General features: G+C 63.3%; 65 protein-coding genes (1 of these 65 cut by a window edge). 33 read left to right on the forward strand and 32 right to left on the reverse strand.

The window, feature by feature from the left end:
• The 9 genes from CH281_RS25485 to CH281_RS25525 form a co-directional block, all read right to left on the reverse strand.
• Positions 1-555: TerD family protein (locus CH281_RS25485; protein WP_256984032.1), on the reverse strand; the 555-nt coding region annotated here is incomplete at its 3' end.
• A 90-nt stretch (positions 556-645) separates the two neighbouring features.
• Entirely contained in the window at positions 646-873 is a 228-nt protein-coding gene (locus tag CH281_RS25490) for a helix-turn-helix domain-containing protein (protein WP_032370035.1), read from the reverse strand.
• Positions 873-1,451: a hypothetical protein gene (locus tag CH281_RS25495; protein ID WP_230592950.1), complete on the reverse strand. Its 579-nt coding sequence runs from the start codon at positions 1,449-1,451 to the stop codon at positions 873-875. The genes CH281_RS25490 and CH281_RS25495 overlap by 1 nt, the downstream gene beginning before the upstream one ends.
• Before the next feature lie 105 nt (positions 1,452-1,556).
• On the reverse strand, positions 1,557-2,291 hold the full coding sequence (locus tag CH281_RS25500) for an ESX secretion-associated protein EspG (protein WP_032370034.1): 735 nt from the start codon (positions 2,289-2,291) through the stop codon (positions 1,557-1,559).
• A gap of 2 nt (positions 2,292-2,293) precedes the next feature.
• The gene (locus CH281_RS25505; RefSeq protein WP_094695847.1) at positions 2,294-3,664 is read right to left on the reverse strand and encodes a PPE domain-containing protein; all 1,371 of its coding nucleotides are present in this window, start codon (positions 3,662-3,664) and stop codon (positions 2,294-2,296) included.
• A 39-nt stretch (positions 3,665-3,703) separates the two neighbouring features.
• Entirely contained in the window at positions 3,704-4,507 is an 804-nt protein-coding gene (locus tag CH281_RS25510) for a hypothetical protein (RefSeq protein ID WP_057474576.1), read from the reverse strand.
• Positions 4,504-6,837 (reverse strand): phosphoribosyltransferase, encoded by a 2,334-nt coding sequence (locus CH281_RS25515; protein ID WP_094695848.1) that lies wholly within the window; start codon positions 6,835-6,837, stop codon positions 4,504-4,506. Before CH281_RS25515 ends, CH281_RS25510 begins: the two co-directional genes overlap by 4 nt.
• Positions 6,834-7,982, reverse strand: a complete 1,149-nt coding sequence (locus CH281_RS25520; protein WP_094695921.1) for an HpcH/HpaI aldolase/citrate lyase family protein — start codon at positions 7,980-7,982, stop codon at positions 6,834-6,836. The genes CH281_RS25515 and CH281_RS25520 overlap by 4 nt, the downstream gene beginning before the upstream one ends.
• A gap of 29 nt (positions 7,983-8,011) precedes the next feature.
• Complete coding sequence (locus CH281_RS25525) at positions 8,012-9,091, reverse strand: hypothetical protein (RefSeq protein ID WP_094695922.1); 1,080 nt, start codon at positions 9,089-9,091, stop codon at positions 8,012-8,014.
• Between the two features lie 220 nt (positions 9,092-9,311).
• Here CH281_RS25525 and CH281_RS25530 point away from each other — a divergent pair, with 220 nt between their 5' ends.
• Both CH281_RS25530 and CH281_RS25535 read left to right on the forward strand, forming a co-directional pair.
• Positions 9,312-9,887 carry a TerD family protein gene (locus CH281_RS25530; protein ID WP_027495074.1) on the forward strand — a complete coding sequence of 192 codons (576 nt, stop codon included), beginning with the start codon at positions 9,312-9,314 and terminating at the stop codon, positions 9,885-9,887.
• A gap of 125 nt (positions 9,888-10,012) precedes the next feature.
• Complete coding sequence (locus CH281_RS25535) at positions 10,013-11,110, forward strand: DUF475 domain-containing protein (protein WP_094695849.1); 1,098 nt, start codon at positions 10,013-10,015, stop codon at positions 11,108-11,110.
• A gap of 31 nt (positions 11,111-11,141) precedes the next feature.
• Here the strand turns inward: CH281_RS25535 and CH281_RS25540 are convergent, their stop codons facing one another.
• The 3 genes from CH281_RS25540 to CH281_RS25550 form a co-directional block, all read right to left on the reverse strand.
• The gene (locus tag CH281_RS25540; RefSeq protein WP_027495076.1) at positions 11,142-11,486 is read right to left on the reverse strand and encodes a response regulator transcription factor; all 345 of its coding nucleotides are present in this window, start codon (positions 11,484-11,486) and stop codon (positions 11,142-11,144) included.
• A 151-nt stretch (positions 11,487-11,637) separates the two neighbouring features.
• Entirely contained in the window at positions 11,638-12,336 is a 699-nt protein-coding gene (locus CH281_RS25545) for a response regulator transcription factor (RefSeq protein WP_094644116.1), read from the reverse strand.
• A 53-nt stretch (positions 12,337-12,389) separates the two neighbouring features.
• Positions 12,390-13,793, reverse strand: a complete 1,404-nt coding sequence (locus CH281_RS25550) for a glycosyltransferase family 87 protein (RefSeq protein WP_094695850.1) — start codon at positions 13,791-13,793, stop codon at positions 12,390-12,392.
• Between the two features lie 161 nt (positions 13,794-13,954).
• Between CH281_RS25550 and rpsF the strand changes: the two genes are divergently transcribed.
• The 7 genes from rpsF to CH281_RS25585 all read left to right on the forward strand — a co-directional run bounded on the left by rpsF (position 13,955) and on the right by CH281_RS25585 (position 20,374).
• A complete protein-coding gene (rpsF, locus tag CH281_RS25555) occupies positions 13,955-14,242 on the forward strand; it encodes a 30S ribosomal protein S6 (protein WP_008711385.1) in 288 nt (95 codons plus the stop codon).
• Between the two features lie 57 nt (positions 14,243-14,299).
• On the forward strand, positions 14,300-14,845 hold the full coding sequence (locus tag CH281_RS25560) for a single-stranded DNA-binding protein (RefSeq protein WP_027495079.1): 546 nt from the start codon (positions 14,300-14,302) through the stop codon (positions 14,843-14,845).
• A gap of 42 nt (positions 14,846-14,887) precedes the next feature.
• Positions 14,888-15,130 carry a 30S ribosomal protein S18 gene (gene rpsR / locus CH281_RS25565; RefSeq protein ID WP_027495080.1) on the forward strand — a complete coding sequence of 81 codons (243 nt, stop codon included), beginning with the start codon at positions 14,888-14,890 and terminating at the stop codon, positions 15,128-15,130.
• A 15-nt stretch (positions 15,131-15,145) separates the two neighbouring features.
• On the forward strand, positions 15,146-15,601 hold the full coding sequence (rplI, locus tag CH281_RS25570) for a 50S ribosomal protein L9 (RefSeq protein WP_027495081.1): 456 nt from the start codon (positions 15,146-15,148) through the stop codon (positions 15,599-15,601).
• A 228-nt stretch (positions 15,602-15,829) separates the two neighbouring features.
• Positions 15,830-18,109: a SulP family inorganic anion transporter gene (locus CH281_RS25575; RefSeq protein ID WP_094695851.1), complete on the forward strand. Its 2,280-nt coding sequence runs from the start codon at positions 15,830-15,832 to the stop codon at positions 18,107-18,109.
• A 523-nt stretch (positions 18,110-18,632) separates the two neighbouring features.
• The gene (gene dnaB, locus CH281_RS25580) at positions 18,633-20,027 is read left to right on the forward strand and encodes a replicative DNA helicase (RefSeq protein ID WP_027495083.1); all 1,395 of its coding nucleotides are present in this window, start codon (positions 18,633-18,635) and stop codon (positions 20,025-20,027) included.
• An 89-nt stretch (positions 20,028-20,116) separates the two neighbouring features.
• Entirely contained in the window at positions 20,117-20,374 is a 258-nt protein-coding gene (locus CH281_RS25585; RefSeq protein WP_032367678.1) for a DUF3297 family protein, read from the forward strand.
• Between the two features lie 46 nt (positions 20,375-20,420).
• Here the strand turns inward: CH281_RS25585 and CH281_RS25590 are convergent, their stop codons facing one another.
• The 9 genes from CH281_RS25590 to CH281_RS25625 form a co-directional block, all read right to left on the reverse strand.
• The gene (locus tag CH281_RS25590; RefSeq protein WP_094651364.1) at positions 20,421-22,601 is read right to left on the reverse strand and encodes a heavy metal translocating P-type ATPase; all 2,181 of its coding nucleotides are present in this window, start codon (positions 22,599-22,601) and stop codon (positions 20,421-20,423) included.
• Positions 22,602-22,619: 18 nt separating this feature from the next.
• On the reverse strand, positions 22,620-22,904 hold the full coding sequence (locus tag CH281_RS25595) for a DUF1490 family protein (protein WP_032373443.1): 285 nt from the start codon (positions 22,902-22,904) through the stop codon (positions 22,620-22,622).
• 43 nt (positions 22,905-22,947) lie between these two features.
• Positions 22,948-23,487 carry a hypothetical protein gene (locus CH281_RS25600; RefSeq protein WP_094695852.1) on the reverse strand — a complete coding sequence of 180 codons (540 nt, stop codon included), beginning with the start codon at positions 23,485-23,487 and terminating at the stop codon, positions 22,948-22,950.
• Positions 23,477-24,238, reverse strand: a complete 762-nt coding sequence (locus CH281_RS25605; RefSeq protein WP_094695853.1) for a class I SAM-dependent methyltransferase — start codon at positions 24,236-24,238, stop codon at positions 23,477-23,479. Before CH281_RS25605 ends, CH281_RS25600 begins: the two co-directional genes overlap by 11 nt.
• A gap of 9 nt (positions 24,239-24,247) precedes the next feature.
• Positions 24,248-24,730, reverse strand: coding sequence for a GNAT family N-acetyltransferase (locus CH281_RS25610; RefSeq protein WP_032367681.1), 483 nt, complete (start codon positions 24,728-24,730; stop codon positions 24,248-24,250).
• 14 nt (positions 24,731-24,744) lie between these two features.
• Positions 24,745-25,080, reverse strand: coding sequence for a hypothetical protein (locus tag CH281_RS25615; protein WP_032367682.1), 336 nt, complete (start codon positions 25,078-25,080; stop codon positions 24,745-24,747).
• A gap of 453 nt (positions 25,081-25,533) precedes the next feature.
• Entirely contained in the window at positions 25,534-25,905 is a 372-nt protein-coding gene (locus tag CH281_RS25620; RefSeq protein ID WP_032367683.1) for a VOC family protein, read from the reverse strand.
• A 1-nt stretch (position 25,906) separates the two neighbouring features.
• Positions 25,907-26,047 (reverse strand): hypothetical protein, encoded by a 141-nt coding sequence (locus CH281_RS27080; RefSeq protein ID WP_167669097.1) that lies wholly within the window; start codon positions 26,045-26,047, stop codon positions 25,907-25,909.
• Positions 26,048-26,238: 191 nt separating this feature from the next.
• A complete protein-coding gene (locus CH281_RS25625) occupies positions 26,239-27,171 on the reverse strand; it encodes a helix-turn-helix transcriptional regulator (RefSeq protein ID WP_027495092.1) in 933 nt (310 codons plus the stop codon).
• 103 nt (positions 27,172-27,274) lie between these two features.
• Here CH281_RS25625 and CH281_RS25630 point away from each other — a divergent pair, with 103 nt between their 5' ends.
• The 3 genes from CH281_RS25630 (at position 27,275) to CH281_RS25640 (ending at position 29,509) form a co-directional block, all read left to right on the forward strand.
• The gene (locus tag CH281_RS25630) at positions 27,275-27,868 is read left to right on the forward strand and encodes a TIGR03086 family metal-binding protein (protein WP_179274292.1); all 594 of its coding nucleotides are present in this window, start codon (positions 27,275-27,277) and stop codon (positions 27,866-27,868) included.
• 237 nt (positions 27,869-28,105) lie between these two features.
• Positions 28,106-28,597: a thiamine pyrophosphate-dependent enzyme gene (locus tag CH281_RS25635; protein ID WP_256984033.1), complete on the forward strand. Its 492-nt coding sequence runs from the start codon at positions 28,106-28,108 to the stop codon at positions 28,595-28,597.
• Positions 28,598-29,509: a transketolase family protein gene (locus CH281_RS25640; protein WP_218829795.1), complete on the forward strand. Its 912-nt coding sequence runs from the start codon at positions 28,598-28,600 to the stop codon at positions 29,507-29,509.
• On the opposite strand, the gene CH281_RS25645 is transcribed toward CH281_RS25640, so the two are convergent.
• Together CH281_RS25645 and CH281_RS25650 are read right to left on the reverse strand one after the other, a co-directional pair.
• Entirely contained in the window at positions 29,510-29,971 is a 462-nt protein-coding gene (locus tag CH281_RS25645; protein ID WP_032392592.1) for a DUF6194 family protein, read from the reverse strand.
• Positions 29,972-30,010: 39 nt separating this feature from the next.
• Positions 30,011-30,445 carry a PaaI family thioesterase gene (locus CH281_RS25650; RefSeq protein ID WP_094695854.1) on the reverse strand — a complete coding sequence of 145 codons (435 nt, stop codon included), beginning with the start codon at positions 30,443-30,445 and terminating at the stop codon, positions 30,011-30,013.
• 56 nt (positions 30,446-30,501) lie between these two features.
• Here CH281_RS25650 and CH281_RS25655 point away from each other — a divergent pair, with 56 nt between their 5' ends.
• Together CH281_RS25655 and CH281_RS25660 are read left to right on the forward strand one after the other, a co-directional pair.
• Positions 30,502-31,122, forward strand: a complete 621-nt coding sequence (locus CH281_RS25655) for a TetR/AcrR family transcriptional regulator (protein ID WP_048318918.1) — start codon at positions 30,502-30,504, stop codon at positions 31,120-31,122.
• Positions 31,123-31,309: 187 nt separating this feature from the next.
• Positions 31,310-31,834, forward strand: coding sequence for an HD domain-containing protein (locus tag CH281_RS25660; RefSeq protein ID WP_179274293.1), 525 nt, complete (start codon positions 31,310-31,312; stop codon positions 31,832-31,834).
• Here the strand turns inward: CH281_RS25660 and CH281_RS25665 are convergent.
• Complete coding sequence (locus tag CH281_RS25665; RefSeq protein WP_143544886.1) at positions 31,818-32,441, reverse strand: luciferase domain-containing protein; 624 nt, start codon at positions 32,439-32,441, stop codon at positions 31,818-31,820. The two genes, CH281_RS25660 and CH281_RS25665, sit on opposite strands and share 17 nt — an antisense overlap.
• Before the next feature lie 181 nt (positions 32,442-32,622).
• On the opposite strand from CH281_RS25665, the gene CH281_RS25670 reads away from it, so the two are divergent.
• Positions 32,623-32,898, forward strand: a complete 276-nt coding sequence (locus CH281_RS25670) for a PLD nuclease N-terminal domain-containing protein (RefSeq protein WP_027495096.1) — start codon at positions 32,623-32,625, stop codon at positions 32,896-32,898.
• Here the strand turns inward: CH281_RS25670 and CH281_RS25675 are convergent.
• Positions 32,891-34,285 (reverse strand): aminotransferase-like domain-containing protein, encoded by a 1,395-nt coding sequence (locus CH281_RS25675; RefSeq protein ID WP_094695857.1) that lies wholly within the window; start codon positions 34,283-34,285, stop codon positions 32,891-32,893. The two genes, CH281_RS25670 and CH281_RS25675, sit on opposite strands and share 8 nt — an antisense overlap.
• Between CH281_RS25675 and CH281_RS25680 the strand changes: the two genes are divergently transcribed.
• The 6 genes from CH281_RS25680 to CH281_RS25705 all read left to right on the forward strand — a co-directional run bounded on the left by CH281_RS25680 (position 34,284) and on the right by CH281_RS25705 (position 40,174).
• Complete coding sequence (locus CH281_RS25680; RefSeq protein ID WP_094695858.1) at positions 34,284-35,225, forward strand: DMT family transporter; 942 nt, start codon at positions 34,284-34,286, stop codon at positions 35,223-35,225. The two genes, CH281_RS25675 and CH281_RS25680, sit on opposite strands and share 2 nt — an antisense overlap.
• Entirely contained in the window at positions 35,222-36,442 is a 1,221-nt protein-coding gene (locus CH281_RS25685) for a pyridoxal phosphate-dependent aminotransferase (RefSeq protein WP_032392587.1), read from the forward strand. The genes CH281_RS25680 and CH281_RS25685 overlap by 4 nt, the downstream gene beginning before the upstream one ends.
• A gap of 177 nt (positions 36,443-36,619) precedes the next feature.
• Positions 36,620-37,264 (forward strand): ABC transporter permease, encoded by a 645-nt coding sequence (locus tag CH281_RS25690; RefSeq protein ID WP_032367688.1) that lies wholly within the window; start codon positions 36,620-36,622, stop codon positions 37,262-37,264.
• The gene (locus CH281_RS25695; protein ID WP_032367689.1) at positions 37,261-38,469 is read left to right on the forward strand and encodes an ATP-binding cassette domain-containing protein; all 1,209 of its coding nucleotides are present in this window, start codon (positions 37,261-37,263) and stop codon (positions 38,467-38,469) included. The genes CH281_RS25690 and CH281_RS25695 overlap by 4 nt, the downstream gene beginning before the upstream one ends.
• Positions 38,466-39,203 carry an ABC transporter permease gene (locus CH281_RS25700; protein WP_179274294.1) on the forward strand — a complete coding sequence of 246 codons (738 nt, stop codon included), beginning with the start codon at positions 38,466-38,468 and terminating at the stop codon, positions 39,201-39,203. The genes CH281_RS25695 and CH281_RS25700 overlap by 4 nt, the downstream gene beginning before the upstream one ends.
• Positions 39,200-40,174, forward strand: coding sequence for a glycine betaine ABC transporter substrate-binding protein (locus CH281_RS25705; RefSeq protein WP_032373453.1), 975 nt, complete (start codon positions 39,200-39,202; stop codon positions 40,172-40,174). The genes CH281_RS25700 and CH281_RS25705 overlap by 4 nt, the downstream gene beginning before the upstream one ends.
• Positions 40,175-40,181: 7 nt before the next feature.
• On the opposite strand, the gene CH281_RS25710 is transcribed toward CH281_RS25705, so the two are convergent.
• On the reverse strand, positions 40,182-40,379 hold the full coding sequence (locus tag CH281_RS25710) for a helix-turn-helix transcriptional regulator (protein WP_032373454.1): 198 nt from the start codon (positions 40,377-40,379) through the stop codon (positions 40,182-40,184).
• Complete coding sequence (locus CH281_RS25715) at positions 40,376-40,783, reverse strand: hypothetical protein (protein ID WP_094695859.1); 408 nt, start codon at positions 40,781-40,783, stop codon at positions 40,376-40,378. Before CH281_RS25715 ends, CH281_RS25710 begins: the two co-directional genes overlap by 4 nt.
• Before the next feature lie 181 nt (positions 40,784-40,964).
• Between CH281_RS25715 and CH281_RS25720 the strand changes: the two genes are divergently transcribed.
• The gene (locus CH281_RS25720; protein WP_094695860.1) at positions 40,965-41,906 is read left to right on the forward strand and encodes a DUF808 domain-containing protein; all 942 of its coding nucleotides are present in this window, start codon (positions 40,965-40,967) and stop codon (positions 41,904-41,906) included.
• A complete protein-coding gene (locus CH281_RS25725; RefSeq protein WP_094695861.1) occupies positions 41,906-42,391 on the forward strand; it encodes a GNAT family N-acetyltransferase in 486 nt (161 codons plus the stop codon). Before CH281_RS25720 ends, CH281_RS25725 begins: the two co-directional genes overlap by 1 nt.
• Positions 42,392-42,445: 54 nt before the next feature.
• Here the strand turns inward: CH281_RS25725 and CH281_RS25730 are convergent, their stop codons facing one another.
• Together CH281_RS25730 and CH281_RS25735 are read right to left on the reverse strand one after the other, a co-directional pair.
• Entirely contained in the window at positions 42,446-43,120 is a 675-nt protein-coding gene (locus CH281_RS25730; protein ID WP_256984034.1) for a DUF1109 domain-containing protein, read from the reverse strand.
• 18 nt (positions 43,121-43,138) lie between these two features.
• The gene (locus tag CH281_RS25735) at positions 43,139-43,510 is read right to left on the reverse strand and encodes a VOC family protein (protein ID WP_032367695.1); all 372 of its coding nucleotides are present in this window, start codon (positions 43,508-43,510) and stop codon (positions 43,139-43,141) included.
• A gap of 62 nt (positions 43,511-43,572) precedes the next feature.
• Between CH281_RS25735 and CH281_RS25740 the strand changes: the two genes are divergently transcribed.
• Positions 43,573-44,007 carry a MarR family winged helix-turn-helix transcriptional regulator gene (locus tag CH281_RS25740; RefSeq protein WP_094695862.1) on the forward strand — a complete coding sequence of 145 codons (435 nt, stop codon included), beginning with the start codon at positions 43,573-43,575 and terminating at the stop codon, positions 44,005-44,007.
• A 2-nt stretch (positions 44,008-44,009) separates the two neighbouring features.
• On the opposite strand, the gene CH281_RS25745 is transcribed toward CH281_RS25740, so the two are convergent.
• Positions 44,010-44,819 carry an alpha/beta fold hydrolase gene (locus CH281_RS25745; RefSeq protein WP_094695863.1) on the reverse strand — a complete coding sequence of 270 codons (810 nt, stop codon included), beginning with the start codon at positions 44,817-44,819 and terminating at the stop codon, positions 44,010-44,012.
• A gap of 30 nt (positions 44,820-44,849) precedes the next feature.
• The gene (locus tag CH281_RS25750; RefSeq protein WP_057474555.1) at positions 44,850-45,584 is read right to left on the reverse strand and encodes a pirin family protein; all 735 of its coding nucleotides are present in this window, start codon (positions 45,582-45,584) and stop codon (positions 44,850-44,852) included.
• Positions 45,585-45,745: 161 nt separating this feature from the next.
• On the opposite strand from CH281_RS25750, the gene CH281_RS25755 reads away from it, so the two are divergent.
• From CH281_RS25755 to deoC, 7 genes are all read left to right on the forward strand, one after another.
• Positions 45,746-46,741, forward strand: a complete 996-nt coding sequence (locus CH281_RS25755; protein ID WP_230591037.1) for a substrate-binding domain-containing protein — start codon at positions 45,746-45,748, stop codon at positions 46,739-46,741.
• A gap of 79 nt (positions 46,742-46,820) precedes the next feature.
• On the forward strand, positions 46,821-47,852 hold the full coding sequence (locus tag CH281_RS25760) for a galactitol-1-phosphate 5-dehydrogenase (protein ID WP_094695926.1): 1,032 nt from the start codon (positions 46,821-46,823) through the stop codon (positions 47,850-47,852).
• An 8-nt stretch (positions 47,853-47,860) separates the two neighbouring features.
• Positions 47,861-49,384 (forward strand): FGGY-family carbohydrate kinase, encoded by a 1,524-nt coding sequence (locus CH281_RS25765; protein WP_094695864.1) that lies wholly within the window; start codon positions 47,861-47,863, stop codon positions 49,382-49,384.
• The gene (locus CH281_RS25770) at positions 49,381-50,334 is read left to right on the forward strand and encodes a sugar-binding transcriptional regulator (protein WP_032385192.1); all 954 of its coding nucleotides are present in this window, start codon (positions 49,381-49,383) and stop codon (positions 50,332-50,334) included. The genes CH281_RS25765 and CH281_RS25770 overlap by 4 nt, the downstream gene beginning before the upstream one ends.
• Complete coding sequence (locus CH281_RS25775) at positions 50,331-51,821, forward strand: sugar ABC transporter ATP-binding protein (protein WP_094695865.1); 1,491 nt, start codon at positions 50,331-50,333, stop codon at positions 51,819-51,821. Before CH281_RS25770 ends, CH281_RS25775 begins: the two co-directional genes overlap by 4 nt.
• On the forward strand, positions 51,814-52,803 hold the full coding sequence (locus CH281_RS25780) for an ABC transporter permease (RefSeq protein ID WP_032385190.1): 990 nt from the start codon (positions 51,814-51,816) through the stop codon (positions 52,801-52,803). Before CH281_RS25775 ends, CH281_RS25780 begins: the two co-directional genes overlap by 8 nt.
• 41 nt (positions 52,804-52,844) lie before the next feature.
• A complete protein-coding gene (gene deoC, locus CH281_RS25785; protein WP_094695866.1) occupies positions 52,845-53,537 on the forward strand; it encodes a deoxyribose-phosphate aldolase in 693 nt (230 codons plus the stop codon).
• Here the strand turns inward: deoC and CH281_RS25790 are convergent, their stop codons facing one another.
• On the reverse strand, positions 53,538-53,990 hold the full coding sequence (locus CH281_RS25790; protein ID WP_094695867.1) for a MarR family winged helix-turn-helix transcriptional regulator: 453 nt from the start codon (positions 53,988-53,990) through the stop codon (positions 53,538-53,540).
• Positions 53,991-54,075: 85 nt separating this feature from the next.
• On the opposite strand from CH281_RS25790, the gene CH281_RS25795 reads away from it, so the two are divergent.
• Both CH281_RS25795 and CH281_RS25800 read left to right on the forward strand, forming a co-directional pair.
• Positions 54,076-54,600 (forward strand): VOC family protein, encoded by a 525-nt coding sequence (locus CH281_RS25795; protein WP_027495111.1) that lies wholly within the window; start codon positions 54,076-54,078, stop codon positions 54,598-54,600.
• A 34-nt stretch (positions 54,601-54,634) separates the two neighbouring features.
• A protein-coding gene (locus CH281_RS25800; RefSeq protein ID WP_094695868.1) for a pirin family protein crosses the window boundary here: on the forward strand, positions 54,635-54,961 show its beginning. The gene runs 456 nt beyond the window's last position; 327 of the gene's 783 nt are visible here — the first part of the coding sequence; its start codon is at positions 54,635-54,637; the stop codon falls past the right edge of the window.

The following is a 54,961-nucleotide window of genomic DNA, read 5'->3' on the forward strand; positions in this document are numbered from 1 at the left end:
CGTCGGCGGTGCAGGGGGCGGGGTGGGTGCCGGAGCCGGCGCGTCGTCCACGGAGACACCGTGATCGGTCACCAACGCAGCGAAACCACCCGCGTATCCCTGCCCCACGGCGCGCACTTTCCAGCTCCCCTGGCGGCGGTAGATCTCCAGCGCGATGACGATGGATTCGGAGCTGAGGCCGTCGATCGTGTACTCGTACAACACATTTCCCGCTGTGTCACTGACTCGCGCGACCGGGGGTGCCGATCGGCCGAAGTTGCTCGATGCGTCGTCGAGGGTGATGACCGCACGGATCTGCTCGATGTCGGACGGAACTGCGCCGAGCGAGACGGCGAGCCGCGCCGGCCCGCCCTGCCCTGGTTCGAGGCGAACACCGGGACCGGTCGGCTGATTGAAGAACACGAAATCGGCGTCCGTGCGCACCTTTCCGGCGTCGGTGACCAGAAGTGCAGACAGATCGGCCGGCACTGCCAGGGCGATGGACACGACGACGTCGCCGACGGTGAGGGGGCCGTTCTGACCCTTGGACAACGGTTGACCGGCCGGAGCAGACAATGTGGTGGACTCTCTCTCGAAGTGCTGGTTACCGTCATCCAATGTACTTGGTCGATTTGTCCGACTGATGTGACCGCGAAGGCCTGTCGGTCAGATCTGGCGGAGGGCGAACAGGTCACCCGGGGTGCAGCCGAGCACCCGGCATACGGCGGTCAAGGTGGAGAATCGGATGGCCTTGGCGCGGTCGTTCTTGAGTACCGACAGATTCACGACGCTGACCCCCGCCAGACGCGACAGCTCGGCGAGCGTCATGCCGCGGGCTTCGAGGATCTCGCCGAGATGACACACGACGAGATGGTCGACGAACTCCTCGGCCATCAGACCAGACCATCGGCATCACGAGCGAGCTTGGAGCCCTGGGCGATGGTGGCGTAGACGAATTGCAGGAATGTGGACACGAAGATTGCGATCCAGAGACCGGTGGCCGGTCGAGCGGTGTCCACGGTCCCGCTCAGCTCGAGCGCACCGACGACGCTGTTGGTGCCCAGCATGTTCGTGAACCCAGTGATGATGGGGTAGGCGAGAATGCACGCGCCGATCACTACGACGTCGGTGCGTGCGGCGTTGGTGAAGGGATTCCCGGCGATGACGCGATCGCAGAAGCGGTAGAAGAACAGCAGGCCCACCAGGATGATCACCAGTCCGACGGCGAGGGATCCGTAGCGCATCACGTCGATGAAGCCCAGCAGTCGTACGATTTCGGCTTTCGGGACGCTCAGCTCGACCGAGTTCCCCGGTTGCAACTGGCCTCCGAACAACTCCACCGGCGGGGTGTTCCACTCGGGTTCGACCGTGGCGCTGACGTAGTCCGAGGAGTGGTATTTCCACATTTTCCAGCCGGTCCAGCCCACGGCCAGTGCTCCGTAGAACACCATCGCCCACTTGTTGGTCCTCATGGAACCCAGTCCGTATGCCATCCCGCCGCCTCCATATCGATAGTCGATAACAACGAATATCGTTAACCTATCGAAAATCGATACGGTGTCAAGGGGTGGGCTGTGTCATCGGCGTAAGGCCGACTCCAACTGCCGCCCGATTTCCGCGACCAATCGGGTGGAATCGGCGGGTACTACGTCGATCGACGCGTGGGACCGAACGAGGTAGCGGCCGTCCCCGTCGAAGTCCATCCAGAAGAACGAGACGGCATCGGTATCGCGGCGGTGGTCGTAGGTGGCGCCGCGCGCGACGATCACCTCGCCGACTGCCGATCGCGGTCGGGCGAAAAACGCCTCGAATTTCTCGTCCGCAGTCGCGTTTCGAGTGGCCGTGGACAGGATTGCTCCGCTCGATGTGGTTGCAGTGCAGGGATGTTCGAGGGTCGCGGCCGCACGGCGTCCGGCCTGCACGGTCGGCACGGACTCGGCGATCCGTACGGGGGCAGATGCCGGGGTCACCGTGTCGATCGTGACCGAACAGTCCGGCCCAGGTCGTTGGGTGAGGACGACCGCGAGATCGTGGGTCACCGCTGCATGAACGCGCACCGGGCTGTGCCCGAAGTCGTGTGTGTCGCTTCGGCATTCGATGCGCACAGCGGGGTCGATCACCACTCCGATGGCTGCCTCGAGCCGCTCGTCCACCAGCGCGTCGATCCTCGCCGACGCTTCGCACCGCAGCTGTCGGAGCTGATCCTCGGTATCGACGTCGACGGTGACGGCCAGAGGGTAGGGCAACCGATCCCGTCCGAATCGACTGCAGAGCATCGCGAAATCCATGCCGTGCATGGTCCACTGCGTCACCGTCAGCCGCCGAGCACCGGGGGTGCGACGAGTGGCAGGTCACCGATCAGTTCGCTGCCGTTGCCCACGTCGATCAAGTAGCCGGGAGTGGTGTGTTCGCCGTCGTTGTCGCCGGTGCCACGACCTCCCGCCGCGCCCATACCGCCCACTCCGGGCATACCGTGAGCCCCTGCTCGACCGGCCGCCGCCGCACTCGTGCCGCCCGGGCCGCCGCTGGAACCGCCGGAACCGATCGGAGACCCGAGAACAGAGCCGCCGTAACCTGTACCGGAACCCACACCGCCACCGGATCCGTTGTAGCCCGAGCCGCCGTAGTTGGAGCCGCCGTAGCCCGAGCCGCCGTAGCCGGCACCCGGGGAGCCTGTCCCCGAGGAACCGCCGCCTCCCACGTTGCTTCCGAGTCCCCCGGGAGCATTTCCGGGGCCACCGGCTGCGGCGGCCCGGGTTTCCCCGGACCGATCTGCAGGCGGCAGCGGTCCGGATGGACTCGAACCCGGTTGCCCGGGGCCCGATTGTCCAGGCGTCGCGGTGCCGGCATCGGTCTGCTGCGCAGCCGACTGCGCTGCGGGATCGACGGCTCCTGCCGAGCCTGCGCCCCCACCGGACGTCGCACCGCCGCTCCCACTGGCGGCCGGGAAACTGCCCGGCGGGAAACCGCCTGCCCAGCCGCCGGTGGAACCACCGCCTCCGCCGTCGACGGGATTGTGCGCCGTCGGCAGCACCGGAACGTTGGTGTCAGACAGCACCACGCCCGGTACGTACACCGATCGCATGATGCGACGCGCTTCGTTCTGCTGCTCCTCCTGCACTGCCGTCGCCGTTTTGGTAGCGAACGGAACGGGGAGCAGGGAACCGATCAGGGTGCTGGCCTCGGACGCGACCACCGGCGGCATTCTCGACTTGGTCTGCTCGAATCCCGCGTGTGCTTCGAGCAGCTTGTTCCCAATCAGGCTCATCGACGTGGCCAGCGCGGACGCCGACGAGACGTAATCGCCTACGCCGCCGCGCACGGCGTCGGACATCGGCCCGGACCAGCCCGACGCCATGGCCGCCTCGATTCCCGTTCGGAAGCCGTCGGATCCGGAGCCGGCGGCGGCCGAGAGGTCGTTCCAGTTCTTCGACGAAGTCGCAATGGGACCGATGGCCAACGACCCGACCATGCCCGCGATGTCCTCGTGTGACATCACCTCGAACGGTTCGGTGATCGTCACTTCGTTGGGTTCGTAGTCACCGCGGTAGTCGAATGCCCCGTTCGCTTTCTCGAACGCCTCCCCGAGCATGGTGCCGACGAGCTCGGGCCCCACCGGGGTCACGAATATGTTGGTGACTATCCCGTCGATCGTCGCTTCGAGTTCCTCGTACGGATTCGCCATGCCCACCCCTTGCCACGCGCCTGTCCCCCCGACGAACTGTTAGACGCGGTGCGCAGTGGTTCGGTTCCGCAGCCACTCGAGAATTTCCTCGCTGGCCCGTACGCCGGAGGAATCGGTGACGGTCAACCCGGGGCGGGTGAACCCCAGCAGTTCGAGCTCGCCGTGCCGCGGCCTAACTGCCTCGTCGGCGGCCATGAGCATCTCGGCGTCGAGTGCGCCGTCACCGGCAGCGAACACGCCGGCCTCGGCATCCAGGGAACCGTCCTGAACCAGCCTGGCACGGACCTCGGCCACGGCGGAGCTCTTGCACACCGCGTTGGGCATCGTGTAGATCTTGCGACCCTGCTGGGAGACGTTCCAGTCGCGTGCCGCGCACCACTGCGACCAGTCCGAGACGAAGTCCGGCGGGACGGCGGTGACGTCGACGACGAGGTAGCAGAACAGGCCGTCGGCCTCGCGGTATTTGAGCACCCAGTCTTCGGAGACCCTCGATCTCAACTCTGCGCCGATGCCGGCCAGGTCCAGATCGAAGCCCTTGCGCCAGGCCGTATCCGGCTCACCGTCGACGAGAATGTTGCCACCGTTGCTGGTGATGGCGTACCGCCACGGGGCACCCGGCAAGTCGATGCGCTGGAACTGTTCGATGGTCCGCGTCGTCGTCGGAACCACGGGGACGCTCTCGCTCAACCCGCGGAGCAGCGACATCGACCGAGTGCTCATGTACGACAACGGTTTGCCCTCGTACACCTCCACGCACTCGAACGTCTCGTCCAGGGGCACACCGAGCGCGCCTTCGGAGAAGATCATCGTGCGATCGAGGTCGACGGCGACGAGGGCGCTCACGAGGCATCCTCGGTGGAGACGTTCTTGATCAGACCCATGCACGAGTAGGCGAGGTCGGGTACCACGTCGACCGGTACTCCCCTGGCTTCGGCGAGCATCCGAATATGTTGGTGCTCCGGAGCATTCGCGTCGCGCACCAACACGCGCCACGGTACTCGGCGTAGCAGCACCCGCGTGGTCTCGCCGACACCGGGCTTGACGAAGTTGACGTGCGAGATGCCGTACTCCTGGCGGACCTTCTCCACCGATGCCCATCCCGACCAGGTGGGAGTCCTGTCGGACGCGAGCACCGACGACACCGTCTCCGCGACCTCGTCACGCACGTCGTCGAATCGAGCCGTCACCGCGTCGAGTAGGTGCCCCGAGACATCGTCGGGAGCGAGGTCTGCGTAGTACTTCGCGCCGTGGAAATCACCCGGCCGGATGAGGCTGTCGTTGAGTACAGTTCGCGAAACGAGGCCCGAGACGGTCGAATTCAGGCAGGCCGAGGCGATGAGGAAGTCGTCTCGGGTCCCGTAGGTGCGAGCGCAGTGTCCGGGATCGGCGAGCACGGCCAGATCGTCGTCGAAGTCCGCCCCAGGGAAGTCGCTTAGTGCCGCTGTGAGTTCGCGTGCAATGGCACCTTTGCCGGTCCAGCCGTCCACGAACACCACCGAGCGTGAATCGTGGTGCTCGGCGAGGTAGCGCAGAGCGACGCTGTCGATACCCCGATCACGCACGATCGAGACGGCGTAATGCGGTATCTCGATGCCGTGGGCGGCGAAAGCCCAGCGCCGCATCAGAATTCCCACCGGAGTACCGGCCCGCGCCAGTGATGCGAGCACGATGTCGTGTCCGCGCTCGGCGAGCACCACCTCGGTGACGGTTCCGACGGCGACCGCGAGCCGCGCCGCACTCTCGTGCAGTACCTTCTCGAACAGTTCGCGATACGCGAGATCGGGTTGGTATTCGACCGGCAGCGATTCGGCATAGTGCGCCGTGCCGGCCTGAATCGCCCTCTCGCGCTCCGCCGTTGCCGCTTCCAGCGAGATCCCCGACAGGTCTTTGAGTAGCCAGGTCACCTCGTCCGGCGCGTACGAGCCGAACTCGGGCCCACGCAGCGGACGGGCACGTCTGGCGATCTCGAGCGCCTGCGGATCGGCACCGGTGACGACCACGACCAGCACGTCGGTGCCCGCCGCCGCGAGTGTCCCCGCCGCGGCGGTGAGTGCGTCGGTATCTGCGGGGGCATCGGCGACGAACACCAGGGTCGAGTCGGCCGGCGCGTCGGCGTTGTAGAGGTAGCGCAGAGAGGATTCGTCCTCGGGTGCTGCGAATTCGAAGCCCCGGCGCAGTGGGTAGCCCGCCACGTCGAGTACGTAGGCGGGCGAGCGGGTGGTCGTCTGGAACAGTGCGCTGTGTCCGCGTCGTTGCAGCGCTGCCGCCAGGCGTAACGGCAGGTACATCAGCTCCTCGTGGCCGACGACCACGACGGCACCCGAGTCGGGGAGCGACGCGTCGACGGTGGCCGCGACTGCTTCGATCGCGTCGTCGAACCCGGCTGCATCAGACCCGAGGAAGCCGTGGCGGCCGCCGTCGGGTAGAGCTGCGGGCCAGTGCGCGTCGATGCGGCGTACCGAACCAGGTTGTGCAGCAATCGGATTGAACGTCGGATCGGGCAGGTTCAGTACCGTCTCCACGAGCCCGGGTGCCAGCTCGACCGATCCCTGAGCGAGGCTGACGTTGTCGATCACGACGCCCAGTTCGGCGGCCGTTGCTGCGGTCGCGTCGAGATGCTCGGCGGTACGCATGTCCACCAGGGATGCGATGACGTAGTGGGAACGCGCAGCCGTGGAATGGATCTGGCGGAGCGCATCGAGTGCGGTGGCTCCGGTCGAGATCTCGTCGTCGACGAGAACGAGGGGTAGTTCGCCGCCGAGCAGGTCCGCCGAGGTCGGCATCAGCAGATGGTCGGTGGCGTGCGAGTGCCCTTCCTCGAACTCTCCGTGCACCGTCATGCCCGGTACCGTGCGGCGGGTCGAGTGCACATAGCAGCGCGCATCGAGGGCGGTTGCCACCGTGTGACCCAATCCCGTTGCCGTCTCGGCGAATCCGAGAACATCGACGTCGGAGCCGCCGACCGCCGCAGCGACCAGGTCGGCCAATTCTTCGCCGGCACCGATGACGACGTCCGGATCCACGGGTATGTGTTTGCCGAGCACAGTGGACACCAACAGATGTGCCCGTCGGGGATTGCGGCGTAGGCCGGGACGCACCAGTTGTCGTGCCGTCCACGACGACGAGGAGCCGGTGTCGGTCAGGGCGATGCCGTCGGCCGGGTTGTCGGTCATCGCTGAGCCAGCGCCGTCAGGAGGTCCACGAACGTGATCCCTTCGTTGGTGACCCCGAATGCCCGGGCGCGAACCATCGTCTGTTTCGCCCAATTGCGATGTGGTCCCAGCTCGTTCATCTTGTTCCGGTAGCCGGAGGCTTGCGCGCCGCCCTGGTCGGAGGCCAGAATGTCGAGGGCGTCGTGGTATTCCTCGTGCGTCACTGCGGACAATGCGTGCACGGCAGGAACGTGGGATGGATGGATGACCGTCTTGCCCTGGATGCCGTTGGCGCGGTCGAGGGCGACCTCGCGCAGCAGTGCGTCCAAGTCGCTGCTGACCAGTTGCTGCCGGAAGCGCACGGCCTCCTGGTCGACGAACGGCGTCTGGCGCAGCAGTGGCCGGAACATGCGTTCGTGGTCTGCGAAGTACTCCCACACCGGCCCGGTGATGACGAATCCCGATCCGTCGTTGCGGCCCAGGTGATTGACGATCGCGCTGATGACGTCGGCCACGACGCGGACGTCGTAGATCGTCAGGTCACGGTCGCGGCGAATGCCGAAGGTGCCGCACATGTCGGTGGCTCCGATGCGGACGGCCAGCACGATGTCTCGGTATTTTCCCAGTAGTTCCCGGATGGCAACGAGTTCGGTGTCGCGTGTTTCGCGGTGGACCACCTCGGCCGACTCGAGAACCGGCATCGCCAACAAGCGGGTGTCGTGCGCGGTGGATGCGGCGAGAATCTCGTCGAGGTACTCGGCTCCGGTTGCCGAGGTGAACTTCGGTACGACGAAACCGGCAAGTCCAGCGGCCCCAGGAGCCAGACCGGCGCAGACCGTCCGAATCTGTTGGGCCGTGCGGGCTCGGACGAACACCAGTGCATTCGAACCCGAGAGTTCGTTCAGAGTTCGGATGGTGTTCTCCACCGCGTACTGCAGATTATGATCTGCGACTGCATCTTCGAGATCGATCACGATCGATCGAACGCCCTCGTCGGTGCGCTTGTGCACCGTCGCGGTCAGGTCCGCACGGGTCGCGGGAATGTACAGCGTCGCACCGAGTGCTGTTGCTACGACGTTGTTTCCGTCGCTGACCGCGATGTCCTCCGGTTGCAGGAAGAACATGCGTTCGCGGGTGTCGGCGTCGAGATGGCGAAAGTGTTGCACCATGATCCTTCGTGTGAATGCGGTCGGTGCTAGCTGCGCATGCGTTCGATCACGCCTGCGATGAAGTCCGAAATGGTAGCCAGATCCTGCAGATATGACCAGTAGTCGGGATGGGTACCCGTCAGTGCGTTGCTCGCCCTGTCGATCCGGGCGAGCTGAGCATCCAGCACCGAGCCCCATTCGGCAACCAGACCGCGATTGATCGCGAGTTGTTGAGCGTCACGAAGTTTGAACCGGACCTTGCTCTCGGTCTCGCTCGGATCGGCTTTGACTGCGCGCAGCAGGCGAACACGATCGGTGACGGCATCGACCAGGTGCTCGGCATCGGTCAGGTGCGACCGGGCCTGGGCGACGAGATCCAAGGCCTGCTCGGGGTTGCCCGTGTCGAGCGCCGAACGGGCCGCTCGCAGATCCTCGTCGGCCTGTTCGATGTGGCGTGTGCTCGATCGTTCGTTGTGCGATAGATCTGCCGAGCTCTTGGCATTGAATTCGCGGAGCAAACTCGAGAAGGCCGGCGCGATCCCCTCGGATCTCGTTCGTACGGCTTCGATTCGGGTCCGCACCGAGACCAGTGCGGTCCGGGCCTCCTGCTGGCGTCCGGGAGCCGAGCGAACCGCCTCGCGCAACGCAGTGGATCTGTCCCGGACGACGGCAGCCTGCTCTCGCGCACGCAGCGGATCCCGTCGAACATCGTTCAATTGTGTTGTGGCGGCGTCCAGTTCGTTCCAGGCCTGCCGCAATGATGGATAGGTGGCGTACTGCTCGTCGACGGTGGACCGCGCAGCGTCCGCCTCGGCCAGTGCGTCCTGCACCAGGCGTGGGGTGGCCGCGAACTGTGCCGAGGCGTGCTCGAGAGTGCCGCGATGAGCCTCGTAGAAACGGTCGACGGCGACACTGGCGTCGTGGAGCAGTCGCGTCGCGTTGTCGAATGCCGACCTCGCGGCGGCAGTGGTGATTCCGTCGAACTGTTCGACGGCAGCGAGATACGCCGCTCCCGCGTCGAAACACAGCTTCTCGGTATCGAACCATCGGCGGGCGAGTCCGTCCTCCGGACGAAGCGCGGTGGATGCCTCGACGCCGGCGGATGCGATGGACTGTCGCTTGTCCATGTCGAGAAAGGCGGCGACAGCGGCGTCCTGGGAACGACGCGCGGCGGCGTCCGATTCGGAACCTCGGCGAAACACCCCAGGCCAGCGACTTGTCACCTGTTCGATACTACCGACGGGAACCTCCGCATCACCGCGCTCGTTGGTCGAGTACGTCCAGAAACCGGACATTCCCACTACGGTTGTACCCGTAACGGGAAACCAATTGCGAAAGGACCTCTCAATGGGCGTCAGCCTCAGCAAGGGTGGCAATGTCTCGCTCACCAAGGCAGCACCGAACCTGACCGCGGTCGTGGTCGGCCTCGGTTGGGACATCCGCACGACGACGGGCACCGACTTCGACCTCGATGCCAGCGCCATCGCATTGAACTCGACGAAGAAGGCCCTGAGCGACGGGCACTTCGTGTTCTTCAACAACTTGAAGTCTCCCGACGGCTCCATCGAGCACACCGGGGACAACACGACCGGTGAAGGCGACGGAGACGACGAGCAGATCAAGGTCGATCTCGCCGCTGTGCCGCCGGAGATCGAGACCATCACGTTCCCCGTGTCGATCTACGATGCGGACGCTCGCTCGCAGTCGTTCGGGCAGGTGCGCAACGCGTTCATTCGCGTCATCAACCAGGCCGACAACTCCGAGCTCGCTCGCTACGACCTCAGCGAGGATGCCTCGACCGAGACCGCGATGGTCTTCGGCGAGCTGTACCGCAACGGCGCGGAGTGGAAGTTCCGCGCAGTCGGCCAGGGCTACGCGTCCGGACTCGCAGGCATCGCCCGGGACTTCGGAGTAAACGTCTAGTAAAGGCACTCCCAAGATTGGGGATACCCCCGCCTCGTCATTCATGATGGGCGGGGGTTTTTCCGTTTCGTCCCCCAACTTGGTCGCGCCTGCGGGCTCTGCTCCTAGCCAGAAAGGCCACTGACGTGGTTATGAGAATCTTCGGCTGGTCGATTGCGGTCACCATCGTGTCCGTCATCGTGGCCTTCTTGTACGGCGGACTCGAGGCGATGATTCTCGTCCTCATCCTCGGTGTGCTCGAAGTGTCCCTGTCCTTCGACAACGCCGTCATCAACGCCACCGTGTTGCGACGGATGAGTGAGTTCTGGCAGAAGATCTTTCTCACCATCGGCATCGTCATCGCCGTGTTCGGCATGCGGTTGCTGTTCCCGCTGGTCATCGTCTGGGCTGCGTCGGGCCTCGGTCCGGTCGCCGCCATCGACCTGGCTCTCAACCCGCCCGCCGACGGTGCCGCAACCTTCCCGGACGGTTCGCCGAGCTACGAGACGCTCCTCACCGACGCGCATCCGCAGATCGCAGCGTTCGGCGGCATGTTCCTGTTGATGCTCTTCCTCGGCTTCATCTTCGAAGATCGCGAGATCACGTGGCTGAGCTGGCTGGAGAAGCCTCTCGCCCGGATCGGTCGCCTCGATCAGCTCTCCGTTGTCGTCGCGGGCCTGCTGCTCGTGCTCAGCGCCGAATTCCTCGCCGAGGACGACAAGATTTCCACCGTCATGGTCTCCGGCGTGCTCGGCATGATCACCTACATTGCCGTCAACGGTCTCGGCGAACTGTTCCACATCGAGGAAGAGGGCGAAGAGTCCTCCGGCGGCCCGAGCGAACTGGCGAAGGCGACCGGCAAGGCCGGCTTCTTCCTGTTCCTCTACCTCGAGGTCCTCGACGCGTCGTTCTCGTTCGACGGTGTCATCGGAGCCTTCGCCATCACCGCGGACCCGATCATCATCGCGCTCGGCCTCGGCTTCATCGGTGCCATGTTCGTTCGCTCGATCACGGTGTTCCTCGTTCGCAAGGGAACGTTGTCGGACTACGTCTACCTCGAGCACGGCGCGCACTGGGCAATCGGTGCCTTGGCCCTCATCCTGCTCGTGTCGATCGGCGTTCACATCAACGAACTGATCACCGGCTTCGTCGGAATCCTCTTCATCGGTGCCGCACTGATCAGCAGCATCCGACGCAACAAGCGTCTCGAGAGCGAAGGCGTGGACACCGAAGTCCACGTCTGACCTACGCTTCGAACCGCAACAGCTCGAAGACTTACAGCTCCGAGATGTCGACGAGTCCGTCCTGCAGGGCCCGGGCCACCAGGGCGGCCTTGGTCGGGGCGGACCGTCCGACAGAGGTGTATTTCGCGCGGATGCGCGTCAAGTGGGTGTTGACGGTTCCCAGCGACAGGAACAGTGCCTTCGCGACCTCGGTCTTGGAGTCGAGGCGAATCCAGCAGAGCAGTACCTCGATCTCACGGTCGGTCAGGCCGGGCCGCGTGGGGAACTTGTCTCTCTGCTCAGCGGGCGGCACCAGGCTGATCAGTCCGCGAGCGAGCGGTGCGGCAGAGATGGAGTCGCTGTGTTCCGAGGGCATGGGATCGAGCAGTGCGGACATCAGTTCTCCCGAGGGCCGAGGCAGGTTGAGACGGTCTAAACCTGAGTCAACTCATTCTCACAGGTCGATCACAGACTCGCTGCCCTGATTTCTATGGGCACTCGAACCGTCAACTCCGAGGATGCGTCATAAATCGCGTTTCAACCGGTCATCAGTCCTGCGAGGGGAGCTCGGGCATGGGGAGCCACCCGTCTTCGACCGCGCGTTTGTACAGATCGGTTTTGGTCGGTGCCGGACGCCCCGCCTCGGCGTATTTGTTGCGGATGCGCACGAGGTAGTCGTTCACGGTCTGTTCCGACAGTCCGGCCAGGCGGGCGACGCGTCCTGCCTTCTCGCCCGACGCGTAGAGGGCGAGCACCTCGCGTTGACGTGGGCTCAGGCCGACGTCGGGCAGCTGCGGATCGCCGTCGATCGCCGCGGCCCAATCCGTGGTGACCACCTGCCCGCCGCTCGCGGCTCGCCGGATCGCGGACACGATGGCCGATGCGGGCGCGGACTTGCGCACCACGCCGAGCACTCCCGCGCGTGCCGCGGACCGAACCAGGAATGCGTTCTCGGCACCGGTGTACACCAGCACTCGTGATCCCGCGGCGTGCAACTGTTCCACGTTCGAGCGCGGAGACGATCCGTCGCCGAGGCGCAGATCGAGTACCACCAGGTCGAGCTGCTCTCGGTGGGCGAGCAAATCGTCCACGGTGGAGGCCATGATCACGAGATCGAGATCGGGTTCGTCCGCCAGCATGGCCTTGAGGCCGAGCGCGACGGATTCGTGGTCTTCGATCAAACCGATCCGACGTACCGCGGCAGTGCCGTCCTCGGTACTTCCCTGAGATTGCGACACCTGTGCCATGTTCCCGCCCCGCTCTGCGCCCTTTTTCCCCAGCGCCCTGTTCTACCGACGCTCTAGTGCCTCGGTGATGCCGTCACAGATGTCGTCGACGAACGAGGCGACGTTACCGACTCCGAGTCGGTTTCGCCCGGTTGGGCAAACCGCAGGCGAGCGCGGGCGAACATCACGAACAGCACCACCAGCAGCAGCGCTCGCCCCCAGACTCCGACGAGGACGAAGAATTCCTCGTCGTTGGCGTCGACGCCGGAGGCCAGCGCAGCGAAGTACTTGAACACGCCGATCCCCATCGACAGATCGACCATCAAGTACGCGGCGACGATTCCCCAGGGGATCCGAAGCAACACGAGGAAGGGAAGCAGCCACAGCGTGTACTGGGGTGAGTGCACCTTGTGCAGCAGCATGAAGCCGCACAGCATCGACCCGCTCACTGCAACCCAGGGATACGTGCCGATCACGTTCGCGCGCCGGAAGCCGAGCCACAGCGCGAGCGCGAACGCGACGAACACCAGGAGCGGCGACGCCACGTCGACGACTTTCTGGAACGACGCTTCGGCGTCGTTGTACGCGTCGGGCGTCATGCGGTCGTTGACATAGAGATGGCGCAGCCCCCAGTACCAGATGGAGTTTGTCGTCAGATCCGCCTGGCGCAGCGACTGGAAGGTGAAGGACGCGCGCCAGCCCTCGTAACCGATGACGGCGAACGGCAGGTTGACTGCGACGACGGTGGCGATCGCGGCTCCCGCGACCTGCAGGCCGCCGCGTATGTCGTAGTGGCCACGGACGGTCTCCGGTTTTTCTCGACCGTTCGTTCCGCCGGTGACGACATAGGCAATGAGCGGGAGCACGAACGCGCCCGGATAGATCTTGAGGCAGAATCCGATCGCCAGCAGTCCCGAAGCCACAATTGCCTTGCGCCGCAATGCAATCGGCAATGTCATGACGAAGATCGCACCTACCGCAGAGGCGACGACCGGTAGTTCCCAGTTGTGGAAGGCGTACATCACCAGGGGTGGGGAGATGGACCACAGCAGCGCCGGCCAGCCGGCCATCCGCCCGAGCATCCAGGCGGTGAGAAGCCCGAACGGTGCAAGGATCAGTGCCGAGGTCAACAGGAACTGCGCGTCGGTGTGGGCCGGGATCGCGCCGAGCCACATCAGCAGACCGCTCAGAACCGGATACTCGACCGTCCCTCCGGTGAGGATTCCATCGCTCGTGATTGCCCCGTGGATGTAGGGAAATATGTGATTGTCGATATCGCGACCGAGCCACAGGAACTGGATGTCGGAGTAGCAGACGGACGAGTCCTTGATGACGTCGAACACCGTGCTGCGTCCGGACTCGTCGAACGGTGCGACGGCGCAGCGGGCCTTGTTCAGATATCCCAGAATCAACCCGATTGCTGCCATCGCGACGACCACGACAACCGTCGTCGGACTGGCGCGGACCCCGGATCGCATGGTGCAAGAGTATGACGAGCGAATGCCCGACTGTGCGCCCAGAGGGAATTAGCAGGTCAGGGCCCTGTCGTGTATCTTCAAGGGGTTGCTGACGCAACGACCCTCCTGCCACGGATAGTCCGTGGCCGTTTTCACTAGTCCACAGGAGGTGATGAGGTCTTATGCGTCATTACGAATTGATGGTCATTCTCGACCCCAATCTGGACGAGCGCACTGTCGCTCCGTCGCTCGATACGTTCCTCAACGTCGTTCGCAAGGATGGCGGCACCGTCGACAAGGTCGATGTATGGGGCAAGCGTCGTCTGGCTTACGAGATCCTCAAGCATGCCGAGGGCATCTACGCCGTTGTGAACCTCAACGCCGAGCCTGCCACCGTCAGCGAGCTGGATCGTCAGCTCGGACTCAACGAGTCCGTGTTGCGTACGAAGGTCCTGCGACAGGGCAAGTAATTGTCGGTGTCCGGCCCTAGGCTGGCACTCACAACGCTTACTACTGAAAGAGGAACCATGGCAGGCGAGACCGTCATCACCGTCATCGGAAACTTGACGGCTGATCCAGAACTTCGATTCACCCCCGCCGGTGCGGCAGTTGCCAACTTCACGGTTGCATCCACCCCGCGCACATTCGATCGTCAGACGAACGAATGGAAAGACGGCGACGCGCTCTTCATGCGCTGCAACATCTGGCGCGAGGCAGCGGAGAACGTTGCCGAGAGTCTGACCCGAGGCTCACGAGTGATCGTGAGCGGACGGCTGCGGCAGCGTTCGTACGAGACGCGCGAGGGTGAGAAGCGGACAGTCGTCGAGCTCGAAGTCGACGAGATCGGACCTTCACTTCGCTACGCCACCGCAAAGGTCAACAAGGCCAATCGCGGTGGAGGTGGCGGCGGAGGCGGCTTCAACTCCGGCTCGGGTTCCTCCGGCGGATCGGGCGGCGGCCGCTCGAACTCCTCGTCCAACTCCGGTTCCGGTGGAGACGATCCCTGGGGCAGTGCCCCGGCGGCGTCGGGCTCCTTCGGCGGACGTGGCGGAGACGAAGAGCCACCGTTCTAGATCCTTCGATCGAGAACAACCAGATGTAACGGAGAAAGACCCATGCCCAAACCGCCATTGCGCGACAAGGTGCTCAAGAAGAAGGCGTGTTCCTTCTGCAAGGAAAAGAACACGGCGATCGATTACAAGGACACGACGTTGCTGCGTAAGTACGTCAGCGATCGCGGAAAGATCCGTGCTCGCCGTGTCACCGGCAACTGCGTCCAGCATCAGCGTGACGTGGCCGTTGCCGTGAAGAACTCGCGTGAGGTAGCACTGCTGCCTTACGCCGCGACGGCTCGATAGAAAGGGGCGATTGGTATGAAACTGATCCTCACCGCTGATGTGGACAACCTCGGTGCGCCTGGCGACACCGTAGAGGTCAAGGACGGCTACGGCCGTAACTTCCTGCTGCCCCGCGGATTGGCCATCCAGGCCACCCGTGGAGCTCAGAAGCAGGTCGACGGCATTCGCCGCGCTCAGGAAGCTCGGGCCGTTCGCGGCCTCGAGCACGCCAACGAGCTCAAGCAGGCCATCGAGGGCCTCGAGTCCGTCACGCTGTCTGTCAAGACTGCCGGCGACTCGGGCAAGCTGTTCGGCTCGGTCACCGCGTCGGACGTCGCTTCTGCACTCAAGGCTGCCGGTGGACCGGTCGTCGACAAGCGCAGCATCGATCTGCCGAAGGCTCACGTCAAGAGCACGGGCAAGCACGACATCGTCGTGAACCTGCATCCCGACGTGACCGCCAAGTTCAAGCTGGAGGTCGTCGGAAGCTGATTTTCAGCTTTCGGCCCGAAACGGCTGCAAGAAACCCCACGAACTTCGGTTCGTGGGGTTTTTTCGTGCCATCTCACAAAATTCAACTGTCACAACGGTTTCCAAATTGTGAAGGATCTCTCTCGGTGCCACCTTCGGCCGAGGTTTGCGTACCCTTTACTTGGGGGCGACATTTCAAGCCGGAACACGATCGACCGACCTGACGCCTAGACGCCCGGAGGAACTGCCGTGACAACGACAGCAGAGCACGATTCAGAACCCAGTCCGAAGACCCGATCCGAGCCACCGTCTCGGGTCGGGTCGATAATCAAGTACGACCTACCGGCCTCGCTGGTCGTTTTCCTTGTGGCAGTGCCACTTTCGATCGGTATCGCTGTCGCCTCGGGCGCTCCCATCATGGCCGGCCTCATCGCTGCTGTGGTCGGCGGCATTCTCGCCGGTATTCTCGGCGGATCGCCGTTGCAGGTCAGTGGTCCGGCTGCGGGTCTGACTGTGGTGGTCGCCGAGTTGGTCAACCAATTCGGTTGGGCTACAACATGTGCCATCACGGTGTTGGCCGGCCTCGTCCAGGTTCTTCTGGGCATGAGCCGCATTGCTCGTAGTGCACTTGCCATTTCGCCGGTGGTCGTTCACGCGATGCTCGCCGGCATCGGTATAACCATTGCGCTGCAACAGATTCACGTGCTGCTCGGTGGAGAGTCCGAAAGCTCCGCGGTGCAGAACCTGCTCGCCATTCCTCGTTCCTTGGCCGACGGCCAATGGCCGTCCATCGTCGTCGGCGGCATCGTCGTCGTGCTGATGTTCTCGTGGCCGCGACTGGCCGGCGTGTCCAGTGTGATGGCCAAGGTTTCCAAAGTGCCTGCGGCACTGGTTGCAGTGGTCACCGCAACCGCGGTCTCGATCTTCTTCTCGCTCGACGTCGAGCGAATCGAGTTGCCGGGCAACCTCATCGAGTCTCTGAGCTTCCCGATCATGCCCGACGGTCAGTGGGGTGCATTCGCCACCGGTGTCATCACCATCGCGCTGATCGCCAGCGTCGAGAGCCTGCTGTCCGCTGTGGCCGTCGACAAGATGCACAGCGGTGAGCGCACCAACTTCGACCGCGAATTGATGGCGCAGGGTGCGGGCAACATGGCCTCCGGTGCCATCGGTGGCCTGCCGATCACCGGCGTCATCGTGCGTAGCGCGACCAACGTCAAGGTCGGTGCCAAGTCTCGCGCGTCGGCGATTCTGCACGGCGTGTGGATCCTGATCTTCTCGGTGCTGTTCATTTCCATCGTCGAGCTCGTGCCCTTCGCGGCGCTCGCCGGGTTGCTCGTGATGATCGGTGTGCAGCTCATCAAACTGGCCGACATCAAGATCGCGAACAAGACCGGTGACATCGCTGTTTACGCAGTCACGGTGCTGGGTGTCGTGGCGCTCAACCTGCTCGAGGGAGTGCTGATCGGCCTGGCGCTCTCGATCATCCTGGTTCTGCGACGCGTGGTGCTGGCGAAGATTCGGGCCGAGGAAACGGTCGACGGAACCTGGCGGGTGACGATGGAGGGCTCGCTGAGCTTCCTCGCGCTGCCACGACTGACTCGTGTGTTGGCCACGGTGCCCGCAGGCACGTCCGTCACCGTCCATCTCGGAGTCGACTTCCTCGACCATGCTGTGCACGACGCGTTGAACGAGTGGGTCCGCCAACACGAGGCGACCGGTGGTTCCGTGCGCGTCGAGGAGGTCGGCACTGCGTCGATGGCTGCGGCCACCGAAGGGCCACCGCGGCGCGGATCTGCCACGGTGCGCAGTTCGTTGGCACCGTGGCGGGCGTGGCAGCTCAAGAGCGACGACACGCAGGAGGACTCGCCTGCTGCTCTGCGTCCGGTGTTGAGCGGAGTGGCCGAGTACCACCGCACTCATGCCCCCAACATTCGTCCGCACCTGGAAGGTCTGACCGAGTCTCAGGACCCGGACACGCTGTTCCTCTGCTGCGTCGACTCACGCGTCATGCCGAACACGATCACCAGTAGCGGCCCCGGTGACCTGTTCACCGTGCGCAACGTCGGCAACATGATCCCCACCCAAGGTCAGGATTGCTCGGTGGAGGCAGCCCTTGCCTTCGGCGTCGACGAAGTGGGTACGTCGTCGGTCGTGGTGTGTGGCCATTCCGGTTGCGGTGCCATGAAGGCGATTCTCGGCGGGGCGGAGAACGCCGCCGACCCGTCGGTGGCCGAGTGGCTCGGGCACGGGAGAGCCAGCCTGGACGCGTTCCGCAGTGGGCACGCGGTGGGCCGTCAAGCGGCGGAGCTGGGCTTCGGCGAGGCCGACCAGCTCGCGATGGTCAATGTCGCGGTGCAGCTGCAGACGTTGACCCGCCACCGGGTGGTGGGACGCGCGAACGCGGAGGGTCGTCTGCGGATCACCGGTCTCTTCTTCGACATCCCGTCGGCCCGGGTGCTGCAGATCGGTACGAAGGAAATCACGGTTCTCGACCCGGCGCTGTGCCCGCAGAAGGCCGATCTCTGACGGTCTGTTCGAGCGAAGTACGAGGGCCCGATTCCCGACGGGGATCGGGCCCTTCGGCTCGGAAACCAGCATTAAGACTTTTTCGGTGCCAATTTCCAGCCGGTGTGACGTACTTCACCACGGAGTTCACTCGGCATTTACTCAACACGCCCGAGTTGTCAATTCGGCCGACACGCCGCCCCCAGAACGATGCACAGGCAAAAAACTTTATGTACACGCCTTGACGTGCGGGAATGGTGCAAAGTCCAAAAGTTATACCCAGGTTATCCCCAGACGGTCAACACCGTTGTTCAACATCGTCCACATTTCATCCACAGATCCATCCACAGCCTGTGTTGTGACTCCTGGCGATACCGCTTAACGTCCCTCCAGCGTCTCTCTCGATGCCGTCGAACGGTGCCGGGGCAGCGCGGATCCGGTACCGATCAGGACCTGTCGGTGCCCGGGGGTAGAACTTGCTTGACCGCACGTCCGGGTGTTATCCGGACGTGCTCGGACTATGGGGAGAGGACGGCCGGTTCGCGTGGCAGTTGTGGACGATCGAGGACAGTCCGACTACTCCGGCTCCTCCTCCAGCGAAGGTCCGGGCGAAGACTTCGGGCGACAGCCGCCACAGGACATGGCCGCCGAACAGTCCGTGTTGGGCGGCATGCTGCTGAGCAAGGATGCCATCGCCGACGTGCTCGAGGTGCTCCGTCCGGGCGACTTCTACCGGCCGGCACACCAGAACGTCTACGACGCCATTCTCGACCTCTACAGCCGCGGTGAGCCTGCCGACCCGGTGACCGTCTCGGCCGAGCTGGATCGCCGCGGCGAGCTCAAGCGCATCGGCGGCCCGCCGTACCTGATCACGCTGACTCAGACGACGCCCACCGCCGCCAACGCCGGGTACTACGCCGAGATCGTGGCGGAGAAGTCCATTCTCCGGCGGCTCGTGCAAGCCGGTACCCGCATCGTTCAGTTCGGTTACGCCGGAGCCGACGGTCAGGACGTCGCCGAGGTCGTCGACCGCGCACAGGCAGAGGTGTACGAGGTCACCGAGCGACGTACCTCCGAGGACTTCCTCCCCCTCGAAGAGCTGCTGCAGCCCACGATGGACGAAATCGACTCCATCGCCAGCCGCGGCGGCATCTCCCTCGGCGTGCCGACGGGATTCGCCGAACTCGACGAAATCACCAACGGTCTTCACCCCGGTCAGATGATTATCGTCGCGGCGAGGCCCGGCGTTGGTAAGTCTACCCTAAGTATGGATTTCATGCGTTCGTGCTCCATCAAGCACGGCATGCCCAGTGTCATCTTCTCTCTGGAGATGAGTCGCACCGAGATCGTCATGCGTCTGCTGTCCGCAGAGGCGAAGATCAAGCTCGGCGACATGCGTTCCGGAAAGATGACCGACGACGACTGGACCAAGCTGGCCCGTCGCATGAGCGAGATCAGCGAAGCACCGCTCTTCGTCGACGATTCGCCCAACCTGACGATGATGGAGATTCGAGCCAAGGCGCGACGCCTCAAGCAGCGCAACGGTCTGAAACTCATTGTGGTGGACTACCTTCAGCTGATGTCGTCCGGCAAGAAGGTCGAGTCGCGTCAGCAGGAGGTCTCGGACTTCTCCCGTCAGCTCAAGCTGTTGGCCAAGGAACTCGAATGCCCGGTGGTCGCGGTCTGCCAGCTCAACCGTGGTCCCGAGCAGCGAACCGACAAAAAGCCGATGGTCTCGGACCTCCGTGAGTCCGGCTCACTGGAGCAGGACGCCGACATGGTGATTCTGTTGCACCGCCCCGACGCCATCGAGCGCGACGATCCCCGCGGCGGCGAGGCCGACTTGATCCTCGGCAAGCACCGTAACGGTCCAACAGCCACAATCACTGTGGCACACCAGCTGCACCTGTCCCGATTCGTGGACATGGCGCGGGGCTAGGGACAGCGGCGCTGGTCCAACGCTGGGTCGCGTATTCTTCATGGGGTTCAGACCCCAGCACCCAACGCAGCACATCGACGAAAGTAATCATGCCCGAGGACCAGAACACAGACGTTCCACCGAATCATCTCTCGATCGATCCGAGCAGCCGCTTCTACAACGAAGAGGTTCTTCGCCGCGACGTGGGCATTCGCTTCAACGGCGTCGAGAAGACGAGCATTCGCGAATACAACGTGTCCGAGGGTTGGGTGCGTGTCGAGGTCCCGACCGCGAAGGATCGCTACGGAAACCCCATGCTCGTCAAGCTCAAGGGCACGGTCGAACCGTACTTCCGCGACGCAAAGTAGCGAAGTAGGTACCGAACAGCTGGCCCTGGCGTTCGGTACCTACTGATCAGAGTCGGTATCGGATCAATCGCGAACTGTTGCCGACCACCGCGACCGACGAGGCGTTGTGCAGGATTGCCGCCAGCACAGGTGACAGCGCACCACCGGCGCTGACCGCCAAGCCGAGAGCGTTGACGGCAATGGACATTCCGTAGTTCTGACGGATGACCGATACGGAATGCCGGCCGAGGTCACGTACGTCGAGCAGACGCGACAAGTCGTCGCTTGCCAGTGCCACGTCCGCGGTCTCGACGGCAACATCGGTGCCCGCCAACCCCATCGCGATTCCGATATCGGCGACGGCCAAAGCAGGGGCATCGTTGGTGCCGTCACCGACCATCGCCACGACGTAACCTGCGTCCTGCAGTTCTCGGACGGCTTCGAGCTTTTCGTCAGGCATCACTTCGGCCCGCCACTCGGTGATACCGAGTTCCGCTGCGACCGCCGCCGCCGTCTTCGGGTGGTCGCCGGTGAGCATGATGATGCGTTCGACACCGTCGGCACGGAGCGCGTTCAGAACGGCGGATGCGTTGGTACGGACCTCGTCCCGGAGACTGATCAAGCCGACGAGTACGCCGTCGACGGCCAACAGCAGCGGAGTCTCGGCCTCGTCCTGCAGCCGCGAAACCCATTGCTGCGCATCCTCGGACACCGCGACGTCCTCGCTGCGTAGGAGAGATGGACTGCCCAGGAGCAGCGTCCGTCCATCTGCGACCGTCCGCATGCCGAGTCCGACGATCACCTCGCACTCCTCGTGCGGAGGGATGACGATATGCCGTTCCTCGGTACTTCGAATGACAGCCTCTGCCAGAGGATGTCGCGAGTGGATCTCTGAACTCGCTGCGTAGGCCAGCACCTGTTCCGGTTCCCAATCATCCTGGAACGACACGACATTGGTCACCACGGGCCGTCCCACCGTCAGGGTTCCGGTCTTGTCGAACACGAAGGCGTCGACCCTGCCGGCCTGCTCGAGGTGAGATCCGCCCTTGATGAGAATGCCTCTGCGAGCACCGTTTCCGATGGCTGCGCTGATGGCGGTCGGCGTGGACAACCCCACCGCGCACGGGCACGCCACGAGCAGCATCGTCATGGCACGTCGAACATCGCGGGTGACGACGAGAGTCAGCGCCGACAGGATGAAGGACGCGGGGACGAAGCGTCGTGAAAAGTTCTCTCCCACAGTCTGAATCGGTGCACGATCTTCCTGTGCCTCCTCGACGCGAGAAATGATGCGGCCGATCGTGGTGTCGCGACCGACGGCAGATGCGCGCACGACTAGGCGGCCACGGACGACGACGGACCCCGCATGAATACGGTCTCCGGCGACGATCGATACCGGCAAGGTCTCGCCGGTGATCGCGGACTGATCCACCACTGCGTCACCGTCGACCACGGTGCCGTCGACGGGAACGCCCACGTGGTCGTGGACGACGACCTCGTCGCCGATCTCGAGTCGATCGACGTCGACGGAGATCTCGGAGCCGTCGGGCAGCCTGATCCAGGCGGTGTCCTGTGTGCCGGTCAGCAGATCGGAGATCGCGCGTCGAGTTCGCTTGAGGGTCAATTCCTGCAGGTACTCGCCGATGTTCAGGAGCCACAGCACGGTGAGGGCGACGACGTTCTCGCGCAGCACGAGGCTGGCCACGGTTGCGGCGCTGACGAGTGCGTCGGTTCCTGCGGTCCTGTTGCCGGCCAGCGAGCGCACGGCTCCCTTGAGGAACGGGTAGCCGGTGAAGATCGTTGCGCCGGTGGCAACGAGACGGCTGGTGGGGCCGAGGATGGGCGGCCGACGGAACGCGTAGCGGCGAAGACCGAGAAGGACCAGTGCCGCGCCGCCGATGGTCATCCGCAGCACGTCGCCGCTGGTGACGTCAGCTGAGCGCGGACTACGGACCGGTACCAGGGCCCAATTCGTCGAGCGCCCCGCATTCACCGCGTCGAAGAGTTCGGCCCTGTCGATTCGTGTGCGGGAGTACCAGATGACGACCGACGCCGTCCGCGGGTACGCATGAACGGCGCGCACTCCGCGGATCTTGTCCACGTGGTCCTCGACCGCAACGGCACGGCCCGGGCTCGAGCGGAGCCAGTCGACGCGGAGGCGCATACGGCCGGCGGCGTCTGAGAGAATCTCGATGCCGTCTGCCTGCGTCGCGTCGATGTCGAGGGGGCGTTCGGCGAGGGTCGTCATAATCGGAAGCAGTCCCGGTCAGTGCGCGTGGCCGTGGCCTGCATCGGAGGCCGTGGGCGGCGGAACCTCTTCACCGATCCGGTCCCGGGCCTCGGCGACGACGTCGGACACGGCCAGTCGGGCCGATTCCGCGTGAACCTCGGCCTTGCGCGCTGCGCGTAGACCGAGCTCGGTGGCCGACACCGCAGCCTTGCGGACGGGGGCCTTCTCGTACAGCTTCTTGGCACCGTTGTATGCGGCGACGCCGACTGCACCCGTCACGACCGTCGATACTGCCTTCGCGACGATGATCGGAAACGCCATGATTGAACTCCTCGGGATCGATCCGGTTACCACTTATTGAGAATCATATTCGTTTCCTGTGATCATGGCGACTTGCGGGGTCCCCGGGGCGCAGGGCCATCCATACGTCGATCGGGCCCGGGTGAGGTTGGGCGAGCCAGTCGCAGGCACGTCGATCGAGGTGTAAATACCCCAATGTCACCACCAGTGTTCCATCGCTGTCGCGATACGCGCCCGACGCGCTACGAAGATCCGAAACGCTCTGCTCTACGGATTCCAGGACGGCATTCCTGGTCCAGGTACTCCCGGCCGGACCAGGAATGCGCAGTGCGGGTTCCCCAGGAAATTCGGGCCTGTCGATGCCATCGATCACGTCGGCTTCGATGGCTCCATCGAGCAACGTGCCGCTCAGCGACACCCACCCACCCGATGGCATGACGGGGCTGCGTACAGACACCGGGACGGTCGCTGCGCTTTCGGTCGCTGCCCGCTCGTCGGGGGCATTGGGCGTGAAGCGAATCGATCCGTCACGGACGAGTAGTGCGCCGATTCCCACGATCGAATCGCCTGATTCGACAACGAACGAACCGATTTCAGATGTCATCGGTTCGCCTGGTGGATCGAAACGCTCTGGTCACATAAGACAGGTGGATCGTTGTGGACCCATGCAGCCCTAGCTCGTCGAACAAGGTGGCGAGATTCTGATCTATGCCGTTGCGCTCGTCGGCCGTCGCGGTGATGTAGAAACTGCGCGATCGAACCAGGTCGGTCAACAGCGATCGGTTCACCGTGCGAGACCACGCCCATCGTCGCTCTTCGAGATGGTCGAAGGGCTCCGCTATCGGCGGCGGTCCGTCGTCGAACATGGCCATCGCTCCGCCACGTGAGACTACGGAGTTGAGGCGTCGAACCCAGGCCTGCGACTCGTCGCGAATGTTCCAGATCAGACCCAGCACGCCGCCCGGACGCAGGACCCGTCCAATCTCGCGTGACGCCACCACCGGATCCACCCAGTGCCAGGCCTGTCCGAGCAGCACTCCATCGAGACTTCCTTCTTCGACGGGGAGGGACTCGGCAGTACCGACCAGGATCGGGACACCCGGTACCGCGATGCGCAGGGCGTCGAGCATAGCGGGATCAGGGTCGACGGCAATGGCGTCGCAACCAGCGGCAACGATGCTGCGCGTGAGCTTGCCCGTGCCGGCACCGACGTCAGCGACTCGTGGGCGACGATCGGACGCGAGAGTGGGCTCCAACATCCACGCGACTGCGTCCGACGGGTATTCGGGACGAGCAGATTCGTACACCTCGGCGGCGGTCCCGAACGACGTCGAGCTGTTATCTCGGCTAACCATAAGGTCACGTTACCCGTCCGGTTCGAGCTCGAGTTCGTAGTAGAGAGCCTTCGGTCCCTCGCCGCGTCCTTCGTGACAGTCGAAGCCGCGCTTCTCGTACACGTGGCGCGCTGCCTCGTCGTCTTCCGAGGTATTGAGGTCCATATAGGTCGCACCCCTGCCGCGTGCGTGCTCGATGATATTATCGAGAAAGGTTGTGCCATAGCCCTTCCCGCGCAGACCAGGCTGAATGTAGAACTCGGCAAGATAGGCCTCCATGTCTGCGCTCAAACTCCCGATCCGAAAACGCAGAACCGCTACACCGATGGCGGGAGTCCCGAACGTCAGCACGCTGGTGTCGCCGGACTTCACCAGAGAGTCGAGATGTGCTGCAAGCCAATCAGGCTCGGGCACAGGGTAGTCGTACTCGCGATTGAAATCGATCAACAGGGTTGCGGCCTCGAGAAATTCGGCGGGATCCTGGACGGCACGTGTACCGCTGACCGATGCCATCGACTTCTCCCCTGTCAGTGATCCGGTTGAACGAGATTCTTGGCGTCGAGCAGACCGAGGCCGGGATGCATCTCTCGCAGCGCTTTGATGGCGTAGACAGTTCTGCCACGTTCTTCGACTACCGCTTCGACATCCTCGGCGGGTACGGATTCGGGACCGATCTTGTTGGGTACCGGCCGGTGCCGACCGCCTTGGTACCAGAGCGCTGGGGCGGCTACTGCCAGCACCACCAGCTTCGACCAGTTCCAGACAGAAGGATCGGACACGAGGTCGCTGATCGTCAGGAACGCGAGCGCGGCCAGCAAGATGACAAGCGCGTATCGGGTCCAGGGGCGTTCTCGGGCCTTCATGCCTTCATGCTGTCACCGCACCCCGATCGGGGCAACGGTTCAACGACGCAATTCGCTATCGAGCTGTGCCAATAGTTTGCCGAACGTGGTGCGCCCTGCGACAGGTTGTGGAAACAGTCTAAGGACCGACCGCAATGTTGCATCGGCTTGTGTATGGATCCATTCGATCTGCTCCGCAACAGCTTTGGAGTCCGTCAGCGTGAGATGCACGGCAGATCCGAGAATGTGCTTGACCTGATGGGGGCTGTCCAACGATGGAGAAAGGCAGCACCGGCGGCGTGCAGGGCAGCAAGGGCGGCGTCGGTGGCCGCGCGAGGACGGAGATCGTTCGAGTGCGAGGCCTCGCAAATCGGCAAGGTCCGACCGGGAACAGGCAGCTGCGAAGGCGACAACCTGCCGAATGTCGTCGAGACTCAGCTCCACTGCAGCGGATTCACCCACCTCAGAATCGCCTCAACCTTCGTGCACCTCCGTAGTGATGCAGAAGGGGTGGCCGGCGGGGTCGAGGAGAACTCGCCACCGCGGGTCCGGTTGCTCCGCTGCTTCTGTTGCCCCACATTCGACTGCATGAGCGACGGATTCGTCGAGGCTCACTCCCGCATCGAGATCGAAGTGCACGATGGACGCCGACGGCCATGTAGGCGGGATGTAGTTTGCCACTCTTTGCGCAACCATGTTCAGACCCGAGTGCGTGCGAATCCCCGAGCTCGACGGGTTCTCCCACAACAGGTCTCCGCCCAGAAGCGCAAGGTAGAAGCGAGCGAGGGCTACCGGTTCGGGGCAGTCGATGGATATCCCTGCTACGTCGAGGTGTGGACGCGACATGTCACGAGAATACGGTGGCCCCCAGCGTGACGACGACAATCACGAAGACGACCAGGAGTAGCCAGCCCTCCCAGGTGTGCGGGCTGATTCCCCAGCCGTACCGTTTCGGGCCGAACCACGTTCGGGGTGGATTGAAAGCCATAGCGCCGTCCTGCCTGTTCGGAGTCGCGTCCACCCTACGAAGCCACCAGACTATTCGCAATGGTAATGACTTGGTCATCGGTGGTGCGCTGAGTGTCCATAATTTGGCTCGGAAATCGGGAATCGGGAAAGCGCGTTCGCCTAGTAATTCTGGGCACTGAGCACACTTTCCGAGAAGATCCAGCCGCGACGTCAGCTGTACAACCGCGCCGTTGCCGTAGCCCGTTGAGCCAATTCGTCGCGAATTGTGTTCGGCTGGAGCACTGTTACCGCAGGTCCGCAGTGCCACAACGCCCCCACAGCGTGATTGTGTCCGGAGAACTCGATGACTGCGAGGCGTCGTCCGTCGTCCTGAACCTGGTCGCTGATCACTCGAACGACATTCTTGGTCAACGAGATCCATACCGATTCTTCTGCGAGGCAGGTGATTTCGATGTGGGTCAAACTCGCACGGAACGACTTCCAGTGTGCGGTGAAGGCGGCCTCCAGGTCCACGGTGGAAGCGCGGTGAGCCTGCTCGTCGAGCACGGTCAGTTCGTCGATCCGCGATACCCGGTAGACACGTTCGGTGCCCTCACGCCCGGCGAGTAGGTACCAGTGATCGCCGGCGTAGACCAGCCCGATGGGGTCAAGGATTCGATCGTTCACCGAACCGCTGCGATCGCGATACGTGATTCTTATCCGCATACCGTCTATGACGACCCGTTGGAGTTCCACCAGATGTTCTTCCGGTTCGTGGGGATACGCGAAACCGTCGGGCCGGACCAGGATTCGTTGTGACGCAGTGCTTGCCGCCGCCCGGTGAGCGTCGGGTATCGCGGCGATCACCTTGCGCATGGCGCTCGCGAACGCCGGGGTGGCGACGCGTCCCGCGCCGGAAGCGAGCAATGCCGTCGCCTCGGCGGCCGTCAGACCGGTCAGCTCGGTGCGATAGCCCTGCAGCAGACTGATGCCACCACCGCGACCGCGATCGGTGTAGACCGGAATGCCCGCCGAAGACAAGGCTTCGATGTCACGCAACACGGTGCGCGTGGACACTTCGAGCTGGGCGGCGATGTCGGCAGCGTTCAGTCTGCCCCGATGTTGGAGCAGCATGACGATGGACAACAACCGGTCTGCGCGCACCCGAAAAGTCTCTCACCAAAACATGACAGAAGATGTCATGTTCACCCGATCTACTTCTACCCAGCAGGCCACACCCGGTGGCCGCGAAACGGAAGGATCGACAATGAACACCATCGAGACCACGCAGCAGACGGATCCGCGCGAGGTGTACTTCACGTCCGCCGCATGGGTGAGCGGTCTGCTCACAGGCGTGCGCGCCGACCAACTGGACCTTCCAACTCCGTGCGACGAGTTCGATGTCCGGACGCTGGCAGGCCATCTCGTTGCCACGGTCCGAAGGCTGATTGCGATCGCCGAACTCGGGAGTCCGGACTCTGTGTCGCCCTTGTGCTCCGATCATGACGCCGCATCCTTCGACACGTCGGTGACGCAAGCCCGTGCCCCGTGGGCCGACTATGCATTGCTCGATGCCCCGGTCGCGGTCCCGTGGGGTGAGGTACCGGGGCGATCGGCTGTGTGGGGATATGCGCGGGAGTTACTGGTGCACGGATGGGATCTTGCCGTTGCGACAGGACAACCGGCCCACGCCGACCCGGCTCTCGTCGATCCGGTCGCCGTGGAACTTCGAGCACTGCTGCCGGCGGAGAGTCGGGTTCCAGGAGTCCCTTTCGGGCCCATCGTGGAACCCCGTTCCGAGGCAGGGCCGTTGGAACGCCTGGCGAACTTCGCGGGACGGTCGTCGGACGGTTGGGTGTAGTACGTCGCTCTTGACCTCGAGTGCACTCGAGGTTGCAGGGTGGTCCCATGCAGATGACCTTCGAAGAGTTGCCTCAACTCATGACGCTGATGACCGGCGACGAAAAGCACGGTGCGAGCGCCACATCCACGCTGGACGTGCTGTGGGTGCTGTACTCCGACATTCTTCGTCTCGACGCGGCGCAGCCCGACGATCCCGATCGCGACAGGTTCTACCTCTCCAAGGGGGCACGGCCCGATGGCGTACTACGCAGTGCTCGCTGCACGGGGCTTCTTGACGCCGAACGAGCTTGCTTCGTTCGGCAGCTACCACTCACCGCTGGGCAATCATCCGGACCGCACGCTGATTCCCGGGGTCGACATCGGATCGGGATCACTCGGTCATGGTCTGGCGCTGGCAGCCGGAACTGCTGTGGCGCTGCAGATTCAGCGAAGCCAGGCTCAGGTGTTCGTACTGATCGGTGACGCCGAGCTCGACGAGGGCAGCAACATGGAAGCCATCCAATTCGCCGGCCGATCGCAGCTGGCCAACCTGACGACCGTGGTGATCGACAACGATTCGGCTGGTCTGGGTTGGCCCGGCGGCATCGCGTCGCGCTTCGCCGTCGAGGGGTGGTCGACCTCCGACGTCGACGGGAGGGACCACAGTGCGCTCCGGCGGGCGTTTCGCATCGATCACGGCGACCGGCCTCACGTAGTGGTCGCCCACGTGGAGAAGAAGGAGAATTGAATGACGTCGACGATGAAGAGGACCGCGGATCAACGCGAGTCCTTCTACCGACTGCTGCCGGAGTTGTTGGTGCAGGACGAGCGAGTCGTGCTGGTACTGGCCGAGATCGGCGCCGCCTATCTCGAACCGCACCTCACTCCTGACATCCGATCGCGTGTGGTCAACGTGGGTATTCGAGAGCAGGCGATGATCGGTGTCGCAGGCGGTATGTCGCTCGCCGGAATGCGTCCGATCGTGCACACCTTTCCACCGTTTCTGATCGAGCGACCCTTCGAGCAGGTGAAACTCGATCTGGGACATCAGGATGTCGGCGCGATCCTGGTCAGCTCGGGCGGCTCCTACGGGTGGCCGCAAGGCGGTGAGACGCACTTCGGCCAACGCGATGTCGCACTGCTGGACACCCTGGACGGGTGGACGGTGCACGTGCCCGGGCACGTCGACGAGGTCGAATGGATGCTGCGCGGTGCCGCTGCATCCGACGACCGCGTTTACATCAGGCTTGACGGCGTCTCGAACGATCACTCGTACGGTCGACCCGGAGGTTCGATGACCGTTCTGCAACAGGGTAATTCGGGCACTGTGATCTCGGTCGGTCCGATGACGGACCGGGTCCTGGCCGCGGCCAGTGGACGTGACGTCACCGTGATGCACGCGTCGACGATCAGGCCCTTCGACGGTACGACTCTTCGAGAAACGCTGACTGCGCCGGACATCATGATCGTCGAGCCCTATCTCGCGGGAACCTCTGTGCCGCAGATCGATCGAGCGATGGCAGACATACGGCATCGCGTACTGGGGATCGGGGTGGAGCCTGGAGAGCGTAGGAAGTACGGAACGGTGGCCCAACACGACCGAGCCAACGGCCTCGACATCGAAGGACTGTCCCGATCGATGGACGACTTCTTCGAGTGATCAGTGTCGGCGGCGCTCGTACCTGTCCTTGGTGACGCTGTACGCAGATTCGAGGAGTTCCCCGATCTGCGATTCGGTCTGCGAAGACGGGTTGACCACCGACAACCAGCCCGCAGTGCCGTACTGAGGGTGGGCGGCAAGGGTGTCGTCGGTATCGGCCTGGGGTGCGTGGGCTGCTTCGCGTGGGGGCAGTCCCAATAGGCGTTCGAACTCCTGCTTTCCTGCAATGACATTGACACGGAACGCGTCGGGCCGGTCCAGCCGGGACATCTCGTCTCCCGGATAGTTCTTCGTCACGATGGTCGCGAACGGCTGGGTGGACGACGGAACAGTTCCGTCCGGCGAGTAGTAGAAGAACACATCGCCCCATGCGAGTTCCGGAGTCCCGTCACCCTCCCGAGGCCGCTGCGCCAACGTGCCGTCGAAGCTGCCGACCAGATTCACGATGTCATCGAGTGTCATTCATCGATCGTCACATGTTCTGCGGTCTCTGCCCAGAGTTCAGCCGACTTTGTAGGTTCCCGTGCCGGTTGCGACGAGGCGGCCGGATTCGGTCCCGACGATGTCGACTCGACACGTCTTCAGGCTCCGACCCGCGTGTATCCGAGTACCGACGATGTCGACACCCTCGGCATATACCGGTTCCATGAACTGCACAGACATGGAAACGGTGACGCCCCGAAGCTTCTCGGGCACTTCGGATCCGGCCCATGCTGCGGTCATGATCCCGATATCGATACAGCCGGCGATCACGCCGCCGTGCAGCATCTGGCCGACGGTGGACAGCTCGTCGCGGTACGGCAGCCGCAGTCGAGCTGTGCCCTCGTCGATGTCGACCAGCTCGATGCCCAGTTGCTTCACGAACGGTGATTGCGGGAGAAACATGGTCATCGCGGCGCTGCCGCTGTCCGGTGTCAGTACTTCGTTGGCTGTCATCGCTACCCCTCTATCGTAATTGGATTCCGATATCGGAATCAGAGTACGATAAGCTTGTGGTCTTGGATACCCCCACCGACAAGCGGAAGCGTCGAACACACACTGCGGTGCTCGACGGCGCTCGTTCGCTCTTCCTACGCCACGGATATCGGGCAACGACGATCGAGATGCTGGCCACCGCAGCCGATGTGGCGGTGAGTTCGATCTACGCAAACTTCCCCGCCGGCAAGGTGGACATCTACGCCGCTCTCGCGTGGCGAACCGCCCAGAGCCACGCTGAGCAAATGACTGCCCCCACCGATGCGGTCGATTCTGCGCACGTCGTTGCCGAGTTCCTCGATCGCTACATCGCGTTTCACCGCGACGATCCATTGGCGTTGCGGCTGCTGGCGCTGACGGATGTGGACAAGTCCGAGTCCGCGTCGGTCGGTGAGGCGAAGGAAAAGATCGACACTGCGCTCGGTGAACTCATCGATTCGGTGACGCGTGCGGTGGAGGACGCCGGTGCCGACGTCCTCCCCCGTGCACTGGTTCTGAATGCCTGGGCGGCGATGAACGGTGCTGTGTCACTGCATCAACGACGCATCGTCGATCGATCCATGCTCGACGCCATGCTCGCGATCACGCGGGCGGATATGCTCCGCCACCTGAAGGGAACACCCGATGAAACCCGGTGAGCTGAGCGCAGGTCATCGTGCGCGAATAATGGCAGCTGCTGTGCGAGAACAACTCACTATGTTGCCCGGTACCGTGCTCGGTCCCCGGCGACGTTCGGCGGGTTCCGCATGGCACACAGTCGATGCTCCGGATTCACGGTTGTGCCGGGAAGCACTGGAGGAGGCCAGAGAGTGCCTCAGTGAGCCCATGTTGATGCACAGCGTGCGGTGCTGGCAGTACGCGTCGGCGTTTGCGGTCATCGACGGTCTACGGCCGGATCGGGAGGCGCTGTACGTCGCGTGCCTGTTGCACGACATAGCTCTCGGCGCAGAACAGAACCCGGTGGCTGGATGTTTTGCGGTGATCGGAGCCGGGATAGCCGAAGAGTTCGTCCGCCGACACGAAGGCGACGACCGAACGGCGCAGATCGTCCACGAGACTGTAGCCAGGCACATGGACGTCGAGACACCGATGGGATCGGAGGCGGCCCTGCTGCACGATGCGGCACACCTGGACGTCAGTGGCCGTCGGATTCGAGACCTCGATCCGCACTGCGTGGATGTCATCGAATCCAGCTATACGCGAGAAGGTTTCGCCGCAGACTTCGCATCCAGGATGAAGATCGAATCGAGAAGGAGACCGCAGTCGACGGCTGCGACCTTGTGGCGCTCAGGAATGTACCCGGCGATGAAGGCGAACCCCCTGGAGCGCAGGGTCATATCGTCGAAGTAGCTGTTGCGCGATGGATGATCTGTTCGATTCGATCTGCGTCGTCGGAGTCTCTCGGTGCGTAGAGGAAGACGTAGGTTTCGGGAAGTCCGAGGCCAGGGCGTCCGGCGAGGGGGTGTAGCTCACCCCAGCCCGCGGAGATGACGGTTTGAGCATCGTCGGGCTGCATGACGACGTGCATCGATCCTTCGGTCTCGTGGACGTGGAGTATCTCGCCGTTGGTTCGCGAAATCCACGGTGCAGCAGTGGTGACATCCGTCAGATACAGTGCGTCCCCTCGCCTCTCGAAGTGGCTGCGCGCCAGGTGGTATCGATTGTTCGTGCGCGCTTCGGTAGCAACTGCGCCGGTGATCCTGTCTGTCAGTACGGGCGTAGCACGGTCGGTGAGCTGACGATGTGGAATCGGGTACGGGGCGATCCTCGGACGTGGTCCTCGGCGCGGTTCGAGGTGCCAGTGCCGGCCTGCGCGCGACGCGCCGGCGACGGTCATAAGGTCACGTCTGGACAACGGTCGTAGCGCGGTAGCGATCAACCACCCACCGACGTTGGCCGGTAAGCCACCCGGCCCCAAGGCCCTCCACGTCGTGTAGTCGTTCTTGACGGTCTGCACAAGTCCCCCCCAGGTCGTATACGTCCGCACCACGGTAACTGCGCGACGACTCCGGCGGTAGGCCTACATCGTCCGATGTACGACGAGATACACGTGCAGACCGATGTGCAGGAACGTTCGGGTCCATAGCGTTGTGGTCGTCAACGAAACAGCGAAGAACAAGCACAGCAGAGGAACCGTCATGCACGCCGCAGTACTACTTTCACAACAACACTCGACCACCGAGCAGGTACTCGGGTTCGGGCTGGGAACCATCGTCTTGGTGGCGGTGCTCGGCGCGGTCGTTCTGTTCGTCGCCGCGCTCGTCAGCATCCTTCGCTCACCCAATTACAGTGTCGCAGGCCGTGCGGTGTGGATCTTCGTCGTGCTCGCGTTTCCGTTTCTCGGGCCTCTGGTCTGGTTCGTATGGGGCCGCACCTCGACGTTCGCCGTCGAAGCGTCGAACAGTCTCAGATGACCGATCCGATCGTGCGTGCCGCATCCGGGAACTCACCGGCGTTCGAGCCCGCGTAATTCAAACGAAGGAACTTGCCGGTGGGTTCGGCCGGGAAGTAGTCGTCTCCCGCTCCGACGATAACACCCGCCGATTTGCATTTGTGCACAACGCCTTCCAGGTCGATGTCGTCACGCAGGCGCATCCACAGATTGAGTCCACCCCGGGGGATCCGGTCGAGATGCCCGCGAGGGGCGAACTCGATCAGGCTGTGGGCCAATAGGTCTCGACGCGCTTCGAGTTGCGTGCGTAGGCGTCGTAGGTGTGTGCGCCAGGCGGGTTGGGTGACGACGTCGAGAGCGACGGTCTGCAGGATGCCGCTGACGTACATCGATTCGGCTCCCGTGTCGGCGAGGATACGTTCGTGGGCCGGGCCACGAGCGATCAAGCCTGCCAACCGAATCGACGGTGATACGACCTTGGTCAGCGAACGCAGGTACACCACATGTCCGCCGTCGTCTCGTGCGGCCAATGGGCTGGGTTCGGCGGTGATGCCGAAATCGTGGGCGGAGTCGTCCTCGATCAGGAACGCGCCGTGTCGTCGAACGATGTCGAGCACACGTTCGGACAGGTCCGGAGACCACTGTGCTCCGGTGGGGCTGGCGAAGGTCGGTTGAGCGTAGAACGCCCGCGCGCCGGACTCGGCGAATGCCTGCTCCAGCGCGTCCGGGTCGGGTCCGTCGACCCCGGTGGGGACCGGGACCACGCGAACGCCCGCCTGCGTTGCCGCCAGGATCGCTCCCCAGTACGTCGGCGATTCCATGAGAAGTGGGCGTCCCGCACCGACGAGCGCCCGAAAAGCCGTGCTCAGGCCGGTCTGGCTGCCCGGGATGATGACCACGTCGCTGGCCGAGGGCGGCGTGACGCCCAGCGGGGTGGAAGCGCCGAGTTCCGCGGCGAACCAAGCTCGAAGCTCGGGCAGGCCTGCGGTCGGCGGCCGGGCAACCACTGCGTCGGTGCGTGAGGCCCGGGTGAAAGCAGCGTGAACGAGTCGCTCCGGCAACAGCTCTCGGGCCGGGTAACCGGAATGCAGAGCGATCACGTCACTCGACGTGGACTGCAGTGCGGCGGGGAGTTGCAATCTGTTTCCGGGTGCACCGAGCGCGGCAGTCTGCCACCCGTAGTCGTTCGGGCGGGCCGTGTGCACGGTCTTGACGAATGTTCCGACGCCAGGCCGTGTTTCGATGACCCCCTGCGACATGAGCGTGCGCAGTGCTTTCTGCACCGTCACGGGGCTGGCCGAATGCTGGGCCACCAGCGCACGAGTGGATGGCAGCTTCGCCTCGGGCGGGGCGGTTGCGATCCAGGTTCGCAGTGCAGACACGATCCGGGAACTGCTATCGTCGGACATGACACAGCATAGTAGCGCTACCCAGCTCGCGCCGGGACTGCTATCCCGAGCCGGCCTCTTGTGGGGACTGGCGGGTGTCACGGCGTTCTCGTTCACCGTGCCGCTGACTCGGATTGCCGTGACCGGTGGCCTGTCGCCGCTGTTAGTCGGGTCCGGACGCGCCGTCGTCGCCGCGGCCCTCGCTGCTGCCGCCCTGGCCCTGACCTCGCAACGGTTGCCACGCGGACGGCAATGGGTTCGACTGGGTGTCATCGCGGCCGGGGTCGTCATCGGTTTCCCCGTGCTCACGTCGTTCGCTCTGACCACCGCCTCCGCCGGCCACAGTGCCGTCGTCATCGCGCTTCTGCCGGCTGCGACCGCGGCCTTCGCCGTCGTCCGCGAGCGGCAACGCGTCCGGCCGATGTTCTGGCTTGTCGCAGCCATGGGAGCTGTCGTCGCGATCGGATTTGCGGCCGTTCAGGGCGGACGGCTGACCGGGCTCGGGTGGTCGGACCTGTTGCTCCTCGGGGCGGTTGTCGCAGCGGCGGTGGGCTACGCCGAAGGGGGCTTGCTGGCCCGCGAACTCGGGGCCTGGCAGACGGTCTCGTGGGCTCTGGTGGTGAGCGTTCCGGTGACCGGTGCGATGGCCGCTTTCTCGTGGTGGGAGCAGCCGTCGACAGCAGGTGCACCCGAGTGGGCTGCGTTCGCCTATCTGGCCGTCGTGAGCATGTATTTGGGGTTCTTCGCCTGGTATCGGGGGTTGGCCATCGGTCCGATGTCGAGCGTGAGCCAGGTGCAGCTCGTTCAGCCGGTGCTGACGATCTGCTGGGCCGCGATTCTGCTCCACGAGGGACTGACGTGGCCGGTGGTCGTGGGTGGAGCAGCGGTCATCGTATGTGCAACAGTGGCGGTCCGAACTCGGATGTCGCCGTCCGTTCGACAGGAGGAACTATCGTCATGACGCGATCGATCGATCAGGCACGCAAGCTCGAGAATGTTCGCTACGACATTCGTGGCCGCATTCTGGACAAGACCGAGGAACTCGAGGAGCAGGGGCACAAGATCCTGCGCCTCAACGTGGGTAACCCGGCCCCGTTCGGTTTCGAGGCACCCGACGAGATCATGATGGCGATGATTCGCAATCTGCCTACCGCGCAGGGATATTCCGACTCGCGGGGCCTGTTCTCGGCGCGCACCGCGGTGGTCCAGTACTACCAGACCAAGGGCCTGAGCGACCTCGACGTCGGCGACGTCTACCTGGGCAACGGGGTCTCCGAGCTGATCACCATGACGATGCAGGCGCTGTGCAACCCCGAGGACGAGGTGCTGATCCCCTCCCCCGACTACCCGCTGTGGACGGGTTCGGTTGCTCTCGCCGGAGGCACTCCGGTCCACTACTTGGCAGACGAGACTCAGGACTGGGCTCCGGACTTCGAGGATCTGGAATCGAAGATCACCACCCGTACCCGGGCCATCGTCGTGATCAATCCCAACAACCCCACTGGTGCGGTGTACTCACGCGACGTTCTGCAGCGTTTCGTCGACCTCGCGCGCGAGCACGATCTGATTCTGCTCGCCGACGAGATCTACGAGAAGATCGTGTACGACGGTTCCGAGATGACCAATCTCGCAACTCTCACCGGCAAAGATGTGCTTTGCCTGACCTATTCGGGGTTGTCGAAGGCCTACCGAGTGTGTGGATTCCGTGCCGGATGGCTGGCGATCACCGGTCCACGACGCCGTGCGGCGAGCTTCATCGAGGGCATCACGTTGCTGTCCAACATGCGCATGTGCGCGAATGTGCCTGCACAACATGCAATACAGACGGCGCTCGGCGGCCGTCAATCGATCGAGGACCTTCTGCTGCCGACGGGTCGGTTGACCGCGCAGCGGGATCTGGCGCATCGAATGCTGAACTCCATCGACGGGATCAGCTGTGTGCAGGCTGCGGGCGCGCTGTACATGTTCCCCAAGCTCGACACCGACCGTTTCGGCATCGTCGACGACGAGAAGTTCGTCCTCGACCTGCTCGAATCCGAGAAAATCCTGGTCAGTCACGGTCGAGCGTTCAATTGGGATGTGCCCGACCACTTCCGGCTCGTCACCCTGCCCAACGTGGACGATCTCTCGACCGCACTCGAGCGGCTCGGCAACTTCATGAGTTCGTACACGCAGTAGAACCGATTCTGCTCGAGCTGATTTTAAGTCCGTGCGGGCGCTCGGCAAGGGCGTATTCGCGCAGATGAACCCGCGTATCGCTCTGCTGCACGGCCTTTGGCGAACCCGCATTTCCCCGACGCCCCGGGGAAATGCGGGTTACGCTCGTCGTCCGATCTGCCGGGCGAGAGGGAATTCGTGGATCTATGGGGCTATTTGCAGGGGCGGGGTGAATCCCTCGCGTTTCTGACCTATCAACATGCGTCGCTGGCGTTTCAGACGGTTCTGGTGGGCACGGTCGTGGCCGTGCTCATCGCGATCGCAGTCCATCGTCTGCCTCTCTTCTCGGCACTGACGCTGACGACCAGTCGAGTAGCGCTGACGATTCCGTCTCTGGCGTTGCTCGCGCTGCTCATCGTCCCGTTCGGCTTGGGTGTGGTGCCCTCGTTCATCATGCTCGCGTTCTTCGCCGCCATGCCCGTGATCGGCAACGCCATCGTCGGACTGCGTGGAGTTCCCGACACCGTGATCGAGTCGGCGAAAGGAATCGGGTTCTCGCGCAGCCGCATCCTCGTCTCCGTCTCGCTGCCCATGGCATGGCCGGTCATTCTCACCGGAATCCGCGTCTCGACTCAGATGGTTGTCGGCGTCGCGGCCATCGTCGCGTACGTACTCGGGCCGGGCCTCGGGTCGCTCATCTTCAATGGCCTGTCGAGACTGGGCGGGACCAATTCCGTCGAGATGGCAGTGACCGGCACAGTGCTCATCGTCGTCATCGCCCTGGTGTTCGACGGCCTGCTCGTCCTTCTCGGGCGCCTCACCATCTCGAAGGGATTGTCATGACGGACAACACAACCGGCGAGCGAACGGTCACCGGCGCCTCGATTCGCCTCGACGGTGTGGTCAAGCAGTACAAGGGCCAGAACAAGGCGGCGGTGCAGAAGATCGACCTCGATATCGAGGCCGGCCACATCGTCGCGTTCGTCGGTCCGTCGGGTTGCGGGAAGACGACCACGCTGAAGATGATCAACCGCCTCATCGAGCCGACGGAGGGCCGAATCTTCATCGGCGACCGTGACGTCACCGGTGAGGATGCGGACAAGCTGCGGCAGTCGATCGGGTACGTCATTCAGTCCGGCGGACTCTTCCCACATTGGTCGGTCGCCAAGAACATCGGCGCCATTCCACGGGTACTGGGGTGGGACGCGAAGAAGATCGACGAGCGAACCGATTACCTGCTGGATCTGGTGGGACTCGACGTCGCCGACTTCCGCGATCGTCTACCCAAGGACATGTCGGGCGGACAGCAACAGCGAGTGGGTGTGGCGCGAGCACTCGCCGCCGATCCACCGGTGTTGCTGATGGACGAGCCGTTCGGTGCCGTCGACCCGATCACCAGGGTTCGACTGCAGGACAGCCTCATCGCCATCCAGCACGAACTGGCGAAGACGATCGTGATCGTCACCCACGATTTCGAGGAAGCGACGAAGCTCGGTGACAAGGTACTGATTCTGTCCGAGGGCGGCCACATCGAGCAGTATGCGACGCCGGAAGAAATCTTGGCAAAACCCGCGAGCCCGTTCGTCGAGGAGTTCATCGGATCCGGGGCCACGCTGGCACATTTGACGTTGTCCCGCGTCAAAGACGTCGACCACGACTCGGTCGTCACCGCCGAGGTGGGCGATGCGTCGCAGGAGGTCATCGCTCGTGCTCGGGCTCAGGGTGCCACCTGGATCGTCGTCATCGACGAACACGGCCGGCCCCGCGCCTGGCCGTCGCTGGACGAAGTCGCCACCAAGGAGCGCATCACCGACTATGTCGACGAGCGATTGCCCACCGTCGCACCGTCGTCCACGCTCAACGACGCACTGGACACGATGCTGGCCGCCAGTCAGGGCGGCGTACTCGTCACCGACGGCCGCGGTGCCGTCACCGGCGCACTGACGATCGCAACCGTGATGGCCGTCATTCGGGGCCAACTCTCGGATGCTCGCTCCGGTGACGGTCACGTCTCGTATTCGGCCCATACCGAGGGCGCAGCAACATGAATCGACTTCGACGCGCACCGTTGGACGTGTGGTTCGAGCCGCTCCTCATCGTCGTGCTCGGGGTCGGTTACATCCTGTGGTACCGCTCCACGACGCTGACGACTACCGAGCAGGCATCACTGGGCTGGGACAATTTGAAGACGACGATCGTCGACCACATCGTGTTGACGTTGACCGCGACCGTGATCGTCGTCGCCATCGCAATTCCGTTGGGCATCCTGCTCACTCGCGACAGGGCGAAGAATTTCCGACCGGTGGCCGTCAACTTCGCCAACATCGGCCAGGCCGCTCCGGCGGTGGGTCTGATCGTGTTGCTGACGATGTGGCTCGGAACCGGGTTCCGCACCGCCGTCATCGGATTGGTGGTCTACGCGATACTGCCGATTCTGCAGAATACGATCGTCGGAATCCAACAGGTCGATCAGCGGACCATCGAAGCGGCCCGGGGAATCGGGTTCTCCGGCCTCCGCACGCTGGTGCAGGTGGAGTTGCCGCTCGCGGTGCCTGTGATCCTGAACGGCGTACGTACCGCGTTGGTCATTCTCGTCGGCACCGCGACACTGAGCACCTTCATCGGGGCGTCAAGCCTCGGCACGCTCATCACCACGGGTACCACGCTGTTCCTACCGAAGTTACTCATCTCCGGTGCCGTTCTCGTCGCGCTGCTCGCACTGATCATCGACTGGCTCGGCCGTGTGGTCGAACTGATCGCGACCCCACGAGGAGTGGCATGATTCGCCGACTGTCCACGGCAGCAACCGCTCTCGCGCTGACGGCAGCACTCGCCGGTTGCGGGTTGGTCAGCTCGTCGGGAACGTTCGAGAGCACGTCACTTCCGGACGGTGCGACCCCGTTAGACGGCGCATCGCTGGTGGTGACGAGCAAGAGCTTCACCGAGGGCGTATTGCTCGGAAAGATCACGGCCACATACCTTGCCGCTGCCGGCGCGAAAGTCACCGACCTGACCGGAGCACCGGGGTCGGCGTCGTCGAGACAGGCACAGCTCAACGGTGACGCAGACATCCTCTGGGAATACACCGGTACCGGGTGGGTCAACTACCACAGCCAGACCGAGACGATCAGTGATCCGCAGGAGCTGTGGGAGCGCGTCCGCGACATCGAGAAGAGTGAGCACAACCTCGATTGGCTACCGCCCGCGAATTTCAACGACACGTATGCGTTCGCCGCCTCGGCCGAGACGGCACAGCGCCTGGGTGTCGCATCTTTGTCGGATGTAGCGAAGCTCCCCGTGGCCGACAGGACGTTCTGCGTCGACGACGAGTTCTTCTCTCGCTCCGACGGTTTCGGACCGATGCTCGACACCTACGGCATCGGACTGAACGCACCCGACGGCGTACCGTCGGGCAACGTCACGCGGATGGATGCGGGTGTCGTCTACACCTCGACCGCCGACAGCTCACCGTGCAACTTCGGCATGGTCTACACCACCGACGGCAGAATCAAGAACTTGAATCTGACTGTGTTGCAGGATGACAGGGCCTTCTTCCTGCCTTACAGCGGGACCGCGGTGGTGCGCGACGCGGTGCTCGAACAGCATCCCGAGATCGCCGATCTTTTGGCCGTCGTATCCGAGCGATTGACCGACGACCTGATGCAGGAGTTGAACGGGCGGGTCGACATCGAGGGCGAAGACCCATCCGATGTCGCCTACGAGTGGTTGAAGAGCGAAGACCTGGTGACGTGAGGTCCGGTCAATTCGTATCCGGCTCGAACAACTCCTCGATAGTGCAGTCGAATGCTGCGGCAAGGCGGAAGGCGACAGGCAGGCTCGGGTCGAACCGCTCCTTCTCGATGGAGATGATCGTCAGTCGGGTGACGTCGATTCGCTCGGCCAATTCGCTCTGAGACCACCGCTTCTCGGTGCGGCGCCGTCGAACATCGTTCTTCACTCGGACAGGGCCCGGTAGCGCGCGAACGCGTACCGCGCGGTGAACGATGCGAATGCCGCCAGCAGCAAGCCCGTCAGCAGCAGCGTGGCCGGGGGATCGACGCGGGCGATGGACACCACCGCAAGAGTCAGACCCAGCACGGTCACCAGATCGGTGGCCGTACCGCTGGACGCGGATGTTGTCCAATGGCTTTCGACGCTGTCGCCCGAGGTGTAGGTCTGGTCGGCGGTGACCGGTGCGACGAACAGTATCCAGCCCAGCATTGCGCCGAAGGGCAGCGCGGTGACGCCGAACACCAGCGCGGAAACCCCTGGCGCGATGGGTGACACGAGCCAGGCGAGCAGTGCCGTCGCTGATGCAGTGGCCAGGCCGACAGCGGCGACCGATATCCATCTGAGTCTCACCTGAATGCTCCGTTCGTTGGTATAGCTCGCTATACGTATAGGAAACCATACATCCCACTCCGATGTGTGGTCCGCAGCGAGCTACTGGCGGTATGGTTCGAGCACGTGGATTGCCGGATTTCGGCGTCGTACTCAGCCCTAGGAGCCTGATCGTGCATTCGTCTTCACTCGGAGATCACTGATGGCCGGCGGACTGGTAGCCCTGCTCGACGACGTGGCCGCGCTGGCACGGCTGGCGGCAGCATCGATCGACGACGTGGGAGCCGCTACCGGCAAAGCGACGGCCAAGGCCGCCGGTGTCGTGATCGACGACGCAGCGGTGACGCCTCAGTACGTTCGCGGTCTCGCGGCCGAACGGGAATTGCCCATCATCAAGCGCATCGCTGTCGGCTCGCTTCGGAACAAGCTGCTGATCATTCTGCCGATCGCCCTGCTGCTCAGTCAGTTCCTCCCATGGCTGCTGACGCCCATTCTGATGCTCGGTGGCTGCTACCTCAGCTACGAGGCAGCGCACAAGATCTGGGGAGCGCTGTTCGGCCACGGCGATAATCACGCCGAGGCAGAGGACGAGCCGCGGGACGAGGACAGCGTGGTGTCCGGTGCCGTTCGGACCGACCTGATTCTCTCCGCCGAGATCATGGTCATCGCTCTCGACACCATTGCGAGCGAGGGCTTCTGGAGTCGCCTCATCATCTTGGCGGTCGTCGCGGTGGTCATCACCATCGTCGTCTACGGCGTCGTCGCCCTCATCGTCAAGATGGACGACATCGGTCTGAAGCTGGCCGAGGGCTCGTCCGGGTTCGTCGAGAAGTTCGGCCGCGGACTGGTCAAGGGCATGCCGAAGGTGATGGCAGTGCTGTCGGTCGTCGGCACCGCAGCCATGCTGTGGGTCGGTGGGCACATCCTTCTCGTGGGCATCGACGAGCTCGGTTTCCACCCCATCTACGAGCTGGTGCACCACGGTGAGGATGCGGTGCGTGGGGTCGCGGGTGTCGGCGGAGTGCTGGCGTGGATCGTCAACACTCTTGCGTCGGCAGTCATCGGTGCGATCGTCGGCTGCATCATCGTTGTTGCGCAGCTCGGGATCTCGAAGGTGCTCGCCAAACGGGCCGCCGCGAAGTAGTGCCTGTATCGGCGACGTTCGCCGTCGTTCATCCCTCCTCGGAGCCGGCGCTCGACATCCTGTTTCGCTACAACGTCGATATCGTCGGACGCTTCTACGGCCGCGAGGCGTCGGACGAGGAAGTACGACGAGTCATGGTCGACGAGCCGAGTGACGATCTCGTGGGTGATTCGGGTCTGTTCGTGGTCGCATACCTGGGCTCGACGCTGGTCGGTTGTGGTGGTGCTCGTTTCGTCTCCGACGACATCGCAGAACTGACTCGGGTCTTCGTCGACGCGCGTGCCCGCGGAAACGGCGTCGGGGCGTCGGTCGTCGAGTTCGTCGAAGGATCGGTCCGGCAATCGCGCCGCAAGACAATGCGATTGGATACGCGAGCGGACCTCGTCGAGGCCCGGGGCCTGTACTCCAAGCTCGGCTATCGGGAGGTACCGGCGTTCAACGCCGAGCCCTACGCCGAGGTATGGCTGGAAAAGCGACTCCCCTGAACAGCTTTCGTCACCGACGAGCCAGCTCGAGGACCCGTCGCTCGGAGACAGAAATCAGTCCCGCCAGATGGCTGTGAATTCGTACCACGGACCGTCCAGGTGGGTGGCGGTGAAATCGTCGAAACCCACGGGCGGCCCACCTGGCGCGTAGACCCAGCCGGAGGAGCTCATGAGGGAGAAGCCGCCGTCTTCGGTGAAGTAGACCTCGCCGCCAGATGTGGCGCGTGCCGAGCTGATGTCGAACGGGCCGATCTCGATGTGTTCGCGGCTACTCGAGGGCTGTGCACTCAATTCTCGCGCAACGGCCTCGAATTCGTCGCGATGGTCCAGCATATTGTCCGGTGGCAGCAGTACCAGAACAGCCGCTGCCAAGCCCACCACCACCGGAGCCGGCGCTATCCACCACGACCATCTTCGATCCTGGCCGACGACGTGGAGGGTGCGAATTGCCCAGATGAGCCCGACGATCAGCAACACCAGGATCGATGACGCGCCGGCGAGGAGCGGATCGAACCAGGCGAACTGTCCGTAGGGCGAGGGCCACCAGTTCCTGGACACGCATACCCACGTGACGGCGGCGATCGTGGTGAACACCAGCAGGATCGGCCCGGGCGGTTTCGAGGCTTTTCGAGGTGCGTTCGCCGACTCGATGAGGCGGTTCTTCAGGCGCTCGATGATGGTCGTGTTCCCTACGCGTCGGAGGTGGCATCCGCGCTCAGGGTCCCACATTTGTCGATGACTTCGGGGCTAACTGCTGTGCACGGTGACGGCGTATCCGTCGGGGTCACGTAGGACGAAGGTCTTTCCGAAGGGGCCGTCGAAGGGGGCGGTCACGATCGTCACGCCGGCGGCGACGAGATTTTCGTGGAGCGCTTCGGCGTCGTCGCACACCAGCCAGAGGGCAACTCCGAGTCCCGGCTGACCACTGTCGAGATCCGTTTCGGGAGCGGGGTTTCGGACGGCGAACGGTATCGGTGAGGTGGTGAACACCACTGCGCCGGGTGGTGCCTGGGGTGCGCGGACGAGGCCCAGCTGCGATTCGTAGAAGTCTGCACTGACGGCGAGGTCACGTACCTGGAGGGAGAGGAAGCTCGGTCCGGAAACGGTTGCAACGGTCATGTCGTGTCCTTTCGGTAGTTCGTCAAGTTCTTGACGAGCTGAACGTATGTCAAGATGTTGACATGAGTCAAGTGGATGTCGACACCTCGATCGGGTACGCCCTCAAGCGGGCCACGTCCGCCCTGCGTTCGGCGATGGACGAGTGCCTACGCGATCTCGATATCACCGTCTCGCAGTACTCGAGCCTCGAACTCCTCGCGCAGAAACCGGGACTGTCCAACGCCGAACTCGCGCGCGCGGTATTCGTCAGCAGGCAGGCAACCCATCAACTGCTGGCCGGGCTCACACGCGGCGGTTTGGTGGAGATCGAGGGGGTAGGTCGAGACCAGCGTCTGTACGTGACGACCCTGGGCAGGGAGCGCCTGCGGCAAGCGTCGGCCGCTGTCGCCGCGGTGGAAAATGCCATGATTGCGTCGCTGTCCAAGAGTGAGCGAGAAGTGTTGCACCGCAGCCTTGTTACGTGTGCTGAGGCTCTGGACGGGCGCGAGCAGTCGTAACCTCAGTCGATCGAGTCGAGGAATTCCAGCATCGCCGCATTGAACTCGTTCGGCCGGTCCATGTTGGCAGCGTGACCGCAGTTCTCCAAGACCACAGATCGACCACCAGAATTGAGCTTCGCGGACTCGGAAGCATGTGCAGCAGGCCAGAACTGGCTGTCGCGTCCGGCGATCATGAGGTACGGCCTATCGGTACCGGACATGGTTGCGCGCCAGTCCTGCGCCGCATGATCGGCCAGTAGCGCCTTCATCGGGGCCGTGTCGGGTGATGCCATCTTCGGCATCGCGCGCAATGCAAACGCGAGTTTCAGTAGTGCAGGCACCGACTTCCACTGCGGTCGGCCGTGGCCCGTGTCGGGTATTCCGCTGTCGAAGAACGACGTTCGATTGCTGTCGGTCAGACCGTAGAAGCCGTTCGACCAATCGTCGCTGTTCGCCATCTTCGGTGTCTGATCCACCGACACGATGGCTCGAACGCGGTCGGTGCCGAACTGCGAGACGTACGACCAGATGGTGTTGGCCCCCATGGAACCTCCGATCAAGACGGCTTCGTCGACGCCCACCTCCGAGAGGAAATTCGCGATATCGCGTCCGTGCCGCTCCATCGACGCTCCGTGTGTCGGTGCATCGGAGGCGCCGTGACCCCGTCGATCGAGGGCCAGAACACGGTATCCGGCTCGCACCAACGCTTTCTGCTGCAACATCCAGGTGGTCGCCGGTGCGCAGAAGCCGGCGACGAGAACCACGGCCGGGCCGGTGCCTTCGTCGAGATAGTTCAGGGAGACGGCATCGTCGGTGACAACGGTTGGCATGGTGAATCTCCCTGTGTCAGAAGAACTGGGTCAGGCGAAGCCGGCGTGCATTTCCCAGATCAAGATCTCGCTCGCCGTCGATGCTGTCACACGGTGACCTCCGGTGGCGGTGAGTCGTACCGCGTCACCCTGGGCAACGTCTCCGACGGTCTCGAACACTGCGGAACCGTCGGCGACGAAGACGTGACCGTACGGCGCGTCAGGGACGGTGACGGACTCCCCCGGTGCGAGTCGGGCGGCATGCAGCGTCGCGTAGCGGTTGCCGATCCAAACGCCGCCCCGACCCGGCATGCCGGACGCCACCGGAACCAGCTCGCCGCTCGCCAGCTGGTCCTGCACGTCCAGCTCTTCGTAGGAGGGATCGGTTCCATCGGTGTCGGGTGGGATCCACATCTGCACCACGCGCAGCTTTTCTCGGCTGGACCGGCTCGATGCATTGGTCTCGGTGTGCCGAATTCCGGTTCCGGCACTCATGCGTTGAACGAGGCCGGGGTAGATCAGCCCCGAATTACCCTCGGAGTCAGTATGTTTCAGCGTCCCTTCCAACACCCACGTGACGATCTCCATGTTCTCGTGCTGATGGGAGTCGAACCCTTCGCCGGGAAACACCGTGTCCTCGTTGTGCACCATCAGTAGCCCGTGCGCATTGGCCGCCAGGTCGTAATTGCCGGTGGCGGGAAACGACTGCTTGGAATCGAGCCATTCGTTCCACCAGTGATGGCGTTGCGCACCGGGTAAGTGCGTGACCTGCGGCTTCGATGTCATGACGTGCTCAACGCGCACGTCGGATCCCGCATTCCGGTGGGTCTCCGATCTCGACAAATGCTCATATGAGCATAATTACGCTCAAGTGTTGACCGTGACCCGAGTCACTGCCTACGTTTGAGCCCGCCCCACATCGGCCCACACTTTTTCGGAAGGACCCCATGAAACTCGCCACGACAATGAAGTCGGCCGGGCTGGTTGCCCTCGCGACCGTCGTCATCGCAGGATGCTCGACCCCCGGCGACGGCAGCTCGACAGCAACCAATTCTCTACCCGAAGGTGCCAAGGCCAAGATCGGGTTCAGTCAGGCCACCCAGCAGAGCCCCTTCTACGTCTCGCTGACCGATGCAGCGACGGCCGAGGCGCAGGCGCAGGGCAACGAACTACTCAACGTGGACGCCAACGGTGATGTGACGAAGCAGAACAACGACGTTCAGGACCTGATCACTCGCGGCATCAACGTTCTCATCATCAATCCGGTCGACCCCAAAGGCATTGCCCCCGCACTTGCTGCGGCCGAGGCAGCAGGTGTGAAGGTCGTGACCGTCGACCGTCCGATCGACTCGGGAGCCGAGTCCTTCGTCGGACGTGACAACAAGGCAATGGGTCAGCTCGTCGGTGAGGCCATGGTTGCGACTCTTGGCCCAGACGGCGGCAAGGTCATCGAAATCCAGGGTGACGCAGGTGGAACCGTCGCGAAGGACCGAAGCGACGGCTTCCACGCCGCCGCGGATGCCGCATCGAACATCACCATCGTCGAAGGTCCGTACGCGAACTACATCAGGTCCGAGGCGGTGACCGCCATGCAGGATCTGCTGCAGGCGAACCCGGATGTCAAGGCCGTATATGCGCACAACGATGACATGGCTCTCGGTGCACTGCAGGTTCTGCAGGAGAACAACCGCACCGACGTCAAGGTGTTCGGTGTCGACGGTTTGATGGAGGCAGTCAAGGCCATTGCCGACGGAGACCAGTACGTGGCCACGGCGTCGAACGATCCGGGCAGCGAGGGCCAGAAGGCAGTACAGACGGCCATCGCCGTCGCGAACGGCGACAGCGTCGAGTCCTTCGTCGATGCGGGCACTGCATTGGTCGACAAGTCCAACGCCGAAACCCTCGTCGGAGATACCACTTTCGCAGAGTCCTCAGCTCAGTAGCGTCTCTGCTCGATTCAGATCCGCTTCTGTAGTTCAACAAATTTCGAGAAAGTCGAGTTCGATAATGGTTCCCCAGCAGATGACTGCTGCCGTGATGTATGCGCCAGGTGATATTCGAGTCGAGCAGGTCGCTGTACCCGAGCCCAAGGGCGGAGAGGTCTTGCTCGAGGTCGCGGCGTGCGGAGTGTGCGGGTCCGACATTCCCCGAATGTTGCGCAACGGTGGCTACAAGATGCCGATCATCTGTGGGCACGAGTTCTCCGCTCACATCGCAGTTCTCGGTGATGGGGTGACCGGCTTCGAGGTGGGCGACCTCGTCTCTGTCCCGCCTCTCATCCCGTGCTACAAATGCGAGTACTGCCTCAAAGGTGAGTTCGGCTTGTGCGAGGACTACGACTACTTCGGGAGTCGTTGCGACGGAGCGTATGCGCAGTATGTGACATCTCCTGTCGGCAATCTGATGAAGATGCCCGACGGGATCGATCCGCGGGCGGCAGCGATGCTCGATCCCGCCGCCATCGCACTGCACGCACTGTGGAAGACCAACCTGCGGACCGGACATCGCGTCCTGGTCATCGGTGCCGGCCCAATCGGCCTCTTCGGTATTCAGTGGGCGAGAATGGCTGGTGCCAGCCAGGTTGTGGCACTGGATCTGAGTCCCGAGAAGGCGGCGATGGCACTCGAAGCCGGTGCTACCCATGCAGTGCAGTCCGCCGACGAGGCTCGCGCACTCGGTGGTCGTGGATTCGACATCGTTCTCGAATCCGCCGGTGTCGCTTCGACAGTCGACCTGGCAGCCGCACTCACCGGACCGCAAGGGCATGCAACGTTCATCGGCATCCCGCATGCACCGGTGACGCTGGAGAAGGAGACGTTCAACAACTTCCTTCGGCAGGAAACCAGCTTGCACGGTTCGTGGAACTCGTTCTCCGCTCCGTTCCCCGGATCCGAATGGCACACCGCTGCACAGAAATTGGCCGACGGTTCGCTGAAGTGGGAGTTCATGATCACCCATCAACTGCCGCTTTCGGAGCTGCCCGACATGATGAAAGCGCTCGGTGACCGGTCTGTCTTCAGCTCCAAGGTCATCTTCATGCCCAACGAAAGCTGATACATATCATGGGAATATTGCTGAGCCTCGATCTCGGCACCGAGGGCGCTCGGGTAGGAGCATTCACCGATGATGGAGTCGCTCTCGGCTCCGTTCATCGGCCCTACCCGACGGTCTTTCCTCGGCCCGGTTGGGCCGAGCAGAATCCCTCGGACTGGTGGGGTGCCTGTGTCGGCGCTACGCGTGAGTTGCTGGCGCAGCCCGAATGCGTTGCTGCAGGCCCTGTGCTGGCGGTGGCATCGTCGACGACAGCGTCGACTGTCGCCGTTGTCGACGAGGCCGGGAATGCACTGCGCCCGGCGATCCTGTGGATGGACTCCAGAGCCTCTGCACAATCGGATCTGACTGCCACGTTCGTAGCTGACCATCCCATTCTGAAGTGGTCGGGTGGGTCCGATGCGACCGAGTGGTTGCTTCCCAAGGCCATGTGGCTGCAGCAGTGCGAACCGGATACTTTTCACCGAGCAGCTCGGATCGTCGAGGCCATCGACTTCATCACCTTCAAGTTGACCGGCCGGTGGGTCGGGTCGCAGATGAACGCCGTCTGCAAGTACAACTACGACTCGGTCGCCGGCAGGCTCCCGCAGGAGCTGTACGACGCACTCGGAGTCGGGGAGCTGACTGGAAAGCTGCCCGATACGATCCTTCCGGTCGGATCGAGTGCCGGAGTGGTTCGTGCCTGTGCTGCAGAAGAATTGGGAATCTCACCTGACGCCGTCGTCGGGGTGGGTGGCATCGACGCACACGTCTCGCTGCTGGCATGTGGCGGCAAGCCCGAGGGCCTGGTGTCGTTGGTCTCGGGTACCTCCACGGCGATCATCACCGAGATCGACGATCCGTGTGACACCGGTGAAGTGTGGGGCCCGTACCCCCACGCCCTCCGTCAGGACAAGTGGCTGGTGGAAGGTGGCCAGATCACGAGTGGATCCATTCTCAAGTGGGTCGGTGAGGGAATCATGGGTGTGCCGAGGGAGCAGATCGGTTCTCTCATCGATGGCGCTGCTGCCGTAGATCCGAGAAGCCACGGGTTGCTGGCGCTCGACTTCTTCATGGGTAACCGAACACCGCATCGGGACGCCCGGCTGCGCGGGGCAGTCGTCGGTCTGACGCTCGGGACCACCCGGGAAGAGTTGTACCGAGCGGCCGTTGAGGCGGTTGCATGTGGAACCAAGTCGGTACTCGATTCGTTTGCACGCGGGAGCATTTCGTGCGATCGGCTGGTGTTCTCGGGTGGAATGCACAGGAATCGGTTGTGGCAGCAGATCACGACGGACGTACTGGGAATCGAGACCGAGATGGTTCTGAGCGACAATCTGACGCTGCGTGCCTGTGCGGTCATCGCCGCCCGAGCCGCCGGCCTCGTCGGATCTCTGGACGAGGGCGCGGCTCTGTTCAGCCCTCGCACAACGACGTTGGTGCCCGACGCTGCTTTACACGAGCATTACGAACAGACGTACGCGAGCTATGTCGAGCTGACCTCGGTTCTCAAGCCCGTCATGCATCGATCGGTGATCGCATTGGAGAAGCGATGACGACACCGGACAAGGAACATGACGCGCTGTTGCTCGAAGTGGCACAGCTCTACTACGAACAGAACCGAACTCAGGACGACATCGGTCGACAGCTGCATCTGACCCGATGGAAGATCGGTCGATTGCTCGACGAGGCTCGCAGGTGTGGAATCGTCCGCATTCAGATCGTTCATCCCCAGGCGCGGCAGTCGACCCTCGAGTTGGAATTGTCAAGGCGGTTCGACCTGACCGAGTGCATCGTGGTGCGGACTCACGCAGATCTCTCGGATCAGCGAGCACAGGTGGCGAAGGCTGCTGCCGATTACCTGCAGGGCAGGGGACCTCAGGTTCGTACTCTCGGTGTGTCGTGGGGAAACACGATGCAGGACATTGCCGCTGCGCTTCCCTCGGGCTGGAGTGACGGCGTGGAAGTCATTCAGATCAACGGCAGCATCAGTCGCTCGATCAAGCCGACGACCGCTGCCAACGTGGCGACGAGCATCGCGCACAGTGCCCACGGGCATGCGGTCCTGTTGCCGGTACCGGCGATCGTGGAGCAGGTGTCCACCAAGCGTGCACTGGACAGTGAGCCGTTCATGCGTGAGGTACTCGACAAAGGGCGTGCAGCTGATGTCCTGCTGTTCTCGCTGGGTGCGCTCGATGCCAATTCTGTTCTGGTGCAGAGCGGAGCGATCAGCTCGGACGAGCTGCAACGTCTGCAATCGGCAGGTGCCTGCGGTGACGTTCTGGCGCACTACATCACTCCCGACGGCACACTCGCCGATACCGACCTGGAATCTCGCACGATGGGCCTCTCACTCGACGACCTGCGAGCTGCCCGTTGCTCGGTGGCCGTCGCAGCCGGGCTGCGCAAGGTCGATGTCGTTGCGGGCGCATTGAGAAACGGTCTGTGTTCGGTCCTGATCACGGACGAAGAGACCGCACGCACAGTTCTGGAGAGAAAGCTATGAACGCAGCACTGCGTATGGAGAACATCGTCAAAGAGTTCCCGGGAACGTTGGCCTGCAACAAGGCCACGCTCGAGGTGGCCAAGGGCGAGGTTCACTGCCTGCTCGGGGAGAACGGTGCAGGCAAGAGCACGATGATGAAGATCTTGTCCGGCTCCTACCGTCCCGACGGCGGCACCATCACCGTCGACGGTGAGCCGATGAACTTCTCCAGCCCCCTGGACGGGGTCAAGGCCGGAATCAGCACGATCTACCAGGAACTCGATCTGGTTCCCGACCTGACGGTGGCGCAGAATCTGTTCCTCGGACATGCCCCGACACGGGGAATTTTCGTCGACAACAAGGCCCGCAATGCTGCCGCCGCCGACGCCATTGCGCGGGTCGGAGGAAAGTTCGCGCCCACCGCGACCGTGGGTGCGCTGTCGGTGTCGGACCAGCAACTCACCGCCATTGCGCGCGCGCTGACCACCTCCGCGCGGATCATCGTGATGGACGAGCCGTCGGCGACACTGACGGATCATGATCTGTCTGCGGTGTTCGACGTGATTCGCGAACTGGTGGCAGAAGGGAAATCGGTCGTCTACATCTCGCACCGACTGGACGAGATCAAGGAGATCGGACACCGGGCGACGGTCATGCGCGACGGTTCGACGGTAGAAGTGTTCGATGTCGCCAGTACATCCAAGGCCCGGATGGTCGACGCGATGATCGGACGGGCAGTGGATTCTGCAGGCACCACTCGCGGTCCGTTCACCGGTTCCGGGCAGCTTTTGAGCATCGACCAGGCCACCATCCCCGGCGTTCTCGACATTCGAGGAATCTCTGTTCGCCCAGGGGAAATCGTGGGTCTCGCAGGATTGGGCGGCGCGGGCCGCTCCACGCTGCTGTCCGCCGTGTTCGGCGACAATTCAGCAGAACTGGACATGACGTTGCACGGGACGCAGTTCACGTCGATGAATCCGCAGCGAGCAGTTCGGTTGGGCATCGGACTCGTTCCCGAGGACCGTAAGAAGCAGGGTCTGTTGCTTGAAATGTCGGTGGTTCGCAATGCCGGATTGGCAGCCTTGAAACTGTTCGGCATCAATCCTTCCGGACGCGCCGCTTCAGTGGCCCGCGAACCCCTGCAGAAATTGGGCGTGAAGTTCGCGTCCGAAACTCAAGCAGTGGGGCAGCTTTCGGGCGGAAACCAACAGAAGGTGGTACTGGCCAAATGGATGGCTCGGGGTATCTCGCTACTGCTGCTCGACGAGCCGACTCGGGGTCTCGACATCGGTGCGAAAGCGGATCTGTTCGAGCAGGTTCGAGCACTTGCCGATTCCGGAGTCGGAGTACTGATGGCGAGCAGTGAACTGTCGGAGCTGACCGAAAACTGCAACACAGTCTGGGTTCTGCACGAAGGCAAAAACGTAGCCCAGTACGACCCCCACACAACCCCATCGGCCGATATCGCACGAATGGTCGTCACAGGAAGCATCGAAAGCAATGTCTGATACATCTGTCGCCGTCGCCGAAACACTGTCGACGCAGAAGCAGCACCGGCAGAACATCATCGTCAAGTTCAATCTTCTGTTCATCTTCGCGGCGCTGTTCGTCGTTGCCTCACTCGTGGCACCACAGTTCTTGACGTCGCAGAATCTGGCCAATCTGCTGCAGCAGTCGTCGTTGACCGGAATCGTGGCCATCGGAATGACCTTGGTGATTCTGACGGCAGGCATCGATCTGTCGGTGGGAAGTGTTGCGGCACTGGCAGGAATGCTGGTGGCCATCTTCATCGGGATGGGAATCGCCTGGCCCGTCGCGTTGCTGCTCGCTGTGCTGGCGGGAGCGGTCTCCGGCGGTATCGTGGGAAGTTTGAGCGCCTATCTGATGCTGCCGGCGTTCATGGTGACTCTCGCTGCCCTCCAATCGGTGCGTGGACTGACGTACCTGACCACCAACGGAACTCCGACAACATCGGAAATCCCTATGGGACTTCGCTTTCTGGGGGCCGGCTCGGTCGGGCCCATCCCCACGGTCGGAATCATCTTCATCGTGGTGGCCATTGTCGCCGGCATCGTATTGAACAAGACAACATACGGCGAGTACATCTACGCCGTCGGAAGCAACAAGGACGCGGCGCGGTTGTCCGGACTTCCGGTCAAGAAGATCTTGGTCAGCGTGTACGTGATCTCGGGTTCGCTCGCCGCCTTCGCCGGCATTCTGCTGACCGCCCGACTGACCATCGGGCAACCGACCGCCAACCAGGGACTCGAATTGGACGCCATCGCAGCGGTGGTGTTGGGCGGGACCAGTCTGTTCGGCGGCAAGGGCAGCATCTTCGGAACCTTCGTAGCCGTACTGCTGCTCTCGGTGTTGCGAAACCTGTTCAACCTCATGGGATTGAGCTCGTTCTTTCAGATGCTCGTCACGGGCCTCATCCTTGTGGCCGCCCTCATCCTCAACCACGTCCTGGACAGGCGCGGCAGTCGCTAGTTCCGTCCACACCATTCTCGTTACTCGACAAGGAAGTTCCTATGCCGTCTCCGATTTCACCCGCACAACTTGCCCGCTACATCGACCACACTCTGCTCAAGCCGGAAGCGACCGCTGCAGACGTTGCGGCCACCGTCGCCGACGCTGCGAGATTGGGAACGTATTCAGTGTGCGTATCCCCGTCGATGCTTCCGATCGAGTTGCCTGCGGGCTCCAATGTGAAAGTAGCCGTGGTGTGCGGCTTTCCGAGCGGAAAACATGCAACGGTGGTGAAGGCCGCGGAGGCCCGGCTCGCAGTGAGCCAAGGGGCCGACGAGATCGACATGGTCATCGACATCGGCGCAGCCAAGGAGGGCCGCTTCGATGCGATCGAAGCCGATATCGCCGCCGTGCGCGCTGCGGTCGAGCGGCCTGCAGTTCTCAAGGTGATCATCGAGTCGGCCGCGCTTACAGATGACCAGATCGTCAGGGCGTGCCGAGCCGCTGTCGCCGCCGACGCAGATTTCGTCAAAACGTCGACGGGCTTTCATCCCACCGGTGGAGCATCGGCGCATGCGGTAGCCCTGATGTCCGACACCGTGCAGGGCAAGTTGGGGGTCAAGGCGTCGGGAGGAATCCGTAGCTACGACGACGCAGTGGCGATGATTGCGGCCGGTGCGACCCGGCTGGGCGTGTCGGGGTCGGAAGCGGTGCTCTCCGGTGCGTCGAACACCGAAGCTACCGCCGGATACTGATCACGACGCGTGATTCCGCATTGCCGTGAAAGTTCGCGTCAAAGCCGCGAGATCGGTCGGGTCCACCAGGTCGAACATTTTCTCTCGTACTGCTTCGACGTGTCCCGGGCTGGCGGCGGCGAGCGTGTTCATGCCCGCTTCGGTGAGTTCGGCGGACATTCCGCGCTTGTCGTCGTCGCATTTGACGCGTGTGACCCAGCCGTTGTCGACGAGTCGGCTGATGGCTCTGGTCACGCCGCTACGAGTCGTGGTGACGGCGTCGGCCAGTTCGCTCATTCGTCGGCGACGGTCGGGCGCTTCGGACAGCACGACCAACAGCTCGAAGTCGGTGAAGGAGATCCCGGAGTCGCGTGTGAGTTGATTGTCGAGGTCGCGAAGCAGCAGCCGCGTCGCATCGAGGTATGCGCGCCAGGCCTGCTGTTCGTCGGCACCGAGCCACCGTGGTGAGTCCATGCCCCCATGCTAGTTGACAACGCAACTAACCGGTGTACTGTTCTCGGTAGTTGACGAAGCAACTACCTGACCGGAGGCCGAAGCGATGACCGAAACCAACGAACTGACTGCAGACGAGACGCGCCGCGCGCAGGAGCACGCCGAGCAGCGGGACCGCATCCGTCAGCAGTACATGAAGCCTGCAGGCGAGCGTCCGGCGTCGTCTGCCCGCGGACTCCATCACACGGCACTGGTCAGCAGCGATGTCGAGGCGACCGTGCGGTTCTATCAAGACCTGCTCGAGTTCCCTCTGACCGAGCTCATCGAGAACCGTGACTACCCGGGTTCGTCGCACTTCTTCTTCGACATCGGCAACAGCAACCTGCTGGCCTTCTTCGACTTCCCCGGACTCGACGTCGGCCCGTACGCGGAGGTGCTGGGCGGCCTGCACCACGTGGCCATCAGTGTCGAGCCCACCCGCTGGGAGCACCTGCGCACCAAGCTGATCGACGCGGGAATCGAATTGATCGAGCACAGCGAGGTCTCGCTCTACTTCCGCGACCCCGACGGTGCGCGGCTCGAACTGATCGCCGATCCGCTCGGTGAGATGTACGGCTCGCACGTTCTCTGAGAACCCACCTACTTTCGAGATTCGAGGCAATGACATGACCTCTGCAGCAACCACACTCGACCTCCGCCGCGCCGACGACCGATTCAAGACCAAGATCGGCTGGCTGGACTCCAAGCACTCCTTCTCGTTCGGCAACCACTTCGATCGCGGTAACACCCACCACGGCGTCCTCATGGTCAACAACGACGACATCGTCACCCCGGGAATGGGATTCGATACCCACCCGCACCGCGACATGGAGATCATCACCTGGGTTCTGCAGGGATCGCTGGTGCACCAGGATTCGATGGGCCACTCCGGAGTCATCTACCCCGGCCTCGCGCAACGCATGAGTGCGGGCACCGGAATTCTGCACTCGGAG

It is taken from the genome of Rhodococcus sp. 06-221-2 (genome assembly GCF_002258365.1).
GTDB classification, from domain to species: domain Bacteria; phylum Actinomycetota; class Actinomycetes; order Mycobacteriales; family Mycobacteriaceae; genus Rhodococcoides; species Rhodococcoides fascians.

Excerpts from the sequence above, each read along its gene's own strand:
- CH281_RS25490 (WP_032370035.1), bottom strand. The coding sequence starts at position 873 with ATGGCCGAGGAGTTCGTCGACCATCTCGTCGTGTGTCATCTCGGCGAG.
- CH281_RS25495 (WP_230592950.1), bottom strand. The coding sequence starts at position 1,451 with ATGAGGACCAACAAGTGGGCGATGGTGTTCTACGGAGCACTGGCCGTG.
- CH281_RS25505 (WP_094695847.1), bottom strand. The coding sequence starts at position 3,664 with ATGGCGAATCCGTACGAGGAACTCGAAGCGACGATCGACGGGATAGTC.
- CH281_RS25515 (WP_094695848.1), bottom strand. The coding sequence starts at position 6,837 with ATGACCGACAACCCGGCCGACGGCATCGCCCTGACCGACACCGGCTCC.
- CH281_RS25525 (WP_094695922.1), bottom strand. The coding sequence starts at position 9,091 with ATGGACAAGCGACAGTCCATCGCATCCGCCGGCGTCGAGGCATCCACC.
- CH281_RS25530 (WP_027495074.1), top strand. The coding sequence starts at position 9,312 with ATGGGCGTCAGCCTCAGCAAGGGTGGCAATGTCTCGCTCACCAAGGCA.
- CH281_RS25540 (WP_027495076.1), bottom strand. The coding sequence starts at position 11,486 with ATGTCCGCACTGCTCGATCCCATGCCCTCGGAACACAGCGACTCCATC.
- CH281_RS25545 (WP_094644116.1), bottom strand. The coding sequence starts at position 12,336 with ATGGCACAGGTGTCGCAATCTCAGGGAAGTACCGAGGACGGCACTGCC.
- CH281_RS25550 (WP_094695850.1), bottom strand. The coding sequence starts at position 13,793 with ATGCGATCCGGGGTCCGCGCCAGTCCGACGACGGTTGTCGTGGTCGTC.
- rpsF (WP_008711385.1), top strand. The coding sequence starts at position 13,955 with ATGCGTCATTACGAATTGATGGTCATTCTCGACCCCAATCTGGACGAG.
- CH281_RS25560 (WP_027495079.1), top strand. The coding sequence starts at position 14,300 with ATGGCAGGCGAGACCGTCATCACCGTCATCGGAAACTTGACGGCTGAT.
- rpsR (WP_027495080.1), top strand. The coding sequence starts at position 14,888 with ATGCCCAAACCGCCATTGCGCGACAAGGTGCTCAAGAAGAAGGCGTGT.
- rplI (WP_027495081.1), top strand. The coding sequence starts at position 15,146 with ATGAAACTGATCCTCACCGCTGATGTGGACAACCTCGGTGCGCCTGGC.
- CH281_RS25585 (WP_032367678.1), top strand. The coding sequence starts at position 20,117 with ATGCCCGAGGACCAGAACACAGACGTTCCACCGAATCATCTCTCGATC.
- CH281_RS25590 (WP_094651364.1), bottom strand. The coding sequence starts at position 22,601 with ATGACGACCCTCGCCGAACGCCCCCTCGACATCGACGCGACGCAGGCA.
- CH281_RS25595 (WP_032373443.1), bottom strand. The coding sequence starts at position 22,904 with ATGGCGTTTCCGATCATCGTCGCGAAGGCAGTATCGACGGTCGTGACG.
- CH281_RS25600 (WP_094695852.1), bottom strand. The coding sequence starts at position 23,487 with ATGACATCTGAAATCGGTTCGTTCGTTGTCGAATCAGGCGATTCGATC.
- CH281_RS25605 (WP_094695853.1), bottom strand. The coding sequence starts at position 24,238 with ATGGTTAGCCGAGATAACAGCTCGACGTCGTTCGGGACCGCCGCCGAG.
- CH281_RS25610 (WP_032367681.1), bottom strand. The coding sequence starts at position 24,730 with ATGGCATCGGTCAGCGGTACACGTGCCGTCCAGGATCCCGCCGAATTT.
- CH281_RS25615 (WP_032367682.1), bottom strand. The coding sequence starts at position 25,080 with ATGAAGGCCCGAGAACGCCCCTGGACCCGATACGCGCTTGTCATCTTG.
- CH281_RS25620 (WP_032367683.1), bottom strand. The coding sequence starts at position 25,905 with ATGTCGCGTCCACACCTCGACGTAGCAGGGATATCCATCGACTGCCCC.
- CH281_RS27080 (WP_167669097.1), bottom strand. The coding sequence starts at position 26,047 with ATGGCTTTCAATCCACCCCGAACGTGGTTCGGCCCGAAACGGTACGGC.
- CH281_RS25630 (WP_179274292.1), top strand. The coding sequence starts at position 27,275 with ATGAACACCATCGAGACCACGCAGCAGACGGATCCGCGCGAGGTGTAC.
- CH281_RS25635 (WP_256984033.1), top strand. The coding sequence starts at position 28,106 with ATGGCGTACTACGCAGTGCTCGCTGCACGGGGCTTCTTGACGCCGAAC.
- CH281_RS25640 (WP_218829795.1), top strand. The coding sequence starts at position 28,598 with ATGACGTCGACGATGAAGAGGACCGCGGATCAACGCGAGTCCTTCTAC.
- CH281_RS25645 (WP_032392592.1), bottom strand. The coding sequence starts at position 29,971 with ATGACACTCGATGACATCGTGAATCTGGTCGGCAGCTTCGACGGCACG.
- CH281_RS25650 (WP_094695854.1), bottom strand. The coding sequence starts at position 30,445 with ATGACAGCCAACGAAGTACTGACACCGGACAGCGGCAGCGCCGCGATG.
- CH281_RS25660 (WP_179274293.1), top strand. The coding sequence starts at position 31,310 with ATGTTGATGCACAGCGTGCGGTGCTGGCAGTACGCGTCGGCGTTTGCG.
- CH281_RS25670 (WP_027495096.1), top strand. The coding sequence starts at position 32,623 with ATGCACGCCGCAGTACTACTTTCACAACAACACTCGACCACCGAGCAG.
- CH281_RS25680 (WP_094695858.1), top strand. The coding sequence starts at position 34,284 with ATGACACAGCATAGTAGCGCTACCCAGCTCGCGCCGGGACTGCTATCC.
- CH281_RS25675 (WP_094695857.1), bottom strand. The coding sequence starts at position 34,285 with ATGTCCGACGATAGCAGTTCCCGGATCGTGTCTGCACTGCGAACCTGG.
- CH281_RS25685 (WP_032392587.1), top strand. The coding sequence starts at position 35,222 with ATGACGCGATCGATCGATCAGGCACGCAAGCTCGAGAATGTTCGCTAC.
- CH281_RS25695 (WP_032367689.1), top strand. The coding sequence starts at position 37,261 with ATGACGGACAACACAACCGGCGAGCGAACGGTCACCGGCGCCTCGATT.
- CH281_RS25700 (WP_179274294.1), top strand. The coding sequence starts at position 38,466 with ATGAATCGACTTCGACGCGCACCGTTGGACGTGTGGTTCGAGCCGCTC.
- CH281_RS25705 (WP_032373453.1), top strand. The coding sequence starts at position 39,200 with ATGATTCGCCGACTGTCCACGGCAGCAACCGCTCTCGCGCTGACGGCA.
- CH281_RS25720 (WP_094695860.1), top strand. The coding sequence starts at position 40,965 with ATGGCCGGCGGACTGGTAGCCCTGCTCGACGACGTGGCCGCGCTGGCA.
- CH281_RS25730 (WP_256984034.1), bottom strand. The coding sequence starts at position 43,120 with ATGTGGGACCCTGAGCGCGGATGCCACCTCCGACGCGTAGGGAACACG.
- CH281_RS25735 (WP_032367695.1), bottom strand. The coding sequence starts at position 43,510 with ATGACCGTTGCAACCGTTTCCGGACCGAGCTTCCTCTCCCTCCAGGTA.
- CH281_RS25740 (WP_094695862.1), top strand. The coding sequence starts at position 43,573 with ATGAGTCAAGTGGATGTCGACACCTCGATCGGGTACGCCCTCAAGCGG.
- CH281_RS25745 (WP_094695863.1), bottom strand. The coding sequence starts at position 44,819 with ATGCCAACCGTTGTCACCGACGATGCCGTCTCCCTGAACTATCTCGAC.
- CH281_RS25750 (WP_057474555.1), bottom strand. The coding sequence starts at position 45,584 with ATGACATCGAAGCCGCAGGTCACGCACTTACCCGGTGCGCAACGCCAT.
- CH281_RS25755 (WP_230591037.1), top strand. The coding sequence starts at position 45,746 with ATGAAACTCGCCACGACAATGAAGTCGGCCGGGCTGGTTGCCCTCGCG.
- CH281_RS25760 (WP_094695926.1), top strand. The coding sequence starts at position 46,821 with ATGACTGCTGCCGTGATGTATGCGCCAGGTGATATTCGAGTCGAGCAG.
- CH281_RS25765 (WP_094695864.1), top strand. The coding sequence starts at position 47,861 with ATGGGAATATTGCTGAGCCTCGATCTCGGCACCGAGGGCGCTCGGGTA.
- CH281_RS25770 (WP_032385192.1), top strand. The coding sequence starts at position 49,381 with ATGACGACACCGGACAAGGAACATGACGCGCTGTTGCTCGAAGTGGCA.
- CH281_RS25775 (WP_094695865.1), top strand. The coding sequence starts at position 50,331 with ATGAACGCAGCACTGCGTATGGAGAACATCGTCAAAGAGTTCCCGGGA.
- CH281_RS25780 (WP_032385190.1), top strand. The coding sequence starts at position 51,814 with ATGTCTGATACATCTGTCGCCGTCGCCGAAACACTGTCGACGCAGAAG.
- deoC (WP_094695866.1), top strand. The coding sequence starts at position 52,845 with ATGCCGTCTCCGATTTCACCCGCACAACTTGCCCGCTACATCGACCAC.
- CH281_RS25790 (WP_094695867.1), bottom strand. The coding sequence starts at position 53,990 with ATGGACTCACCACGGTGGCTCGGTGCCGACGAACAGCAGGCCTGGCGC.
- CH281_RS25795 (WP_027495111.1), top strand. The coding sequence starts at position 54,076 with ATGACCGAAACCAACGAACTGACTGCAGACGAGACGCGCCGCGCGCAG.